General features: G+C 71.7%; 57 protein-coding genes, 2 tRNA genes and 1 pseudogene (1 of these 60 only partly in view). 33 read left to right on the top strand and 27 right to left on the bottom strand.

All coding sequences use genetic code 11. The annotated features are described in order from the left end of the window. From BLW43_RS08495 to BLW43_RS08470, 6 genes are all read right to left on the bottom strand, one after another. Nucleotides 1-882: the 5' portion of an SDR family oxidoreductase gene (locus BLW43_RS08495; protein ID WP_245730974.1), read on the bottom strand. 9 nt of this gene lie to the left of the window's left edge; 882 of the gene's 891 nt are visible here — the first part of the coding sequence; its start codon is at nt 880-882; its stop codon lies off the left edge, out of view. A 63-nt stretch (nt 883-945) separates the two neighbouring features. Next, on the bottom strand, nt 946-1419 hold the full coding sequence (locus BLW43_RS23915) for a BLUF domain-containing protein (protein ID WP_217632127.1): 474 nt from the start codon (nt 1417-1419) through the stop codon (nt 946-948). Between the two features lie 83 nt (nt 1420-1502). Next, nucleotides 1503-2774: a replication-associated recombination protein A gene (locus BLW43_RS08485; RefSeq protein ID WP_245730995.1), complete on the bottom strand. Its 1272-nt coding sequence runs from the start codon at nt 2772-2774 to the stop codon at nt 1503-1505. A gap of 104 nt (nt 2775-2878) precedes the next feature. After that, entirely contained in the window at nt 2879-3961 is a 1083-nt protein-coding gene (locus BLW43_RS08480) for a trypsin-like peptidase domain-containing protein (RefSeq protein ID WP_245730973.1), read from the bottom strand. Continuing rightward, nucleotides 3961-4575, bottom strand: coding sequence for a GNAT family N-acetyltransferase (locus tag BLW43_RS08475; RefSeq protein ID WP_245730972.1), 615 nt, complete (start codon nt 4573-4575; stop codon nt 3961-3963). Before BLW43_RS08475 ends, BLW43_RS08480 begins: the two co-directional genes overlap by 1 nt. Then, on the bottom strand, nt 4572-4985 hold the full coding sequence (locus tag BLW43_RS08470) for a ketosteroid isomerase-related protein (protein ID WP_093251829.1): 414 nt from the start codon (nt 4983-4985) through the stop codon (nt 4572-4574). The genes BLW43_RS08475 and BLW43_RS08470 overlap by 4 nt, the downstream gene beginning before the upstream one ends. A gap of 103 nt (nt 4986-5088) precedes the next feature. On the opposite strand from BLW43_RS08470, the gene BLW43_RS08465 reads away from it, so the two are divergent. Beyond that, nucleotides 5089-5322, top strand: a complete 234-nt coding sequence (locus BLW43_RS08465; protein ID WP_093251826.1) for a DUF2842 domain-containing protein — start codon at nt 5089-5091, stop codon at nt 5320-5322. Then, nucleotides 5319-5993, top strand: a complete 675-nt coding sequence (locus BLW43_RS08460; RefSeq protein ID WP_093251824.1) for a thiamine diphosphokinase — start codon at nt 5319-5321, stop codon at nt 5991-5993. The genes BLW43_RS08465 and BLW43_RS08460 overlap by 4 nt, the downstream gene beginning before the upstream one ends. Nucleotides 5994-6009: 16 nt before the next feature. Here the strand turns inward: BLW43_RS08460 and BLW43_RS08455 are convergent, their stop codons facing one another. Genes BLW43_RS08455 through BLW43_RS08445 form a run of 3 tightly spaced genes read right to left on the bottom strand, consistent with a single transcriptional unit; the run spans nt 6010 to nt 8560 of the window. After that, nucleotides 6010-6114: a DUF2474 family protein gene (locus BLW43_RS08455; protein ID WP_093251823.1), complete on the bottom strand. Its 105-nt coding sequence runs from the start codon at nt 6112-6114 to the stop codon at nt 6010-6012. Next, nucleotides 6114-7133, bottom strand: a complete 1020-nt coding sequence (gene cydB / locus BLW43_RS08450; protein WP_093251822.1) for a cytochrome d ubiquinol oxidase subunit II — start codon at nt 7131-7133, stop codon at nt 6114-6116. Before cydB ends, BLW43_RS08455 begins: the two co-directional genes overlap by 1 nt. Nucleotides 7134-7138: 5 nt before the next feature. Then, complete coding sequence (locus BLW43_RS08445) at nt 7139-8560, bottom strand: cytochrome ubiquinol oxidase subunit I (RefSeq protein ID WP_093251821.1); 1422 nt, start codon at nt 8558-8560, stop codon at nt 7139-7141. Nucleotides 8561-8772: 212 nt separating this feature from the next. Here BLW43_RS08445 and BLW43_RS08440 point away from each other — a divergent pair, with 212 nt between their 5' ends. Further along, nucleotides 8773-9357 carry an exopolysaccharide biosynthesis protein gene (locus tag BLW43_RS08440; RefSeq protein WP_175478814.1) on the top strand — a complete coding sequence of 195 codons (585 nt, stop codon included), beginning with the start codon at nt 8773-8775 and terminating at the stop codon, nt 9355-9357. Nucleotides 9358-9412: 55 nt separating this feature from the next. On the opposite strand, the gene BLW43_RS08435 is transcribed toward BLW43_RS08440, so the two are convergent. After that, a complete protein-coding gene (locus tag BLW43_RS08435) occupies nt 9413-10699 on the bottom strand; it encodes an esterase-like activity of phytase family protein (RefSeq protein WP_093251819.1) in 1287 nt (428 codons plus the stop codon). Between the two features lie 269 nt (nt 10700-10968). Between BLW43_RS08435 and BLW43_RS08430 the strand changes: the two genes are divergently transcribed. Both BLW43_RS08430 and BLW43_RS08425 read left to right on the top strand, forming a co-directional pair. Next, the gene (locus BLW43_RS08430; RefSeq protein WP_093251816.1) at nt 10969-13383 is read left to right on the top strand and encodes a glycogen/starch/alpha-glucan phosphorylase; all 2415 of its coding nucleotides are present in this window, start codon (nt 10969-10971) and stop codon (nt 13381-13383) included. Nucleotides 13384-13393: 10 nt separating this feature from the next. Beyond that, the gene (locus tag BLW43_RS08425; protein WP_093251813.1) at nt 13394-14053 is read left to right on the top strand and encodes a spermidine synthase family protein; all 660 of its coding nucleotides are present in this window, start codon (nt 13394-13396) and stop codon (nt 14051-14053) included. Between the two features lie 13 nt (nt 14054-14066). Here the strand turns inward: BLW43_RS08425 and BLW43_RS08420 are convergent, their stop codons facing one another. Genes BLW43_RS08420 through BLW43_RS08400 form a run of 6 tightly spaced genes read right to left on the bottom strand, consistent with a single transcriptional unit; the run spans nt 14067 to nt 19335 of the window. Beyond that, nucleotides 14067-15002 carry a DMT family transporter gene (locus tag BLW43_RS08420; protein ID WP_139284018.1) on the bottom strand — a complete coding sequence of 312 codons (936 nt, stop codon included), beginning with the start codon at nt 15000-15002 and terminating at the stop codon, nt 14067-14069. Further along, nucleotides 14945-16324: a M20/M25/M40 family metallo-hydrolase gene (locus BLW43_RS08415; protein ID WP_093251808.1), complete on the bottom strand. Its 1380-nt coding sequence runs from the start codon at nt 16322-16324 to the stop codon at nt 14945-14947. The genes BLW43_RS08420 and BLW43_RS08415 overlap by 58 nt, the downstream gene beginning before the upstream one ends. Continuing rightward, nucleotides 16321-17058, bottom strand: a complete 738-nt coding sequence (locus tag BLW43_RS08410; protein WP_093251805.1) for an SDR family NAD(P)-dependent oxidoreductase — start codon at nt 17056-17058, stop codon at nt 16321-16323. Before BLW43_RS08410 ends, BLW43_RS08415 begins: the two co-directional genes overlap by 4 nt. Continuing rightward, nucleotides 17055-18086, bottom strand: a complete 1032-nt coding sequence (locus BLW43_RS08405) for a ketopantoate reductase family protein (RefSeq protein WP_245730971.1) — start codon at nt 18084-18086, stop codon at nt 17055-17057. Before BLW43_RS08405 ends, BLW43_RS08410 begins: the two co-directional genes overlap by 4 nt. Next, nucleotides 18068-18778 (bottom strand): creatininase family protein, encoded by a 711-nt coding sequence (locus BLW43_RS23910; protein WP_217632126.1) that lies wholly within the window; start codon nt 18776-18778, stop codon nt 18068-18070. Before BLW43_RS23910 ends, BLW43_RS08405 begins: the two co-directional genes overlap by 19 nt. Continuing rightward, a complete protein-coding gene (locus BLW43_RS08400) occupies nt 18775-19335 on the bottom strand; it encodes a MarR family winged helix-turn-helix transcriptional regulator (protein WP_245730970.1) in 561 nt (186 codons plus the stop codon). The genes BLW43_RS23910 and BLW43_RS08400 overlap by 4 nt, the downstream gene beginning before the upstream one ends. A 140-nt stretch (nt 19336-19475) precedes the next feature. On the opposite strand from BLW43_RS08400, the gene BLW43_RS08395 reads away from it, so the two are divergent. The 5 genes from BLW43_RS08395 to BLW43_RS08375 are packed head-to-tail and all read left to right on the top strand — an operon-like array spanning nt 19476 to nt 24971. Further along, a complete protein-coding gene (locus BLW43_RS08395; protein WP_093251788.1) occupies nt 19476-21059 on the top strand; it encodes an ABC transporter substrate-binding protein in 1584 nt (527 codons plus the stop codon). A gap of 57 nt (nt 21060-21116) precedes the next feature. Further along, on the top strand, nt 21117-22091 hold the full coding sequence (locus tag BLW43_RS08390) for an ABC transporter permease (RefSeq protein ID WP_093251785.1): 975 nt from the start codon (nt 21117-21119) through the stop codon (nt 22089-22091). After that, on the top strand, nt 22088-22969 hold the full coding sequence (locus BLW43_RS08385) for an ABC transporter permease (RefSeq protein WP_093251783.1): 882 nt from the start codon (nt 22088-22090) through the stop codon (nt 22967-22969). Before BLW43_RS08390 ends, BLW43_RS08385 begins: the two co-directional genes overlap by 4 nt. Then, nucleotides 22966-23943, top strand: a complete 978-nt coding sequence (locus tag BLW43_RS08380) for an ABC transporter ATP-binding protein (RefSeq protein WP_093251780.1) — start codon at nt 22966-22968, stop codon at nt 23941-23943. The genes BLW43_RS08385 and BLW43_RS08380 overlap by 4 nt, the downstream gene beginning before the upstream one ends. Beyond that, nucleotides 23940-24971 carry an ABC transporter ATP-binding protein gene (locus BLW43_RS08375; RefSeq protein WP_093251778.1) on the top strand — a complete coding sequence of 344 codons (1032 nt, stop codon included), beginning with the start codon at nt 23940-23942 and terminating at the stop codon, nt 24969-24971. The genes BLW43_RS08380 and BLW43_RS08375 overlap by 4 nt, the downstream gene beginning before the upstream one ends. Here BLW43_RS08375 and BLW43_RS08370 read toward each other — a convergent pair. Continuing rightward, nucleotides 24944-25705 carry a metallophosphoesterase gene (locus BLW43_RS08370; protein ID WP_093251775.1) on the bottom strand — a complete coding sequence of 254 codons (762 nt, stop codon included), beginning with the start codon at nt 25703-25705 and terminating at the stop codon, nt 24944-24946. The genes BLW43_RS08375 and BLW43_RS08370 overlap by 28 nt on opposite strands. 217 nt (nt 25706-25922) lie before the next feature. After that, on the bottom strand, nt 25923-26129 hold the full coding sequence (rpsU, locus tag BLW43_RS08365) for a 30S ribosomal protein S21 (protein ID WP_093251768.1): 207 nt from the start codon (nt 26127-26129) through the stop codon (nt 25923-25925). Between the two features lie 120 nt (nt 26130-26249). Here rpsU and BLW43_RS08360 point away from each other — a divergent pair, with 120 nt between their 5' ends. Further along, nucleotides 26250-26969, top strand: coding sequence for a COQ9 family protein (locus BLW43_RS08360; RefSeq protein WP_093251765.1), 720 nt, complete (start codon nt 26250-26252; stop codon nt 26967-26969). Nucleotides 26970-27029: 60 nt separating this feature from the next. Here the strand turns inward: BLW43_RS08360 and BLW43_RS08355 are convergent, their stop codons facing one another. Continuing rightward, nucleotides 27030-27236 carry a cold-shock protein gene (locus BLW43_RS08355; protein WP_093251762.1) on the bottom strand — a complete coding sequence of 69 codons (207 nt, stop codon included), beginning with the start codon at nt 27234-27236 and terminating at the stop codon, nt 27030-27032. 272 nt (nt 27237-27508) lie between these two features. On the opposite strand from BLW43_RS08355, the gene gatB reads away from it, so the two are divergent. The 3 genes from gatB to BLW43_RS08340 all read left to right on the top strand — a co-directional run bounded on the left by gatB (nt 27509) and on the right by BLW43_RS08340 (nt 29767). Continuing rightward, a complete protein-coding gene (gene gatB / locus BLW43_RS08350) occupies nt 27509-29026 on the top strand; it encodes an Asp-tRNA(Asn)/Glu-tRNA(Gln) amidotransferase subunit GatB (protein ID WP_093251759.1) in 1518 nt (505 codons plus the stop codon). Beyond that, nucleotides 29023-29376 carry a hypothetical protein gene (locus tag BLW43_RS08345; RefSeq protein ID WP_093251757.1) on the top strand — a complete coding sequence of 118 codons (354 nt, stop codon included), beginning with the start codon at nt 29023-29025 and terminating at the stop codon, nt 29374-29376. The genes gatB and BLW43_RS08345 overlap by 4 nt, the downstream gene beginning before the upstream one ends. A 79-nt stretch (nt 29377-29455) precedes the next feature. Continuing rightward, nucleotides 29456-29767, top strand: a complete 312-nt coding sequence (locus tag BLW43_RS08340; RefSeq protein WP_093251755.1) for a DUF4389 domain-containing protein — start codon at nt 29456-29458, stop codon at nt 29765-29767. 3 nt (nt 29768-29770) lie between these two features. On the opposite strand, the gene BLW43_RS23455 is transcribed toward BLW43_RS08340, so the two are convergent. Next, nucleotides 29771-29935, bottom strand: a complete 165-nt coding sequence (locus BLW43_RS23455) for a hypothetical protein (RefSeq protein WP_175478813.1) — start codon at nt 29933-29935, stop codon at nt 29771-29773. A 96-nt stretch (nt 29936-30031) separates the two neighbouring features. Next, nucleotides 30032-31087 (bottom strand): GlxA family transcriptional regulator, encoded by a 1056-nt coding sequence (locus BLW43_RS08335; RefSeq protein ID WP_245730969.1) that lies wholly within the window; start codon nt 31085-31087, stop codon nt 30032-30034. Nucleotides 31088-31184: 97 nt separating this feature from the next. On the opposite strand from BLW43_RS08335, the gene BLW43_RS08330 reads away from it, so the two are divergent. From BLW43_RS08330 to BLW43_RS08290, 9 genes are all read left to right on the top strand, one after another. Next, nucleotides 31185-32438: a sarcosine oxidase subunit beta family protein gene (locus tag BLW43_RS08330; protein ID WP_093251753.1), complete on the top strand. Its 1254-nt coding sequence runs from the start codon at nt 31185-31187 to the stop codon at nt 32436-32438. A gap of 13 nt (nt 32439-32451) precedes the next feature. Next, nucleotides 32452-32790, top strand: coding sequence for a sarcosine oxidase subunit delta (locus tag BLW43_RS08325; RefSeq protein WP_093251750.1), 339 nt, complete (start codon nt 32452-32454; stop codon nt 32788-32790). A 3-nt stretch (nt 32791-32793) separates the two neighbouring features. After that, entirely contained in the window at nt 32794-35796 is a 3003-nt protein-coding gene (locus BLW43_RS08320) for a sarcosine oxidase subunit alpha family protein (RefSeq protein WP_093251748.1), read from the top strand. Further along, nucleotides 35789-36361, top strand: a complete 573-nt coding sequence (locus BLW43_RS08315; protein WP_175478812.1) for a sarcosine oxidase subunit gamma — start codon at nt 35789-35791, stop codon at nt 36359-36361. Before BLW43_RS08320 ends, BLW43_RS08315 begins: the two co-directional genes overlap by 8 nt. 116 nt (nt 36362-36477) lie before the next feature. Beyond that, a complete protein-coding gene (gene purC, locus BLW43_RS08310; RefSeq protein ID WP_093251742.1) occupies nt 36478-37242 on the top strand; it encodes a phosphoribosylaminoimidazolesuccinocarboxamide synthase in 765 nt (254 codons plus the stop codon). A gap of 95 nt (nt 37243-37337) precedes the next feature. Further along, complete coding sequence (locus BLW43_RS08305) at nt 37338-37844, top strand: CBS domain-containing protein (protein ID WP_093251740.1); 507 nt, start codon at nt 37338-37340, stop codon at nt 37842-37844. Nucleotides 37845-37931: 87 nt separating this feature from the next. Next, the gene (locus tag BLW43_RS08300; protein ID WP_093251738.1) at nt 37932-38525 is read left to right on the top strand and encodes an NAD(P)H-dependent oxidoreductase; all 594 of its coding nucleotides are present in this window, start codon (nt 37932-37934) and stop codon (nt 38523-38525) included. Nucleotides 38526-38602: 77 nt separating this feature from the next. Further along, entirely contained in the window at nt 38603-39406 is an 804-nt protein-coding gene (locus BLW43_RS08295) for an SDR family NAD(P)-dependent oxidoreductase (RefSeq protein ID WP_093251736.1), read from the top strand. Then, nucleotides 39406-40695, top strand: a complete 1290-nt coding sequence (locus BLW43_RS08290) for a hypothetical protein (protein WP_093251734.1) — start codon at nt 39406-39408, stop codon at nt 40693-40695. The genes BLW43_RS08295 and BLW43_RS08290 overlap by 1 nt, the downstream gene beginning before the upstream one ends. A gap of 115 nt (nt 40696-40810) precedes the next feature. On the opposite strand, the gene BLW43_RS08285 is transcribed toward BLW43_RS08290, so the two are convergent. Further along, a complete protein-coding gene (locus BLW43_RS08285) occupies nt 40811-41599 on the bottom strand; it encodes a DUF1013 domain-containing protein (RefSeq protein WP_093251732.1) in 789 nt (262 codons plus the stop codon). A gap of 140 nt (nt 41600-41739) precedes the next feature. Here BLW43_RS08285 and BLW43_RS08280 point away from each other — a divergent pair, with 140 nt between their 5' ends. Further along, on the top strand, nt 41740-42432 hold the full coding sequence (locus tag BLW43_RS08280) for a ribonuclease T2 family protein (RefSeq protein WP_093251731.1): 693 nt from the start codon (nt 41740-41742) through the stop codon (nt 42430-42432). Nucleotides 42433-42498: 66 nt separating this feature from the next. Further along, nucleotides 42499-42687 (top strand): hypothetical protein, encoded by a 189-nt coding sequence (locus tag BLW43_RS08275; RefSeq protein ID WP_093251729.1) that lies wholly within the window; start codon nt 42499-42501, stop codon nt 42685-42687. Between the two features lie 307 nt (nt 42688-42994). On the opposite strand, the gene BLW43_RS08270 is transcribed toward BLW43_RS08275, so the two are convergent. Then, entirely contained in the window at nt 42995-43984 is a 990-nt protein-coding gene (locus BLW43_RS08270; RefSeq protein WP_093252604.1) for an NAD(P)H-quinone oxidoreductase, read from the bottom strand. Between the two features lie 194 nt (nt 43985-44178). Here BLW43_RS08270 and BLW43_RS24270 point away from each other — a divergent pair, with 194 nt between their 5' ends. The 4 genes and pseudogenes from BLW43_RS24270 to BLW43_RS08255 all read left to right on the top strand — a co-directional run. Then, the gene (locus BLW43_RS24270; RefSeq protein ID WP_245730968.1) at nt 44179-44844 is read left to right on the top strand and encodes a hypothetical protein; all 666 of its coding nucleotides are present in this window, start codon (nt 44179-44181) and stop codon (nt 44842-44844) included. Next, entirely contained in the window at nt 44841-45530 is a 690-nt protein-coding gene (locus BLW43_RS08265) for a TIGR04283 family arsenosugar biosynthesis glycosyltransferase (protein WP_245730967.1), read from the top strand. The genes BLW43_RS24270 and BLW43_RS08265 overlap by 4 nt, the downstream gene beginning before the upstream one ends. Further along, on the top strand, nt 45527-46978 hold the full coding sequence (locus BLW43_RS08260) for a TrkH family potassium uptake protein (RefSeq protein ID WP_093251725.1): 1452 nt from the start codon (nt 45527-45529) through the stop codon (nt 46976-46978). The genes BLW43_RS08265 and BLW43_RS08260 overlap by 4 nt, the downstream gene beginning before the upstream one ends. A gap of 77 nt (nt 46979-47055) precedes the next feature. Further along, a pseudogene (locus BLW43_RS08255) lies at nt 47056-47439 on the top strand (TIGR04282 family arsenosugar biosynthesis glycosyltransferase); the annotation flags it as partial. Nucleotides 47440-47559: 120 nt separating this feature from the next. On the opposite strand, the gene BLW43_RS08250 reads toward BLW43_RS08255, so the two are convergent. The 3 genes from BLW43_RS08250 to BLW43_RS08240 all read right to left on the bottom strand — a co-directional run bounded on the left by BLW43_RS08250 (nt 47560) and on the right by BLW43_RS08240 (nt 49481). Next, entirely contained in the window at nt 47560-48204 is a 645-nt protein-coding gene (locus BLW43_RS08250) for a MarC family protein (RefSeq protein ID WP_093251721.1), read from the bottom strand. 16 nt (nt 48205-48220) lie between these two features. Next, the gene (gene ychF, locus BLW43_RS08245; RefSeq protein ID WP_093251719.1) at nt 48221-49318 is read right to left on the bottom strand and encodes a redox-regulated ATPase YchF; all 1098 of its coding nucleotides are present in this window, start codon (nt 49316-49318) and stop codon (nt 48221-48223) included. A 73-nt stretch (nt 49319-49391) separates the two neighbouring features. Beyond that, a tRNA-Ser gene (locus BLW43_RS08240) sits at nt 49392-49481 on the bottom strand. A gap of 172 nt (nt 49482-49653) precedes the next feature. Here BLW43_RS08240 and BLW43_RS08235 point away from each other — a divergent pair. Further along, entirely contained in the window at nt 49654-50952 is a 1299-nt protein-coding gene (locus BLW43_RS08235) for an HlyC/CorC family transporter (RefSeq protein ID WP_093251717.1), read from the top strand. Nucleotides 50953-50988: 36 nt separating this feature from the next. Here BLW43_RS08235 and BLW43_RS08230 read toward each other — a convergent pair whose 3' ends face one another. Continuing rightward, nucleotides 50989-51393 carry a (R)-mandelonitrile lyase gene (locus BLW43_RS08230; protein WP_093251714.1) on the bottom strand — a complete coding sequence of 135 codons (405 nt, stop codon included), beginning with the start codon at nt 51391-51393 and terminating at the stop codon, nt 50989-50991. A 143-nt stretch (nt 51394-51536) separates the two neighbouring features. Between BLW43_RS08230 and BLW43_RS08225 the strand changes: the two genes are divergently transcribed. The 3 genes from BLW43_RS08225 to BLW43_RS08215 all read left to right on the top strand — a co-directional run bounded on the left by BLW43_RS08225 (nt 51537) and on the right by BLW43_RS08215 (nt 53608). After that, nucleotides 51537-51956: an EVE domain-containing protein gene (locus BLW43_RS08225; protein WP_093251711.1), complete on the top strand. Its 420-nt coding sequence runs from the start codon at nt 51537-51539 to the stop codon at nt 51954-51956. A gap of 102 nt (nt 51957-52058) precedes the next feature. Beyond that, nucleotides 52059-52148: transfer RNA gene (locus tag BLW43_RS08220), tRNA-Ser, on the top strand. 74 nt (nt 52149-52222) lie between these two features. After that, a complete protein-coding gene (locus BLW43_RS08215) occupies nt 52223-53608 on the top strand; it encodes a tyrosine-type recombinase/integrase (RefSeq protein ID WP_093251709.1) in 1386 nt (461 codons plus the stop codon). The last annotated feature ends 158 nt before the right edge of the window (nt 53609-53766 follow it).

Genomic DNA, 53766 nt, shown 5'->3' with positions numbered 1-53766 from the left:
GGGCGCGCGCCAGCCCACGACGCCGCCGGCCGCCTCGGGCTGCGGCGCGTCCGCCGGCACGAAGAAGTCGATGAAGAGCTCCGCGCCCGGCGTCACCGCATAGGCTTCGAAGTCGGTCACGCCTTCGGCGGCGAGCATCAGGTCGTCCAGCACGAACCATCCCGAGAAGTCCACAGACCTGCGCAGGATCGCCAGCGCCGCATCCGCCATGACCGCGTCGGTGCGGCAGCGCGCCGCCATCGCGTCTCCGCCGAGCACGTTGCGCACCGCCGCGGTGTCGATCGCGGTGCGAGGCCACAGGCAGTTGGCGGCGACCTTGCCGGCGAACTCCGCCGCCCAGGCGTGGGTGAGCAGGCTCATGCCGTATTTGGCGAGACTGTAGGCGGCGTGGCCGGCGAACCATTTCGGGTCGAGGTCGAGCGGCGGCGACAGCGTCAGGATATGCCCGCGATCCGACTTCAGCAGGTGCGGCAGGCAGGCCTGGGTCAGCACGAACGTCCCGCGGCTGTTCACCCCGGTCATCAGGTCGAAGCGCTTCACGTCGGTCCCGAGCGTCGGCGTCAGGCTGATGGCGGAGGCGTTGTTCACCACCGCGTCGATCCGCCCGAAGACGTCGGCCGCCTGCGCAACGGCCTCAGCCGTCGCCGTCTCGTCGCGGATGTCGCAGAGGATCGGCAGCGCCTTCGCGCCGTGGGCGCGGCCGGCCGCCTCGATCTCGGCGGCCGCGGTGTGGATGGTGCCCGGCAGCTTGGGGTGCGGCTCGACCGTCTTGGCGAGGATCGCCACATGCGCGCCCGCCGCCGCGCAGGCCTTGCCGATCGCCAGGCCAATGCCCCGGCTGCCGCCGGAAATCACCACGCCGCGCCCCGTCATGTCAGCCATGTCGCTCCTCCCGAAAGCATCTCCGCCCGACATTGCGCCGGTCGGCATGGCGCAGGAAGGGCGTCAGACGGCCCTCGCGAAATCCGCGACGCGGCCGAGCGCCTGATTGCGCGCGTAGAACTGCTCGAGGAAAACCGAGAAATCGCCGCTGAAGCGCGGCCGGATGCGCGGCGTCTCGCAGTCCAGCACGAAGAAATGGTCCCCTTCGATCTGCTTGAGCCCCAGCTCGAAGCAGCCCATGGACCAGTCCGCGAAGGCCCGCCGCAGTACGCGCTCGGTCGAGAGGCGCGTCACCCACCTGTTGCGCGGGTCGTTCTCGATCATCTCGAAAAGCTGCTCGACGGCGCCGCCGGCCCCCTCCAGTATCTGGAGGAAATCGCCATCCACATAGAGCAGAAGGCCCGTCAGTCCCATCGCGCGGTTGCGCTTCTGGGCGCTGTCGGCGATGGCGCGAAGATCGTCGCGCGAGAGCCATTCCACGGCGCGGCTAGCGTAGGTGAGGCGCAACAGGCGCGGGTCGAAGTCGGTCAGATCCACAAGGGCCCCCGGGACGATGTCCTGCGAAGGTGAAGGCGCGCCGCCCCGATTGCGAGGCGGCGCCAAGCCGCTGCGGCGACCCGTCACTTCTCGCCTGCGCCATCGGCGTCATCGCCGCCGCGCGCCGCCCTCAATCGCGACAGTCTCGCCATCCGGGCGCCCATTTCCTGCTCGAATCCACGATCCGTCGGCGCGTAATAGCGGCGGCGGCCGAGTCGCTCGGGAAAGTAGTCCTGCCCGGAGAACGCGTCCGGCGCGTCGTGGTCGTAGGCGTAGCCCGCCCCGAAGCCCTGCTCCTTCATCAGCCGAGTCGGCGCGTTGAGGATGTGCGCCGGCGGCGGCAGGCCCGCGGTCTCACGCGCGTCCGCCTGTGCCGCCTTGAAGGCGGCGTAGAGCGCGTTCGACTTCGGCGCCAGCGCCAGGTAGGCGGCCGCCTCGGCCAGCGCCAGGTCGCCCTCCGGCGAGCCCAGCGTCTCGTAGGTGTCGCGGGCGGCGACGGCGAGGCCAAGCGCCTGCGGATCGGCCAGCCCGACGTCCTCCGCCGCCATGCGGATCAGCCTGCGCGCGAGATAGCGCGGATCCTCCCCGCCCTGCAGCATCCGCGCCAGCCAGTAGAGGGCGGCGTCGGGGTCCGACCCGCGCACCGCCTTGTGCAGCGCGGAGATCAGACCGAAATGCTGGTCGCCCGTCCGGTCATAGAGCGCCGCGCGCCGCGCCAGACGCGCCGACAGCTCCGCCGGGCCATGGGGTCCGCCTTCCAGCGCCAGCGCGGCTTCGGCAAGGTTCAGCGCCGCGCGCCCGTCGCCATCGGCCATGCCGGCGAGCGCGGCCCGCCCGGCCGCGTCCACCGGCAGCGCGCGGCCGGCGTCCGCCTCGGCGCGCTGCAGGAGCGCGTGGATCGCCGCCTCGTCGAGCGGCGCGAGCCGCAGCACCTGCGCGCGGCTCAGAAGGGCGGCGTTCAGCGCGAAGGACGGGTTCTCGGTGGTCGCGCCGACGAGGATGACCGCGCCCGTCTCCATGTGCGGCAGGAACCCGTCCTGCTGCGCGCGGTTGAAGCGATGGATCTCGTCGACGAAGAGCAGCGTCGCCCGCCCCGTCCGCCACAGCGCCGCAGCCGCGTCGAAGACCTTCCTCAGCTCGGCCACGCCGGAGAAGATCGCGCTGATCTGCTCGAAGCGCAGGCCGCTCTCGCGCGCCAGCAGCCGGGCGATGGTGGTCTTGCCCACGCCGGTCGGCCCCCAGAGGATCGTGGAGACCGGGCGTCGCGCCAGCGCCGTCAGCGCGCCGCCAGGCCCGAGCAGCGCGTCCTGCCCAAGAACGTCCTCAAGCCGTTCCGGCCGCAGACGGTCGGCCAGAGGACGCGGGCCGGGAGGCTCCGGCGCCGACCGGCTGGCGCGGCCCTCGGCGGCGGCGCCCCCGTCGCCGGCGCCGTCTGGCGCGTCGGAGAAAAGGTCGCGGGTCAGTTGCCCGCGCCCGGCGGCGGCGCGATCAGCGCGACCTCGGCCTCCACCGTCTCGCCCCGGCGCACGGCCTCCAGCGTGACAGTGCCGCCGACGCCCATCGCGGCCAGCCGGAAGGCCAGCTCCTCCGGCGACTCGACCGGAGCCCCGTCAAGGGCGACGATCACATCGCCCTGCCGCAGGCCCGCCCGCCCGAACGGGCTGCGCGGGTGCAGCGCCGCGATCAGCACGCCGGCCGGCCTCGGCAGGCCCAGCGCGTCCGCGAGATCGGCCGTCACCGGCTGCCCGCGCACGCCCGCCCAGGGCCGGACCAGCTCCTTCTCGCCGCGCAGCGCGCTCTCGACCGCATGGCTCACGAGGCTCGCCGGAATGGCGAAGCCGATCCCGACCGAGCCGCCCGAGCGGCTGAGGATCGCCGTGTTCACGCCGATCAGCCGCCCCGCCATGTCGACCAGCGCGCCGCCGGAGTTGCCCGGATTGATCGAGGCGTCGGTCTGGATGAAGTAGCCGCCGCCGCGCCGTCCCGCCGTGCGCCCCAGCCCCGAGATCACGCCCATCGTCACCGTCTGGCCGACGCCGAACGGATTGCCGATGGCGAGCGCGAGGTCGCCGACCTCGAGCGGCGCATTCTCCGGCCGCGCCGCGAGCGTCGGCAGGCCCTCGGCGCCGCGCAGCTTCAGCACCGCGAGATCGGACGGCGGGTCGAACAGCAGGATGTCGGCGTCGTATTCGCTGCGGTCGCTCAGCGCGACGCGGATCTCCACGGCGTCGGCGATGACATGGGCGTTGGTGACGACGACGCCGTCCGCCCGCATCACCACGCCCGAGCCGAGCGAGTTCTCCACGCGCCGCCGCGGCATCCCGCCGAACTCGCGCAGGAACTGGTCAAAGAAGGGATTGCCTCCGAAGGGCGAGCGCTGGGCGACCACCTTGCGGGTGTAGACGTTGACCACCGCCGGCGCCGCCGCCTTCACAACCGGCGCAAAGGAGAGCGCGACTTCCGCCATGCTCGCCGGCGGGCGCGCCTCCTGCGCCGAGAGCGGGGCCGCGGCCAGCATCAGCGCGAGCGCGACGCGGCGCATCACAGATCCCGCATCCAGAACTGCATCTCGTGCTCCGTCTCCTCGCGCGCGCCGTGCTCGCGCCAGGCGTAGCGCGCCGTCAGCCCGTCGAGCTTCTCGTAGCCGCGCTTGCGCCAGAACGGGTCGAGCGGCGCGTAATCCTTCGGGCGGCGCGGGTCCGCCGGATCGCGCACCACGCCGCAGAAGCAGATGCGCCTGCGGCCCAGCGCCCGGCCATGGGCCTCGCGCGCGTCGAAGAAGCCGTGGCCGACGCCGTGGCCGCGATACTCCGGCAGAAGCACCGATTCGCCGCAGTAGAGGATTTCGGAGATGTCGTAGCCGCGCTCCTGAAACGGCGCGGCGAACTCCCTGGCGTGGTCCTCCATCGGCGCCGCGGTCGACGCGCCGACGATCTCGGCGCCGTCGAAGCAGCCCGCCACCAGCGCGCCGGGGCTTTCGCCATAGGCGCGCATGTAGCGCTCCTCATAGGCCCGGTCGCCGGCGTAGAGATAGGGCCACGCGCCGAACACCGCGATGCGCAGCTCCGCCAGCCGCGGCAGGGCCGCGATGAGCGCGTCCCCGGTCAGCGGCTCGACCCTGAGCCCGCCCTTCAGGTCGCGCGCCGGCTCCGTCACGCCGATACCTGCGCGATCCAGTCGTTGAGGTTGTAGCAGGTCGCCACGCGGCTCACCTTTCCGTCGCGGACCTCCAGGAAGGCCCCGGCGTCGAGTACATAGGTCTGCCCCTTCGCCTCCGGAAGCCCTTCGTCCGTCGCCTTGTAGGATCCGTGCACCGTGAAGCGCGCCGCGGCATGAACGCCGCCCGGCGCCGCCATCACCACGAGGTCGGCGAGGCGCTCGCTGTAGCAGCGGTCCATGTGGGCGAGGAACTCGGCGAACTTCCCGCGGCCGATGCGCGCGGCCCCCTGATTGACGTCGTGGCGGACGTCATCGGTCACGAGCGCCAGCATCGCGGCGCTGTCGCCCGCGTTGAAGGCGGCGTAATAGGCGGCGACGACGTCGCGGGCGGCGGCTTCTGAGGTCATGTTCACGGCTCCGGCTGTTTCGGCGGCGGAGCCTACCCATGGCGGCGCCTCCGTCAACGGCGCCCCTGTTGAAGCGGGCGTCGGTTCGGTCTAGCTCCGCGCCATGACATACCGCACGCGCAAGCGCCTCGCCGCCCTCGTCCTCGTCGTCGGGCTGCCGCTCTACATCATGACAGCCGTCTGGCTGGTGGATCAGTTCGAGCGGCCTCATGTGCTGGTCGAGCTCACGGTCTATGTCGGCCTCGGGGTGGTGTGGGCCTTCCCGCTGAAGGGGCTCTTCAAGGGGATCGGCAGGCCCGACCCTGACGCGCCGCCGCCCCCGGACGAGGGCAGGTGAGCGCGCTGCGGTTCGCCGCCGGCGTCACGCTGGTCGGCGGCGGCGCGCTCGACCGCGAGACGTTCGAGCAGGCCCGCGGGCTCGCCCCCCATGTCGTAGCGGCCGACGGGGGCGCCAACGCCCTGTCGCTCTGGGACGAAGGCGCCGAGGCCGTCATCGGCGACATGGACAGCGTCGCGGACCTGCCGCGCTGGCGCGCGGCGTCCCGGGTGGTCCACATCGCCGAGCAGGACACGACCGACCTCGAGAAATGCCTCTACAGCGTCGAGGCGCCGCTGTTCGTCGGCGTCGGCTTCACCGGCCGGCGCTTCGACCACACGCTCGCCGCCCTGCACGCGCTGCTGCGCTGGCGCGACCGGCGGGTGGTCCTGATCGGGGCGGAGGACGTGATCTTCCTCTGCCCGCCGCGCTGGCGCGCGCGCCTGGCGCCCGGCGCCCGCGTCTCCTTCTTCCCGCTTGCGCCGGTCTCCGGGCGTTCATCGGCGGGGCTGCGCTGGCCCGTCGACGGCCTCGACTTCGCCGCCGGCGCGCGCATCGGCACCTCGAACGAGGCCGTGGAGGCGGAGGTCTCGGCCAGCTTCTCCGACTGGGGCATGGCCTGCATGCTGGAGCGCCGCTGGCTGGCCGAAGCGGCCGCCGCGCCCGGCGAGGCGCCTGCATCGGCCGGCTGAGCCGCGCCCTCGCCGCTCAGAATATCACCGCCCTAATGGCGAAGGCGATGACCGCGAGCGTCGCCACGCCTGCGCACCACAGGCCCACGAACCACACCAGCCGCGCGCGCCGCCCCGACATCAGTGATACCCGTCGCCGGGGCGCACCTTGCCGCGGAAAACCCAGTAGGCGTAGGCGGTGTAGCCGAGGATCATCGGGATCAGGACAACGGCGCCCACCAGCAGGAAGCGCAGGCTCTCGTCAGGCGCGGCCGCCTCCGCGATCGAGAGCGCGGGGGGCGCGAGATAGGGGAAGAAGCTCACGCCCAGCCCGATGAAGCTCAGCGCAAACAGCCCCTGCGCGGCGAGGAACGGCGTCACGTCATGCTCGCGGCGCAGGCCGTCCACGAGCTTCCAGACGCATCCCGCCACCATCACGGGCACAACGAGACTGAAAACCATCGTCGGCCAGCCGAACCAACGGTCGAAGTAGAGCGGCTGCAGGAACGGCGTGACCAGGCTGACGAGGCCGATCAGCCCCACGGTGCCGGCCCCGGCGCCCCAGGCGACGCGCCGCGCGAAGGCCTGCAGGTCGCCCTCGGTCTTCATCACCAGCCACGTCGCGCCCAGCAGGGCGTAACCGACGACCAGCGCGGCCCCGGTCAGCAGCGAGAACGGCGTCAGCCAGTCCCACCAGCCGCCGGCGTAGGCCCGCCCTTCGACCTCCACGCCCTGCACCAGCGCGCCCAGCGCGATCCCCTGGGCCAAGGAGGCGATCAGCGACCCGCCGAAGAAGCCCCATTCCCACAGGAAGCGCCCGCGCCGCGTCCGATGGATGAACTCGAAGGACACGCCGCGGAAGATGAGGCCCAGCAGCATCGCGACGATCGGGGCGTAGAGCGCCGGCATGATCACCGAATAGGCCAGCGGAAACACGGCGAAGAGCCCCCCGCCCCCCAGCACGAGCCAGGTCTCGTTGCCGTCCCAAACCGGCGCGACGGAGTTCATCGCAAGGTCGCGCTCCTCGCGGCCGCGAAAGAACGGAAACAGTATCCCGACGCCCAGATCGAACCCGTCGAGCACGATGTAGGCGTAGACGGCGAAGGCGATCAGGCCGGCCCAGATGAAGGGCAGGCCGAACCAGACGAGTTCGGTCTCCATCTCGCTCACTCCGCCGGATGCGCGGCGGGCCGCCGCATGGAAGCCGCCGGCGTCACGCCGGCGGCGCGCGTCGGGCCGAGCGCGTCGATGTCGAGCCCGTCCTCGGGCCCATGCGCCATCAGCCGCAGCACATAGAACGTCCCGGCGCCGAAAACCGCGAAATAGACGATGATGAACGCCAGCAGCGACGCCCCCACGGCGGGCGCGTCGAGCGGCGAGGCGCTGTCGGCCGTGCGCAGCAGGCCGTAGACGGTGTAGGGCTGCCGGCCGACCTCGGTGGTGATCCAGCCGCACAGCACGGCGAGAAAGCCGCTCGGCCCCATCGCCACCGCCGCCCGGTGCAGCCAGGGCAATTCGAAAAGCCGCCCCTTGAGCCGCGCCCAGCCCGACCAGAGGCCGACGGCGAGCATGGCGAAGCCGACCGCCACCATGACGCGGAAGGTCCAGAAGATCAGCGCCGCGGGCGGGCGCTCCTCCTTCGGGAACTCCTTGAGACCCTGCACCGGGCTGGAGAGGTCGTGCTTGAGGATCAGCGAGCCGAGATAGGGTATCTCGACTGCGTGGCGCGTCTCCTCGGCCTCGTCGTCGGGCAGTCCGAACAGGATCAGCGGCGCCGGGGCGCGGGTCTCGTAGTGGCCCTCCATGGCGGCGATCTTGGCGGGCTGATGCTCCAGCGTGTTGATGCCGTGCAGGTCTCCCGCGACGATCTGAAGCGGCGCCACGAGCAGCGCCATCCACATCGCCATCGAGAACATCACCCGCGCCGCCCGGTCGGTCCGCCCCGTGCGCCGCGCCCGCAGCAGATGCCACGCCCCCACGCCGCCGACGATGAACGCCGTCGTCAGATACGCCGCCAGCACCATGTGGACCAGCCGGTAGGGGAAGGACGGGTTGAACACGACCGCCCACCAGTCCACCGGCACGAACTGGCCGACCTCGTTGACGCCATAGCCCGCGGGCGTGTGCATCCAGCTGTTTACGCTGAGAATCCAGAAAGCCGAGAACAGCGTGCCCACGGCCACCATCAGCGTCGCGAAGAAATGCAGGTTCGGGCCCACCCGCTCGCGCCCGAACAGCATGACCCCGAGGAACCCGGCTTCCAGAAAGAAGGCCGAAAGCACTTCGTAGCCCATCAACGGCCCCAGAACGGGCCCGGTCTTGTCGGAGAACACCGACCAGTTGGTGCCGAACTGGTAGCTCATGACGATGCCGGAGACGACGCCCATGCCGAAGACGACGGCGAAGATCGTCTTCCAGTAGTCGAACAGGCGGCGATAGACGGCGTCGCCGGTCGCCAGCCCCAACCCGTTCAGCACGGCGAGATAGCTCGCCAGACCGATGGAGAAGGCGGGAAAGATGATGTGCGCCGACACTGTGAACGCGAACTGGAACCGCGCCAGGTCGAGCGCCTCATATCCGAACCCCATGGCTCGCTCCTCTAAAGTCATATTTCCTGTCGATGTTATAGAGGCCTCCGCCGCGACTTCAACAGCCGCGCCGCGGCGGTCCGATTGCCGAATCTGACGGCTTGATCTGCGCGCGAAACAGGCGGATGTGAGGGGTCATGGATGGCGGCGGGATCGAGGATGGGGCGGAGAGCCCCCGGATGACGGCGCCGGCTCCGGTGCGACGCGCCTCCATGTCCCGTTCGCTCCTGCGCGCCGCAAACCAGCGCGGCGAGGAGGAGAGCGTCAGTGTGGAGGCCGTGCTCGCCAGTCTCGGAGACCGCTCCTTCTCGTGGGCGATTCTGGTCTTCGCGCTGGTGAACCTCATTCCGGCGCCGCTGGGCTCGACGCTCGTGACGGCGGTCCCGCTGCTGATCGTCACCGCCCAGATGGCGCTCGGGGCCCACCACCTGTGGTTGCCGCGCGTCATCGCCCGCAGGCGCGTCTCCCGCAAGGCGCTGAAGCGTGCGGTGATCCGGCTGCGCCCGCTGGTCCGCCCCATCGAGCGCACCCTGAAGCCGCGCCGGCCGTGGCTGTTCACCGCGCGCAACGAGCGGATCGTCGGCGCGATGCTCTTCGCCGTGTCGGTGGCGCTGTTCACGCCGCTGCCGCTGACCGGCGCGTTTCCCGCCTGGTCTCTGGTGGTGAGCGCGCTGGCGCTGCTCGACCGCGACGGCACCGTGCTTCTCGCCGGTCTGACGGCGGGCGCGGCGTCCATCGCCGTCACGGTCGCAGTCGTCGCAGCCGTCCTCGCGGGCGTCGAGAGCTTCTTCGTCTGAGTCTTTCCCGATGGAACGTGCCCGCGACGCGCCGCGGGCACGGCAAATTCCGGCGTCAGCCGCGGCGGCGCATCGCCGCAAGCCCGGCCAGCCCGGCGATCATCAGCCAGCCGGCCGCGGGCAGCGGCACAGGCGCCAGCGAGGCGATCGGCTGATCGAGCGTGATGCGGATGAACTCGTTGTTGTCGGGCACGCCCGCCGTGCGACCGGCGCTGCCGGGGAAGTTGTTGTCGTTGGCGACGAGCAGCGTGTAGGCGTCGAGCGGCAGCACGCTCTCGATCGTCACGAACGGAAAGCTGAAGACGTTCGAGCCGTCGCCGTCGAGATCGAACGGATCGTCAATCGCCAGCAGGTCGACGATCTCGGTCTTCTTCAGAAAGCCGTCGGCGTCGGACTGGTCCAGGTCGATGAGGAACAGCTTCTTGAAGGCCGCGGAGGGGCCCTGCCCGCCGTCGCGCTCAATCACGACGAAGACGTTGTCTTCGACGAGGGTAAGCTCGCCGATGGCCGCGCCGGCGGGGTCGAGCGGATAGAGCCACTGTTCGCCGGTGAAGCTGGCGTCGGCGATGTCGAACTCCGACAGGCGCAGCGTGCGCGCCGGGTCGCCAGCGACGGTTCCCTCAAGCAGCGTGTAAAGCGTGTCGCCGGCCTCGTTGATCGCCATGCCTTCATAGCCGCGGCTGCCGCCGAGGTTGGGCGCGGCGGCGCCGAGGAACGGGTTGTTGGGAGACTGGACCCCAGGCGTGGCGATCTCGGGGGCGATGAGTTCGAAATCCGCGTTGGTGTGCAGCAGGAAGGGGCCGAACTCCTCGCCGATCCAGAAGTTTCCGCTCGCGTCGCGGCGGATCGATTCGATGTCGAAGTCGGCGCCGGTCAGCAGCCGGCCGGAGGCGATGGCCCCGTCGACCGGAATATCCCCGGCGCCGTTGGGGTAGAACGTCTGCTCCGCGACGATCGGAAAGCTCACGAGGTCGTCGGGGTCGGAAAGCGGCGTGCTGGAGTTCACCGTCACCGCGCCTGTGCCGCCCGTCTCGGTGCGGAAGTCGACCGAGATGTCGTGCACCAGCAGCAGCGCGTCGGCCGAGTTCCCCTTGCCCCCGAAGCCGTTGTCGGACATGGCGAGGAAGCCGCCGGCGCCGTTGGAGATGACGGACGAGAAGCCCTGCACAGGCTGCTGGCCGACATAGGGCGGGGTCACGCCGTTGGCGGGGTTCTGGAACTGGCCGGAGGTCGGGCCGGGAACGAAGGTTTCGGCGGGCAGGGACGCGAAGCCGGTAAGCGTGGCGGCCGAGAGCGGCGCGGCGACGAGCGCAAGCGAAACCGCCGTGAAGGTCTTGATCATGTTTTCCACTTCCAGTTGAGGGATGATCGACCCGGGCACGCTAGGCGCGAGCCTTGTCCGCCCGCTCACAGGACAGTGAAACATGCGTCAACTTTCCATGAAACGGCCCCCCTTTCCTTGCCGCCAAAGGGCGCCGGCGAGGCGACGCTGGCCGCGCGGCCTGGTCGGCGACCTGGGGCGGCGACTGGGGACGGCGCCCCATAAGGCGGGGTTGCATGCCGCACTGCGGCGCGCGATAGCCTGCATCTGCACAGGATCGGGGTATCGCCATGCATGACGGCGCGACGGACACTGCGAAGCAGATCGACGGAGAGGCGCTTCGCGTCGCCATGGCGCACAGCCTGCGCTACGCCATCGGCAAGGATCCCGTCACGGCGACGCTGTCGGACTGGCGGCTCGCGCTGACCCGCGCGGTGCGCGATCTCGTCGTCGACCCCTGGTTCGCCGCCACGCGCCGCGCCTACGCTGAGAAGCGCAAGCGGGTCTACTATCTTTCGATGGAGTTCCTGATCGGCCGGTTGCTGGAGGACGCCATCCACAATCTCGGGCTGGAGGCCGCCGCGCGCGAGGCCGTCGCGGCCCACGGCGTCGACTATGCGGCGCTCGTGGACGACGAGCCCGACGCGGCGCTGGGCAACGGCGGCCTGGGGCGCCTCGCCGCCTGCTTCCTCGACAGCATGTCGACGGTCGGCGTCGCGGCCCACGGCTACGGCATCCGCTACGAGCACGGCCTTTTCCGCCAGCGCTTCGACCAGGGATGGCAGGGCGAGGAGCCCGAGGACTGGCTGCGCCAGCGTCACGCCTGGGAGTTCGAGCGCAGCGAGGTCGCCTACCCCATCGGCTTCGGGGGCGAGGTCTCTCCGGGCGAGGGCGACGGCGCGCTCTGGACCCCCTCCGACACCGTGCTCGCCGCCGCCTACGACACGCCGATCCCCGGCTGGCGCGGGCGCTGGACCAACACCCTCCGCCTGTGGGACGCGCAGCCGGTCCGGGAGTTCGACCTCGAACCCTTCAACCGCGGAGACTACATGGCCGCGGCGGCGCCGTCGGTCTTCGCAGAGACGATCTCGCGGGTGCTCTACCCCGACGACACCACGCCGCAGGGCAAGGAGCTGCGGCTGAAGCAGGAATACTTCTTCACCGCCGCCTCGCTGGCCGACATCCTGCGCCGCCACCGCGCCATGGGGCTGGAGCCGCGCAGCCTGGCCGCGCACGCCGCGATCCAGCTCAACGACACGCACCCCGCCATCGCGGGGCCGGAGCTCGTGAGGCTGCTCGTGGACGACCATGGCCTCGACTTCGACGAGGCGTTCGACGTCGCCTCGGCCACGCTCAACTACACCAACCACACCCTGATGCCCGAGGCGCTGGAGCGCTGGTCGACCGACCTGATGGGCCACGCCCTGCCGCGCCACATGCAGATCATCGAGCGCATCGACACCCGCCACGCCCGTGAGACGAAGCGCCCCGACAGCGTCCGCATCGTAGACAACGGCGAGGTGCGGATGGGCGATCTCGCCTTCATCTCCGCGCACCGTGTCAACGGCGTCTCGGCGCTGCACACCGACCTGATGAAGCAGACCGTGTTCGCCGAGCTGCACGCGCTGCACCCCGAGAAGATCGTCAACCAGACCAACGGCGTCACGCCGCGGCGCTGGCTGTATGGCTGCAATGCGGGGATGCGCCGGCTCCTGACCGAGACGCTCGGCTCCGAGGAGTGGGCGGCAGACCTCGACCGCATCGCCGCGCTGGCGCCGCTCGCCGAGGACGCAGCCTTCCGCGAGCGCTTCCAGGCCATCAAGACCGACAACAAGCGCGCCTGCGCGGCGTGGCTGGAGCGCGAGCACGGCGTCTCGGTCGACCCCACGGCGATGTTCGACATCCAGATCAAGCGCATCCACGAATACAAGCGCCAGCTCATGAACGCTCTGGAGACCGCAGCGCTCTACAACGCGATCAAGGCCGACCCCTCGGCGGAGTTCGCGCCGCGCGTGAAGATCTTCGGCGGGAAGGCCGCGCCGGGCTACGCCATGGCGAAGCTCATCATCAAGCTGATCAACGACATCGCGGCGACGATCAACGCCGACCCGGCGATGAAGGGCCGCCTCGCCGTCGCCTATCCGGCCAACTACAACGTCTCGATGGCTGAGATCCTGATCCCCGCCGCCGACCTCTCCGAGCAAATATCGACCGCCGGCAAGGAGGCGTCGGGCACCGGCAACATGAAGTTCGCGATGAACGGCGCGCTGACCGTCGGCACGCTGGACGGCGCCAACGTCGAGATTCGCGACGCGGTGGGCGAGGAAAACATCTTCATCTTCGGCCAGACCGCGGCGGAGGTGCTGGCGACGCGCGCGAACGGCTATGCGCCGCAGTCCTTCATCGACGCCGACCCGCGACTTGCGCAGGTCGTGGAGCAGATCGAGGCCGGCTTCTTCTCGGGCGGCGACGGCGAGCGCTTCAGGGCCGTCACCGAGAACCTGCGCGGCCACGACTGGTTCCAGGTCTGCGCCGACTTCACCAGCTATTACGACCGCCAGCGCGTTGTGGACGACGCATGGGCGAAGCCAGAAGAATGGACGCGCAAGGCGGTGCTGAACGCCGCCGGCATGGGCGTCTTCTCCTCCGACCGCACCATCCGCGGCTATGCGGCCGAGGTGTGGGGCGTGACGCCGGCCTGCTGAGGCTGCGGCCGTGGTCCCCTGGGAGGAGCTTGGCGTCGCCGAAGCGCCGGGCGGCGTCACCCTGCGGCTCAAGCGCCGCGGCGCCGAATACTCCATCCGCGTGGGGACGGCGGAGCTTATGAACAGCCGGCTGAGCGGCTCGGAGGTCGCGCTCGCGCGGCTGCCGCTTGCCGCCGTCGCCGCGCCGCGCCCGCGCGTGCTGATCGGCGGCCTCGGCATGGGCTTCACCCTGCGCGCCGCGCTGGAGGCTTCGCCGCTGGCCCAGATCACCGTCGCCGAGCTGCTGCCGGAGGTCGTCGCCTGGGCGCGCGGGCCGATGGCGCCGCTGTTCCACGGCTGCCTCGACGAAACGCGGGTGCGCGTGGCGGTGGAGGATGTCGCCGGGCCGATCCGCGAAGGCGGGTGGGATGCGATCCTGCTCGACGTCGACAACGGCCCCGAGGCATTCACGACGCCCGCCAACGACGCGCTCTATGGACGCGCCGGCCTCGCAGCCGCGCGCGCCGCGCTGAACTCCGGCGGCGTCCTCGCCGTGTGGTCGGCGGCGCCAGACGCCGCGTTCGGCAGGCGGATGCGCGAGGCGGGGTTCCGGGTGACTGAGGAGCGCGTGAAGGCGGACCGCGGCAAGCGCGGCGCCCGCCACGTCATCTGGCTCGGCCAGGTCGGCTGAAGCGCGGCGCAGCTCAGCGCTGCGGGGCGGCGAGGCCGCGCCGCCGCTCCCGCCGCGTCGCCGCCAGCGCGCAGCCGACGATGACCAGCCCGCCGGCGATGGTCTGCGCGTCCGGCGTCTCCGAGAACAGCAGCCAACCCGCCGCCGCGGCGAACACCAGCCTGACATAGGGAAACGGCGCCAGCGCCGACACCTCGCCGACGCGATAGGCCTCGATGGTCAGGAACATCCCGCAGGTTCCCAGCGCGCCGCACAGCAGCAGCAGCGCGATGGTCTCGATCTCCACCGGCCGCCAGTCTAGCGCCGCGACCGGCGCCGTCCCGAGCGTGGTGATCACGGAGATCCACGCCATGATCGCCAGCGTCTTCTCGGTGCGCGAGAGCATCCGGTTCAAAAACACCAGGACCGCACCTGAGGCCGCAGCGCCAAGCCCCACCAGCACGCCGGGCTCCAGCCGCGCCTCCAGCGCGCCCGCCGCCAGCGCAACGCCGAGAAATCCGACCGCCGTCGTCGCCCAGCGGAAGCCGCCCACCCGCTCGCCCAGCACCGGCGCCGCGAGCGCGACGACAAAGAGCGAGGTCGAGAAGGTCAGGGTGGTGGCGAGCGACAGGTCGAGCACCCGGAAGCTCTGGTAGTAGAGCACCCAGCACAGCAGGCTGACGAGGCCGCGCGCCAGATGCAGCCCCGGCTTGCGGGTCGCCATCAGCCGCCAGCCGCCGAGCAGCACGAGGGGCGCGACGCAGATCAGCTGGCTGGCCGCCCGCGCAAACACGATCTGCCCGTCGCTCAGGCCCTCGCCGAGCGACCGGAAGCCCACCACCTCAGCGGTGAACATGCCCGCCGCGGCCACCAGCAGCACTGCGCCGCGCCAGTTGTCCGGCGCGGCCTCCGCTACGCCCGATAGTCCGCCGGGCTCTGCGCGCCCACGCGCCGGATCAGCGCCATCCACGCCGCAATCCCTTCATCGATGGAGGAAAGCCGGAAGAACTCGTTCGGCGCGTGGTAGTCCTCGTCCGACACAGCGAACGAGAACATCACCGTCTCCACGCCCAGCGCCTCGCGGATCAGCCCCGTCAGGGGCAGGCTGGCGCCGATGCGCACCCGCAGAGGCCGGACGCCGGCGGTCTCAGCCAGCGCGTCCTCGGCCGCGAGCAGCAGCGGATGGTCGGGGCGCAGCGCATAGGCCGGGGACCAGCCCCGCTCATCGGTGATCTCCAGCCGCGCCCAGGGCGGGCAGGCGGCGTGCAGATGCGCGATCAGCGCGGCGCGCACCGCCGCCGGGCGCTGGCCCGCGACGAGCCGGACGGTCAGCTTCGCATGCGCCTCGCAGGGAATGACAGTCTTGCCGCCGGCGCCCTGATAGCCGCCCCAGAGCCCGTTGACCTCCACCGTCGGCCGCAGCCACAGCCGCTCGGGCGCGCTCCACTGGGGCTCACCCCAGGGCGTCGGCGCGCCCACCGCGGCGTAGAAGGCCGGCGCGTCGAAGGGGATCGCCGCGATCTCGGCGCGCTCCGCTTCGGTCGGCGCGGCGACCCCGTCCATGAAGCCCCGCACGGCGACGGCGCCGCGCGCGTCATGCAGGCCGGCCACGATCTGCGAGACCGCGTGCAGCGCGTTGCCGACCGCGCCGCCGTAGCGCCCCGAATGGAGGTCCTTGTCCGCCGTCCGCACCCTGAACTCCAGCCCGCCGGAACCGCGCGCGGCGACGTTGACCGAAGCGACGTCGGCCCGCCACCGCGCGCCGTCGGCCGACAGCGCGGCGTCGCAGGCGAGCAGGCCGGCGTTGTCGCGCAGGATCGCCGGCAGCGAGGGACTGCCCGTCTCCTCCTCGCCCTCCAGCAGCACCTTGACGTTGCACGGAAGCTCTCCGTCCTCGGCGATCAGCCGCGCCAGCGCCTCCAGCGCCACCACCGTAGGCCCCTTGTCGTCCGACGCGCCGCGCCCGTAAAGCCGACCGTCGCGGACCGTCGCCTCGAAGGGCGGCGAGCGCCACAACTCCAGCGGGTCGGGCGGCTGCACGTCGTAGTGGCCGTAGACGAGCAGCGTCGGCCGCCCCGGCGCCGCCAGCCGCTCGGAGTAGAGCGCCGCGTGCCCGCCGCCATCGAGCCGTCGCGCGCCGCCAAAACCCAGCTCCGCCAGACGCGCCTCCAGCAACCGCCGGGCGCCCTCCATCCCCTCGGCGAAGGCCGGGTCGGCGCTCACCGAGGGCTGGGCGACCAGCGCCGCGATGCGCGCGGCCACCGCATCGCGCTCAGGCCCGCTCAGCGTCACGCCACGCCCCCGTCCACGCTCAGCACCTGCCCCGTGACCCAGCCGGCCTCCTCGCCGGTCAGGAACGCCGCCGCGGCGGCAATGTCCTCCGGCTTGCCCAGCCGCCGGGTGAAGATGCGCTCCACCAGCCGCGCCTGCCCCTCCGGCCCGTAGCGCTCCCACTGCGCCCGGGTCGCCGGGTTGGAGAGGATGAAGCCCGGCGCGACCGAGTTGACCGTCACGCCATGCGGCCCGAACTCCTGCGCGAACTGCTTGGTCAGCCCCACCAGCGCGTGCTTGGCGGCGGTGTAGGCCTGGATCCCGGTCAGGCTCGGCCGCAGCCCGGCGCCGGAGCTGATCGTCGCCACCCGCCCCCAGCCGCCAGCCCGCAGATGCGGCGCCAGCGCGCGCATCAGGTGGAACACGCCGTTCACGTTGGCGTCGAAGATCGCGCGCCAGTCCGCGTCCGTCACCTCCTCCACCGGCCCGCCGACCCTGCCGCGCACGCCGCCCGCCGCGCTGACGAGGATCGACGGCGCCCCGCCGCCTTCGACCATCCGCGCGACCAGCGCCGCGACCTCCAGCGGCGAACCGAGATCGGCGGCGACGGCCGGCAGACCCAGCGCCGCGGCGGCCGCCTCCAGGGCGGGGCCCGGCAGATCGCTCACCGTGACATCGCGCCCCTCCGCCGCCAGCCGGCGCGCGATCGCCGCGCCGATGCCGCCGACGACGCCGGTGACGAGCGCGCGCCTCATGACGCCGCCGTCAGCGCGTGGAAGGTCTCGACGCTCATCGGCCGGCGTCCCTCCTCAACGTCATGGATGAGCGAAACCAGCCGGGCGATCAGCGGCGCCGCGATCCCGTGCGCCTGCGCGATCGCGACCATCACGCCGATCTGCGCGTCCACCTCGGTCCTGCGTCGACGCACCGCGAGATCGCGCCAGATGCCGGTATGGGTCTTGGCGGTCCGGCTGTTGAAGTCGGCGAGCCGGGCGAGGCAGGCGCGCGCCTCGGCCTCCGGCGCGCCGGGCGCGAACGCGGCCGGATCGTAGCCGTTGAAGCCGCGCGGGCTGACCCGTTCCGCCGCGGCCAGCGCGCAGACCTCCCGCGCCAGCCCGATCAGCGCCGGAGCGCGGGCTGGGTCGGCGAAGTTCGCCGTCATGCTGTCGTTGGTGAGCGCCGTCGCGAACAGCATCGCGCCGTAGCCCATCTTGCCCCACAGATACGACCAGATGTCGTCGGTCAGCACCGCCTCGGGCTCGAAGACGCGCAGCAGCTCGAACATGGCGCGCGTGCGCTCGCGGAGCGAGCCGTCGATCTCGCCCACCACCACCGCGCCGCGATTGCCGTAGAGGATGCGCCCCGGCCCGAGCCAGTCCGCGCCGAAGTTCACGAAGCAGCCCATCGTCCGCTCCGGCCCGACGATGGCGGCGATGGCGCGTTCGTTCAGCCCGTTCTGCGCCGACAGCACGAAGCCGTCCTCGGCCAGATGCGGCGCCAGCATCCGCGTCGCCGTCTCGGTCGCCTGCGCCTTGACGGCGAGCACGATGCGGCCGAAGCGACCCTCCACGCGGTCGGGCGTGACGGCGGGAACCAGCTGCCGGAAGGTCTCGACAGGTCCCTCGACGGCGAGTCCCTCGGCCGCCGAGACGCGGACATGCTCGGCCTCGACGTCGACCATCAGCACCGGCACCCCGGCGCGCGCCCAGCAGGCGGCCAGCGTGCCGCCGATGGCGCCGCCGCCCCATACGAGGACCGGCTCGCTCACGACAGCGTCGGCCACGGCCCCTCCAGCGCCTCGCGCGTCTCCTCGACGCCGGTGCGCCAGAGCCTCAGCATCGTCTCGTCGGGAAGCTGATACGGCCCGCCGAACGCGCCGTCGCCGAGCAGGGCGCGCGCCTGCCCCGGCGGCGAGGCGCGCATCAGCGCGAAGTCGGGCGCGAGCTTGCGGCCCTCCGGCGCCGGCGTCTGCGGCAGCCGCGTCCAGGGAAAGTTCTCCATCCAGTTGGCGTGGCTGGCGCTGGGGTCGATGGCCTGCGCCGTCTCCCATGTCCGCGGCGCCTTCCACCATTCGTGGAACTTGATCGAGACGTCGCCCCACTCCGCCATCAGCTCCTGCGCCAGCGCGCCGACCGGCGCGTTGCCGCCATGGCCGTTGACGACGAGGATGCGCCGGAACCCCGACCGCCGGATCGAGGCCAGCACGTCGCGCGCCACCGCCAGCAGCGTCTCCACCCGCAGCGAGACCGTGCCGGGAAAAGCCGTGAAATAGGGCGCCAGCCCGTAGGGCATGACCGGAAACACCGGGGCGCCGGAGGGCTCGGCCGCCTCGACCGCGACGCGCTCGGCAAGGATCGCGTCGACGCAGAGCGAGAGCTGCGCGTGCTGCTCGGTGGAGCCGATGGGCAGCAGGGCGCGGTCGTCGCGCGCGGCGCGGGCCTCGACGTCGGCCCAGGTCATGTCTGCGATCTTCATGGCGCGTCCCTTCCCTCCTCGATCCGGTCCGGCCAGGCGTCATGGTCGAGCACGACCTTGGCCATGAGGCGCGCGAGCGTGGCGCGCTCCTCCTCGTTCAGCCCCGACAGCATCCGTCGCTCATGCGCGACGAAGACGGGCATGGTGGCCTCCATCAGCGCCCGCCCTGCCTGCGACAGCGTCAGCACCTGATTGCGGCCGTCGCCCTCGTCGCGCCGACGCTCGACAAGGCCAAGCGCCTCGATCCGGCGCACGGCGCGCGAGAGCGTGTTCTTGGGGAAGCCCGACGTGCGCACGACGTCGGTGGCGCAGCCGGCGCCAGTCAGCGCCAGCGAGTAGAGCACGACGTATTCCGGCCGGCTGAGGCCGTGGACGCGCCGCACCCAGTCGTAGAGCGGCAGGTTGTAGCGCAGCGCCAGATAGTTGAGCCGGAACGAGAACCAGCACGGGTTCCGCCACAGCTTCGCCTCCAGCATCTCGTCCATGCCGCTCACCCCTGCCAGAGGCGTGGCGGCGCCCATCGGCTGGGCGGCTTGGAGCGGGGCCTGCTGCTTCATGGGGCTGATCCGGCGACGGGCGCCAACGGTTCCATTTCAAACTTGACGGGCCAAGTATCGCCACACATCCTGATCCCCGCAAGTTCCATTTGGAACGGTTCCCGGCGTTCAGCGACCGGGCCGGAGCGGGAGGAGGAACCATGACCTTGAGCTTCAGGACAGGCGCGGCGGCGGCCGCGCTGCTGCTGGCGGCGGGCGCCGCGGCGGCGCAGACCCTGACCATCGGCGTGCGCGGCGGCCCCGAGTCGCTCGACCCGCATTTCTCCGCCCTGGGCAGCCACGCGGAGGCCGCCAAGCACATCTACGACACTCTGGTATGGTCCGGCGACGACCTCCAGATCGAGCCGGGCCTCGCGACGTCCTGGGCGCCTGTGGACGAGGACACCTGGCGCTTCACCCTGCGCGAGGGCGTGACGTTCCATGACGGCTCGGCCTTCGACGCGGAGGACGTGAAGTTCTCCATCGAGCGCATCCCCGTCGTCTCCGGCCCGACCACCACGACGATCTATGTGCGGCGCGTGGCCGAGGTCGAGATCGTCGACCCGCTCACCATCGACATCCACACCGACGGGCCGGCGGCGACGCTGCCCTACGACTTCGTGCGCCTGTTCATCGTCAGCAGCGAGGCGGCGGCGGACTACTCCACGCCCGAGACCGCGAACGAGGGCTTCAACGGCGGCCCCGCGGCGGTCGGCACCGGCCCGTTCAGGCTGGTCTCCTGGGAGCCCAAGGGCGATCTCGTGCTGGAGCGGTTCGACGGCTACTGGCGCGGCCCGGCGGCCTGGGAGCGGGTGATCCGCAAGGAGATGCCGAACGACAGCTCCCGCCTCGCGGCGCTGAAGTCGGGGCAGGTGGACGTCATCAACTACGTCTCCTCCATCGACTACCTGGCGCTCCAGCGCGACCCGAGCGTGGATACCGTCGTCGGCGACAGCGTCTATGTGATGAACCTTCAGCTCGACCAGCGCGAGAACCCGCCGGGCGTGCGCGCCGTCGGCGGCGGCGAGCTCGACGCGAACCCGCTGCGCGACCCGCGCGTGCGGGAGGCCATCGACAGCGCGATCGACCGCGAGACGATGGTGGGCATCGTGCTGGAGGGCCTCGGCAAGCCGGCCAACCAGATGATGCCGCCGGGCTTCTTCGGCTCGAACGAGGAGATTCCGACGCCGACCTACGACCCCGCGAAGGCCAAGGCGCTGCTGGCGGAAGCCGGCTACCCGGACGGCTTCGAGATCGACCTCTACTGCACGTCCGACCGGCTGCCCGGCGACGGGGCCATCTGCCAGGGCCTCGGACAGATGTTCACCCAGGCCGGCATCCGCACCAACGTCAACGCCCTCTCGCGGACGGTCTACTTCCCGGCGCAGGCGCGGCGCGAGTACGGCGTGTTCATGAACGGCTGGGGCACGCTGACCGGCGAGGCCAGCTACACCCTCGGCAGCCTCGCGCACTCCGAGGCCCCCGACCTCAAGCTCGGCGCGTTCAACCGCATCGAGTACAGGAACGAGGAGGTCGACGCCCTGCTGCAGGAGGCGGCGACCGAGATGGACGCCCCCCGCCGCCGCGCGCTCTACGAGGAGGCGATGGCCAAGACGATGGCCGACCGCGCCTATATCTCCATCGTCCAGCTTCAGACGGTATGGGCGGCGAGGGCGGGCTCGGTCACATTCGAGCCGCGCTTCGACGAGGACACGCTGGCCTACTTCATCCACCCCAAGGGCTGACGCCCTGCCCGCGGCCGGGCCCGACGTCCGGCCGCATCCCGAACGAACGGCCGCCCGATGCTCGGTTTCGTGATCCAGCGCCTGATCCAGGCGGCCGCGGTGATGGCGGTGATGTCCGTCATCGTGTTTGTCGGCGTCTACGCCGTCGGCAACCCCGTCGACATCGTCATCCCGCCCGACGCGACGCAGGACGTCCGCGAGGAGGCGATCCGGCGGCTCGGGCTCGATCTCCCGCTTTGGCGGCAGTACTTCCTGTTCGTGGGCGGCGTGCTGCAGGGCGATTTCGGGCGCTCGTTCATCTACAATGAGCCGGTGCTGTCGCTCATCGCCGGCCGCGCGCCCGCCACCATCGAACTCGTGCTGATCTCGGTGCTCTGCGCCACCGTGATCGGCGTGTCGCTGGGCGTCTACGCGGGCTACCGGCCCCATGCGCCGCTGGCGCGCGCGATCATGGCGCTCTCGGTGCTGGGCTTCTCGGTGCCGACCTTCTGGGTGGGTCTGATCCTCATCCTCACCTTCGCCGTCTCGCTGGGCTGGCTGCCGGCCGGCGGGCGCGGGGAGACCGTGCTGATCCTCGGCGTGCGGTGGAGCTTTCCGACGCTCGACGGCCTCGCCCACATCGCCCTGCCCGCCCTCAACCTCGCGCTCTTCAAGATGGCGATGATGATCCGCCTCGCCCGCTCGGGCGTCCGCGAGATCATGCTGACCGACACGATCCGCTTCGCCCGCGCCGCCGGCATATCGGAGGCGACGATCCTGCGTCGCCATGTGCTGAAGCTGATCGCCGCGCCCATCATCACCGTCTTCGGGCTGGAGCTCGGCTCGACGCTCGCCTTCGCGGTGGTGACGGAGACGATCTTCTCCTGGCCCGGCATGGGCAAGCTGATCATCGACAGCATCACGCTGCTCGACCGCCCCGTGATGGTCGCCTACCTGATCCTGACCGCGCTGCTGTTCGTGACCATCAACCTGCTGGTGGACCTCGCCTACGCCGCCATCGACCCCCGCGTGCGCTCGGGCGAGGCGCGATGAGCGCGCCGTCGACGCCGCTGGCGCTGTTCTGGGCCGACTTCCGGGAGAACCGCGTCGCGCTGGCCGCGCTGGCCATGGTGGCGCTGATCGCGCTGGCGGCGATCTTCGCGCCGCTGATAGCGCCGCAGAACCCCTACGACCTCGCGACGCTCTCGCTGATGGACGCGCGACGCCCGCCCGGCTTCGTCGGCTCGGGCGGCTACGTCCACCTGCTCGGCACGGACCCCCAGGGGCGCGACCTCGTCTCGGCGATCCTCTACGGGCTGCGCATCTCGATCCAGATCGGCGTCGCCGCCGGGGCCGTGGCGCTGACGCTGGGCGCCACGCTCGGCGTCGCGGCGGCCTATCTCGGCGGGCGGCTGGAGGCGCTGATCATGCGGGCGGTCGACCTCCAGCTGTCGTTCCCGCCGATCCTGCTGGCGCTGGTGCTCTCGGCCCTGCTGGGCCAGGGCCGGCTCCAACTCATCGCGGCGCTGGTGGCGGCGCAATACGCCTATTTCGCGCGCACCGCCTATGGCGCCGCCTCGGCGGAGCGGCGGAAGGACTATGTCGAGGCGGCGCTGGCAACCCCGCTTTCGGGGCGTCGCGTCGTCTTCCGCCACCTGCTGCCGAACTGCGCGCCGCCGCTCATCGTGGTGGCGACGGTGCAGATCGCCAACGCGATCTCGCTGGAGGCGACGCTGTCCTTCCTCGGCCTCGGCCTGCCGGTGAACGAACCGTCGCTGGGGATGCTGATCGCCAACGGCTTCCCCTACATGATGAGCGGGCGCAGCTGGATCTCGGTCTATCCCGGCGTCGCGCTGATCGTGCTGATCGTCGCGATCAACCTCGTCGGCGACCAGGTGCGCGACCAGTTCAACCCCAGGCTCAGGCGATGAGCCCGCCGGTCCTCGACGTCGTGGACCTGACCACCGAGTTCGCCCTGCGCGGCGGCGGCGCGGCGCGGGCGGTGGACGGCGTGTCGTTCTCGCTCGCGCGCGGCGAGATCGTCGGGCTGGTGGGCGAGAGCGGCTCGGGCAAGAGCGTCACCGGCTTCTCGCTCATGGGCCTGATCGACCCGCCCGGCCGCGTCGCCGGCGGCTCGGTCAGGCTCAACGGCGCGGAACTGGCGGGGATGGACGCCGAAGGGCTGCGCGCGCGGCGCGGGCGCGAGATCGCCATGATCTTCCAGGACCCCGTCGCGACGCTGAACCCGCTTCTGACCGTCGGCGCGCAGATGCGCATGGCGCTCGCCGCCCATGCGCGAACGCCGCGCCGGGCCGCCGACGACCGCTGCGCCGCGGCGCTGGCGCGCGTCGGCATCCCCGCCGCGCGCGACCGGCTCGCCGCCTATCCGCACGAGTTCTCCGGCGGCATGCGCCAGCGCGTCGCCATCGCCATCGCCCTGCTGCACGCGCCGTCGGTCGTGATCGCCGACGAGCCGACGACGGCGCTCGACGTATCGGTGCAGGCGCAGATCCTCGTGGAGATGCGCGCGCTCGCCGCCGAGACCGGGCTCTCGCTCATCTGGATCAGCCATGACCTCGCCGTGGTCTCGGGCTTCGCCAGCCGCATCCTCGTGATGTATGCGGGGCGCGTGGTCGAGCAGGGGCCGGCGGAGGCGGTGCTGCGCGCGCCGCGCCACCCCTATACCCGCGGCCTGATCGACTCGCTGCCCGCCGCCGCGAAGCCCGGCGAGCCGCTGCGCCAGATCCCCGGCGGCGCGCCCTCCCTCGGCGCCCTGCCGCCGGGCTGCGCCTTCGCGCCGCGGTGCCCGCGCGCCGCCGGGGCCTGCCGCGCCGCCCCGCCGGTTGAGACGCGCGAGGGCGCGCGGGCCTGGCGCTGCCTCTTTCCGCTGGAGGCGGGCGCATGAGCGAGGCCTTCCTCAGCGTCGAGGCGGTGTCCAAGACCTTCGCGCCGCGGCTGTCGCTCGGCGAACGCATCGCCGCCGCGCTCGGGGCGCCGCCCGCGAAGCGCCCGCTTCAGGCCGTGCGCGAAGTCTCGCTTGAGATCCGGCGGGGCGAGACGCTCGGCCTCGTCGGCGAATCGGGCTGCGGCAAGAGCACGCTCGGCCGCATGATCGCCGGCATCGCCGCGCCGAGCGCAGGCGCCGTCTCCCTCGACGGAGACCCGGTGATGCGCGGCGGGCGCAAGGCGACGACCCGCGTGCAGACCGTGTTCCAGGATCCGTTCGCCTCGCTCGACCCGCGCATGAAGGTCGGCGACGCCATCGCCGAGGGGCCCGTCGCGCACGGCCTCGTCGCCAAACCGCAGGCCCGCGCCTATGTCGCTGGGTGGCTCGACCGCTGCGGGCTCGACCCCGCGATGGCCGACCGCTGGCCGCACCAGTTCTCCGGCGGCCAGCGCCAGCGCGTCGCCATCGCCCGCGCGCTCGCGATGCAGCCCGACCTGCTGGTGTGCGACGAGCCGGTGGCCTCGCTCGACGTCTCGATCCAGGCGCAGATCCTCAACCTTCTGATGGACCTGCGGCGCGACCTCGGCCTCACCTGCCTGTTCGTGAGCCACGACATCTCCATCGTGCGCCATGTCAGCGACCGGGTGGCGGTGATGTATCTGGGACGGATCGTCGAGCTCGGCCCGGCGGCCTCGGTGCTGGCGCGCCCGGCGCACCCCTATTCTCTCGGCCTGCTGGAGAGCGCGCCGCGACTCAGCCTCGACGGCCGCTCGACCTTCAGGCCCATCCCCGGAGACGTGCCGTCGCCGCTCGCGCCGCCGCCCGGCTGCGCCTTCGCGCCGCGGTGTTCGCTGGCGCAGGACGCCTGCCGCGCGGCGCCGCCGCCGCTCTCGGAGGTTGCGCCGGAGCGCTTCTCCGCCTGCCTGCGCGCGGACGTGCTGACGGGGCGGCCGCCGGGTCAGGCCTCGCACATGAGCGGCGCATAGCCTTCGGGCGTCAGCCAGCCCTTCTCGGCCCCCTCCAGCACGAGGCAGGTGAGCACGCCGCTGGCGTAGGCCTTGGTGTCGATGCCGATGCGGTTCGGCTTCACGCAGGGCTCGGGCGTGACGGTGTGGCCATGCACGACGACGGCGCCGAAATCGCCCTGCTCGCTCAGAAAGGGCTCGCGGATCTCGGTGAGATCGCTGAGCGACTGCCGCTCCAGCGCCCTACCGGGCCTGACGCCTGCGTGCGCGAAGAAATAGTCGCCATGGCGCTCGCAGGCCCGCAGCCCGCGCAGGAACGCCTCATGCTCAGGCGGCAGCGCGGCGCGCAGATCCTTGCCGAGCGCCTTGAGCGGCCGCAGCCCCATGCCGCGCGCATAGGGCGAGACGCCGTAGGAGATCAGCGTCTCCACGCCGCCGAAGTCGGTCCAGGCCGAATTGGCGGCGGTCGGCTTGGCGAGAAACCGCAGCATCCAGACGTCGTGGTTGCCGGCGAGGCATACGCCGTCGCCGTCGCGGCAGAACTCGATCAGGGCCGCGATCACGCCGGCGCTGTCCGGCCCGCGGTCGACATAGTCGCCGAGGTGGATCACGCGAAAGGCCCGCACAGGGCGGCGGACAAGATCGGTCGCGATGGCCGCGTGCCGCGCGCGCAGCAGATCCAGTCGCCCGTGGACGTCGCCGATGGCGTAGAGCCTCAGACCTTCCGGCCCGCGTGCGTCCTTGAGTAGCGGCATCCGCGCCCCTCGAATGTCGGGCCGGGCGGCGCGCGGCGGCTGCGGCCGGACGGGCCGCGGCGACGCCCCGGCCTCCCGGCCCTCGTCTGTCGCAGAAAACGGAACGCCGCCGGACCCGCATGGCCCCGCGGCGTTCCTCGATGGGTGACGAGTGCCTGGCGCGTCCTATGCGCCGCCCCCCCAGCGAGGGGGATCGAGAACGATCCAAGCGATCGGATCAGACAGCGCCTTCGCGCTGCGCCTTCTTGCGCGCGAGCTTGCGCGCCCGGCGGATCGCTTCCGCCTTTTCGCGCACGCGCCGCTCAGACGGCTTCTCGTAATGCTGCTTGAGCTTCATTTCGCGGAAAACGCCCTCGCGCTGAAGTTTCTTCTTGAGAGCCTTGAGCGCCTGCTCGACGTTGTTGTCGCGAACCAGAACCTGCACCTGTTGTCACCACCTTTCCGGGTTCGAGTTTCTGGAAGAGCCGGCTATATACGCATCACGCGCGGCGCTGTCCACCGCTTCGGGCGGCGGCGCGGCCAATCTGGACGCACGGGAGACGACATGGCGCAGGAAGCAGGCCTCAACGGGCCGGAACACGACTTGGCCGGCGGCGGCGCGGGGCAAAGCGCCGAGGTGGCCGCGGCGAAGGCCCGCGTGCTGACCGCGGCCCTGCCCAACGCCCCGTTCGACGGCTGGTCCGAGCAGACCCTGCGCGCGGCGATCGAGGCGAGCGGCGTGGAGCCGGGCCTCGCCCGCATGGCGTTTCCGCGCGGCGCCGTCGATCTCGCCCTCGCGTTCCATGACGACGGCGACGCCCGGCTGGCGCAGGCGCTGGCGACGGCGCCGCTCGCCGGCATGAGAATGCGCGAGCGCGTCGCCTTCGCGGTGCGGACGCGGCTGGAGCTTGTGGAGCGCCATCGCGAGGCCGTGCGCCGCGGCGCCACCCTCTTCGCGCTGCCGATCTACGCCGCGGACGGGGCCAAGGCGCTGTGGCGCACCGCCGACGTGATCTGGACGGGCCTCGGCGACACGTCGGACGACGCCAACTGGTATTCCAAGCGCGCGATTCTCTCGGGCGTCTACGGTTCGACCGTACTCTACTGGCTGGGGGACGGATCGGAGGGCTTCGCGGACACCTGGGCATTTCTCGACAGGCGCATCGACGGCGTCATGCAGTTCGAGAAACTCAAGGCGCAGGTGAACGCGAATCCGCTCGGGCGGGTCGCACTGGCCGTGCCGAACGCGTTGTCGAAGCTGGTGCGTCCGCCCCGCCGGGCTTGACGGCGAGGCGGATCCGCCAGGGGCGCGGGCTCGCATGCGCGCCCCACCTCTCGCGGCGAGCTACAGCGCCCTGATGTCGCTCGCCGCGGTGCGTCCGTCGCGCCGCGTCTCGAGTTCGTAGGCCACCTTCTGGCCGTCGCTCAGGCCGTCGAGCCCGGCGCGCTGCACCTGCGTGATGTGCACGAATACGTCAGGACCGCCTGTGTCGGGCTGAATGAACCCGAAGCCCTTGGTGGCGTTAAACCATTTCACGGCGCCGGTGGGCATGCGCCATCTCCTTCCAGTCTCCGGCCGCGCGGCGGGATTGCCGACGCGGCTTCAGGTGGCGACGCAGGCGCGGACGGGTGCGCCGTGGTCGCTGGAAGGCGGGCAGGCACGGTCGTCGAACATGCGTGGCGCAGCAAAAATTACCCACAGCGCTGAGTCGGAGCAAGAACGCCCTCCCCGGCGCGGCGACCGATTGGAACCCGCCCGCGCGGCGTTGCGCCGGGCGCCCCCCGCGACTAGAACGGGGTCGCAACCATCCTGCGGAGCCGCTCATGCTCGACCTCGCCCATGACGAGCCGACCCCGAAAGTCTACGCCGGCCTGACCGGCGACTGGGAGGTGGTCATCGGCATGGAGGTCCATGCGCAGATCGCCAGCAAGGCCAAGCTGTTCTCCGGCGCCTCGACCGAGTTCGGCCGCGGCCCGAACGAGAACGTGAGCCTGGTCGACGCCGCGATGCCGGGGATGCTGCCGGTCATCAACCGCTTCTGCGTGGAGCAGGCGGTGCGCGCGGGGCTGGGCCTGAAGGCGAAGATCAACCTGCGCTCGGTGTTCGACCGCAAGAACTATTTCTACCCCGACCTGCCGCAGGGCTACCAGATCAGCCAGTTCAAGCACCCGATCGTCGGCGAGGGCGAGGTGCTGGTGGACATGGCCCCCGGTGTCGCGCGCCGCGTGCGCGTCGAGCGCATCCACATGGAGCAGGACGCGGGCAAGAGCATCCACGACCTCGACCCCGCCTTGAGTTTCGTCGACCTCAACCGCACGGGCGTCGCGCTGATGGAGATCGTCTCGCGCCCCGACATCCGCGGGCCGGAGGAGGCGGCGGAATACGTCCGCAAGCTGCGCCAGATCCTGCGCTATCTCGGCGCCTGCGACGGCAACATGCAGGAGGGTTCCTTGCGCGCCGACGTCAACGTGTCGGTCTGCAAGCCGGGCGACTACGAACGCTTCCGCGAGACCGGCGATTTCGGGGTGCTGGGCACGCGCTGCGAGATCAAGAACATGAACTCGATGCGGTTCATCCAAGCGGCGGTGGACTTCGAGGCCCGCCGCCAGATCGCCATCCTCGAGGACGGCGGCAAGGTCGATCAGGAGACGCGCCTCTACGACCCCGGCAAGGGCGAGACGCGCTCGATGCGGTCGAAAGAGGAGGCGCATGATTATCGCTACTTCCCCGATCCCGACCTCCTGCCGCTGGTGATCGAGCAGGCCTGGGTCGACGCGATCGAGGCGTCCCTGCCCGAGCTGCCCGACGACAAGAAGGCGCGGCTGATCGCGCAATACGGCGTCACCGAATACGACGCCGGCGTACTCTGCGCCGACCGCGCGGCGGCGGACTTCTACGAGACGGTCGCGCATGGCCGTGACGGCAAGCAGGCCGCCAACTGGGTCATCAACGAACTGTTCGGCCGGCTCAACAAGCAGGGTCTCGACATCGGCGACAGCCCGATGAGCGCGGCGCAGCTCGGCGGGATGCTCGACCTGCTGGCCAACGGCGACATCTCCGGAAAGATCGCCAAGGAGCTGTTCGAGATCCTGTGGAGCGAGGGCGGCGACCCTGCGGAGATCGTCGCGGCGCGCGGCATGCGGCAGGTCACCGATGCGGGCGCCATCGAGGCCGCCGTGGCGCAGGTGATCGCCGAGAACCCCGAGAAGGCCGAGCAGGCCAAGGCCAAGCCGAGCCTGTCGGGCTGGTTCGTCGGGCAGGTGATGAAGGCGACCGGCGGCAAGGCGAACCCGCAGGCGGTGCAGGCGCTGGTCAAGGCGGGTCTGGGGATCGACGAATGAGCGAATGGATCTATGCCTGTGCGCCGGCGCCGCGGCGCCCCAAGCGCCAGCGCGGCCACAAGACCCCCTGCGACGCTCTGGCCGCGGCGATGGAGGCCGCCATCACCGAACGCGCCGCGCTGGGCTGGGAATACGTCCGCACCGATCTGGTCCCGATGGAGAGCCGCGCGAGCCTCTTCGGCGGGCTCGTCGAGACCCATCAGGGCGTCATGGTGTTCCGCAAGCGCGCCGCCGCCGCGCCGGCCGCCCGCCTGCCCGCGGCCCCGGCCGCGCCTGGCCCCCGCGAATCCGGCCCGCTCGACCCAGTGGCCCCCGAAATCCCCCGCCTCGGCGCGGCGCGCGCGGAGTAGCTCGCCGGAGGCGTCTTGCGCCGGAGCGCGTCGTTTCTCATCTCTCGCTCATCCTTCACCATGACCGGAGAACGAGCCGATGGCCTCCGACGCCACAACTGTCCCCGAGAGCGGCGCGGGCCGCGCCCCCGAGAGCGAAGCCGGCAAGACGCCGTTCTGGCCCCGCGCGGCCTTCATGGTCGCCTTCGCGGTCCTGTTCGCCATAGCCGAGACCGTGATGCTGCTGGTCGCCGTGCTGCAGGCGCTGTGGCTGGCCTTCGCCAAGGCCCCCAACCCGCGCATAAAAGCGTTCGGCGCCTCGCTCGCCGCATGGCTGGCTCAGGCGGGGCGCTTCCAGGCCTGCGCCACCGAGGAGAAGCCGTTTCCGTGGGCCGACTGGCCGAAGGGCTGACCCTCAGTCCTCGTCGCCGCCGACCACGAGATCGACCCCCGCCCCCACAACGTCCGCCGTCGCCTCGACGGCGGTCGCGGTGACGGAGACCGCGGTCGACGCCACGGTGTAGGCGACGCAGCCTGACAGCAGCATCGACGCAGCCAGCGCCAGCGCAGCGTAGGGCATCGGCGAACCTCCGTTTGCAAATCGCGCGACGTCTCGAAGACGTACGCCTTCATTGCGGCGCCGAGCGTCAAAACGAAAGCGTCAATCGCACGCCTGTCACGCCCCGGCGAGGTCGGAGGCCGCCGGCCGCCGCGCCGCGCGCCATGCGCCCGGCCGCAGCCCGTGCGCGGCGAGAAAGGCGCGCGACAGGTGCGCGGCGTCGCTGAACCCCGCCTCCGCAGCGACCCGGGCCAACGGGTCAGCCGTTTCGGCCAGAAGCCGCTCGGCATGGGCGAGCCGCAGCCGGACCAGCGCCGCCGCCGGCGAAAGGCCAAGGCCCGACCGGAAGCGCCGCTCAAGCGTCCGCCGGCCCACCGCCAGCCGCGCCGCCAGCGCGGCGCAGTCGAGATCGGCGTCGAGGCTCTGGCTCATCACCGTCAGCGCCCGGCGCACCAGCGGATCGGCGCTGTCGAGCGCGCCCACCGGCCCCGGCTGCGGCGCGTCGCCCGGCGCGCCGCGCGCCGGTTCGAGCCCCCGGTCGTCGAGCATCATGATGTGCAGCGCCTTGCGGGCGGCGTCCCGGCCCAACCGGCGGTCCACGATATGCGCCGCCAGATGCGCGGCGCCGACGCCGCCCGAGCAGGTGAGCCGGTCGCCGTCCACCACGAACAGCCGGTCCGCCACCGGCGCGACCTCCGGCGCGCTTTCGAGAAAATCGCGGTGGTGAAACCAGCTGACGCAGCAGCGCCGCCCCTCCATCAGCCCCGCCCGCTGCAGGATCAGCGCGCCGGTGCACAGGCCCACCAGCGGCACGCCCGCGGCCGCGGCGGCCCGCAGGAAGCGCAGATGCGCCGGCGCGCCGAGGTCGAACACGTCGATCAGTCCGCCGACGACCACGACATAGTCGAAGCGCGCCGGGTCGCCGAACCGCGCGTCGGGATGCACCGCGACGCCCGCGCTGGACCGGATCGGCCGGATCTCGTCCGACAGCACCGACCAGGCGCAGCGGATCGGGCGCGAGCGGTCGGCCTCGTCGGCGGCCAGCCGCAGCACGTCCACGAAATTGGCGAAGGCGCCGAGCGTGAAGCGGTCGGCCAGCACGAACCCCACCCGCAGCGCCGGGCGCGGAGGCGCGGCGCGCGGGGCGGGCGGCATGTCGTCTTTCTGTCGCATGTCGGAAAGATACAAGCCAAGTGTCGCATCCGTCCATCCGGACCGGTTCCGAACGGCGCATGAGGGAGCGAGCAACCGACGCAGGGAGTCGCCGCAGATGGCCCGTTTCTCCGCCCGCGCCCTCATCGCCAACGCCCTGACCGGCAACAGGGGCTGGACGCCGCACTGGCCCGACGCCGAGCCGAAGGCGGCGTACGACGTCGTCGTGGTCGGCGCCGGCGCGCACGGGCTCGGGGCCGCCTACTACTTGGCGAAGGAGCACGGCCTGACCAACGTCGCGGTCATCGACAAGGGCTGGCTCGGCGGCGGCAACACCGGGCGCAACACCACCATCATCCGCTCCAACTATCTCTATGACGAGAGCGCGCGGCTCTACGACCACTCGGTGAAGCTGTGGGAGAACCTCAGCCAGGAACTGAACTACAACGTCATGTTCTCCCAGCGCGGGGTGATGATGCTCGCCCACAGCGTCCACGACGTGCAGAGCTTCAGGCGCCATATCAGCGCCAACCGCGCCAACGGCGTCGACAACGAGTGGCTGACGCCCGCGCAGGCGCAGGCATACTGTCCGCCGCTCTCGATCGCTCCCGACGCGCGCTATCCGGTGATGGGGGCTGCGCTGCAGCGGCGCGGCGGCGTGGCGCGACATGACGCGGTGGCGTGGGGCTACGCGCGCGGCGCCGCCGAGCGCGGCGTGGACATCATCCAGAACTGCCCGGTCCTAGCGATCCGCCGCGACGCGCAAGGCCGCGTCGAGGGCGTCGACACCGCGAAGGGCTTCATCCGCGCGAAGAAGGTCGCCGTCTCGGCCGCCGGCCACAGCTCGGTGCTGATGGAGAGCGCCGGCGTGCGGATGCCGCTGGAGAGCTACCCGCTGCAGGCGCTGGTCTCCGAGCCCATAAAGCCGGTCTTTCCCTGCGTCACGATGTCGAACTCGGTGCACGCCTACATAAGCCAGTCCGACAAGGGCGAACTGGTGATCGGCGCCGGGACCGACGCCTATACGAGCTACACCCAGCGCGGCGGGCTCCACATCCTGGAGCACACGCTCGCGGCGATCTGCGAGATATTCCCCGTGTTCAGCCGCCTGCGGATGCTGCGCAGCTGGGGCGGCATCGTGGACGTGACGCCGGACCGCTCGCCCATTCTCGGGCTGACGCCGGTTGCGGGACTTTTCGTCAACTGCGGCTGGGGAACGGGGGGCTTCAAGGCGACGCCGGGCGCGGCGCATGTGCTGGCGCACACGGTCGCCACCGGCGCGCCGCACCCGATCAACGCGCCCTTCACGCTGGAGCGGTTCACCACCGGCCGGCTGATCGACGAGGCGGCCGCGGCCGCCGTGGCCCACTGAGGAGGCGAGGCCGATGCTCCTGATCCATTGCCCGCACTGCGACGAGGCGCGGCCCGAGATCGAGTTCGCCCATGGCGGCGAGGCCCATGTCGCGCGCCCGCTGCGGCCCGCCGAGATGGACGACGCCGCCTGGGGCCGGTTCCTGTTCTTCCGCGCCAACCCCAAGGGAATGCACGCCGAGCGCTGGCGCCACGCCCATGGCTGCCAGCGCTTCTTCAACGTGCTGCGCGACACCCGCACCGACGAGATCGCAGCCAGCTATCTCACCGGCGCTCCGCGCCCAGACCTGCCCAGCGCGCCGCGCCCGGACCCTGAAGCCGCCGCGGCGGCCCCCTCTCGCCCGGAGGCCTGAGCCATGACCGCCGCCCGCGTCGCCGGCTACGGCCGCATCGACCGCTCCCGCAAGCTCGGCTTCACCTTCGACGGCCGCACGCATCTGGGCCATCCCGGCGACACGCTGGCCTCGGCGCTGCTGGCTGACGACGTCATGCTGATGGGACGCTCCTACAAGTATCATCGCCCGCGCGGCCCCGTGACGGCGGGTTCCGAGGAGCCGAACGCGCTGGTCGGCGTCGACCGGGGCCCGGGCCGCTACACGCCCAACCTGCGCGCGACGACGATCGAGATCCATGACGGGCTCAAGGCCGAGAGCCAGAACCACTTTCCGTCGCTGAAATGGGATTTCGGCGCGGTCAACGACATGATGTCGCCGCTTTTCGCCGCGGGCTTCTACTACAAGACCTTCATGTGGCCGAAGTCGTTCTGGCGGCGCGTCTACGAGCCGGTGATCCGGCAGGCCGCAGGCCTCGGCCGCCCGCCGAAGGCGGCCGACCCCGATCTCTACGCCGACCGCTACGCCCATTGCGACGTGCTGGTGGTCGGCGCCGGCGCGGCTGGGCTGGCCGCAGCGGAGGCAGCCGCGATCTCCGGCGCGAAGGTCATGCTCGTGGACGAGCAGGCCGAGCCGGGCGGCGCGCTGCTGGCCGAGATCCGGGTCGAGATCGACGACGCGCCGGCGCAGGGCTGGCTCGCCGCGCGGCTTGCTGCGCTCAACGCCCGCGCCAACGTCACGGTGCTGGCGCGCACCACCGCCATCGGCCTCTACCATCAGAACCTCGTCGGCCTCGTCCAGCGGCTGACCGACCATCTCGCCGAGCCGCCCGAGGGCGCGCCGCGCGAGCGGCTGTGGCGGGTGCGCGCCAAACAGGTGGTGCTCGCGCAGGGCGCCATCGAGCGTCCGCTGGTGTTCGACGGCAACGACCGCCCCGGCGTGATGCTGGCCGACGCCGCGCGCACCTACCTCACCCGCTACGGCGTGCGGGTCGGCGCGAAGCCGGTCGTCGTCACCGCCCATGACTGGGCATGGGGCGCGGCGGTCGAGATGGCGCGCGCCGGCGCCAGCCCGGTCGTCGTCGATGCGCGGGACACGGTGTCGTCGGCGCTGCTGGCGGAGGCGCAGGCGCTCGGGGTCGAGGCGCTGACGGGCTGGACCGTGACCGCCACCCATGGCCGGCTGCGCGTGAAAGGCGTCACCGCCAACCCCGTCAGGGGCGCCCATGTCGGCGCCGGCCGACGCCTCCCGGCCGACGCGGTGCTGATGTCGGGGGGCTGGACGCCGACGCTGCACCTGCACTCCCATGTCGGCTCCCCCATCGCCTGGGCCGCCGAGCGCGAGGCGTTCCTGCCCGCGCAAACCGCCAAGGGCGTGCGCGTCGCCGGCGCCGGCGCGGGGGCCGAGACCTGGGCCGACGCGCTCGGCGAAGGCGCGCAGGCCGGCGCGGCCGCCGCCGCCGACGCGGGCTTCGACGCCGCCGCGCGGGTCTACGCCGTCAGCGAGGGCCTGAAGCCCACGGGCCGGCGCATGAAGGAGATGGCGAGCCACCTGCCCTCCTCGCGCCAGCGCGCCTTCGTCGACTTCCAGAACGACGTGACCGCCAAGGACATCCGCCTCGCGGTGCAGGAGGGCTTCCGCTCCATCGAGCACGTCAAGCGCTACACGACCTCGGGCATGGCGACCGACCAGGGCAAGCTGAGCAACATCAACGCCCTGACCATCGCGGCGGACGCGCTGGACAAGGAGCCGCCGCAGGTCGGGCTGACGACCTTCCGCCCGCCCTACACGCCGACAACCTTCGGCGCGCTGGCCGGCCACGCCAAGGGCAAGCTGTTCCAGCCCACCCGCCGCACGCCCATCGACCCCTGGGCCGAGGCCAACGGCGCGGTGTTCGAGCCCGTCTCCCAGTGGCGGCGCGCATGGTGGTTCCCGCGCAAGGGCGAGAGCATGCATGAGGCGGTGCTGCGCGAATGCGCCGCCACGCGCGAGCGCGTCGGTCTGTTCGACGCCTCCACCCTCGGCAAGATCGAGGTCGTCGGCCCGGACGCGGCGGAGTTCCTGGAACGCATCTACACCAACCCGTGGAGGAAGCTCGGCGTCGGGCGCTGCCGCTACGGGCTGATGCTGGGCGAGGACGGCTTCATCCGCGACGACGGCGTGATCGGGCGCGTCGCGGAGGACCGCTTCCACGTCACCACCACCACCGGCGGCGCGCCGCGGGTGCTGGCGCACATGGAGGACTACCTCCAGACCGAGTTCACCGATCTCAGGGTCTGGCTGACCTCCGTCACCGAGCAGTGGGCGGTGATCGCGCTGAACGGCCCGAGGGCCCGCGACGTGATCGCGCCCTTCGTCGAGGGGCAGGATCTCGCGCCGGAAGCCTTCCCGCACATGAGCCTCGCCGAGTGCCGCGTCTGCGGCGTCCCTGCGCGGCTGATGCGGGTGAGCTTCACCGGCGAACTGGGCTTCGAGGTCAACGTCCCCGCCCGCCACGGCCGCGCGGTGTGGGAGGCGCTGTGGGCCGAGGCGCAGAAGCACGACGGCCTCGCCTACGGCACCGAGACCATGCACGTCCTGCGCGCCGAGAAGGGCTACATCATCGTCGGGCAGGACACCGACGGCACGGTGACGCCCGACGACGCCGGCATCGGCTGGGCCGTCGGCAAGGCGAAGGCGGATTTCGTCGGCAAGCGCTCGCTGGCGCGGCCCGATCTCATCGCGCGCGGCCGCAAGCAGCTCGTCGGCCTCGCCGTCGAGGGCGCGACGCCGCTGGAGGAGGGGATGCAGCTCGTCGACGATCCGGCGCAGCCGGTCCCGATGACCTGCGTCGGCCACGTCACCTCCAGCTACCGCAGCGCCGCGCTCGGCAGGCCCATCGCGCTGGCGCTGGTGGAGAACGGCCGCGCCCGCATGGGCGAGACCCTCCACGCCCCAGACCCCGCCCTCGGCCCCGGCGGCGCCCGTTCCGCCGTCATCTGTTCACCCGTGTTCTATGACCCGGAAGGAGCGCGCCTCGATGCTTGACGCCCTCACCCCCGCCCTGCCCGCCGACGACCCGTTCGAGGGCCTAGCGCTGTCGGCCAGGGCCGGCGCGCTGAGCATCGCGCCCCTGCCCGCCCGCGCGCGGTTCGTCTTGCGCGGCGGCGCCGACGCGGCGCAGGCGGCCGCGCTGGGCGAGGCCCCGCCCGCGCGCGTCGGCGCCGCGGTCGAGGCGCGCCATGCGCGGATACTGAAGCTCGGGCCGGACGAGTGGCGTCTCTGCGCGCCGATGGCGGACGGCCCGGCGCTGGCCGCGTCTCTCGCCGGCGCGCTCGGCGGCGTCCCCCACAGCCTCGTCGAGACGACGGACCGCGACTGCGGCGCCGTCGTCGAGGGGCCGCTTGCGCTTGAGGCGCTTTCCTGCGGCTGCCCGCTCAACCTCGCCGCCTTGCCCGTCCCTGCGGCGACGCGCACGCTCTTCGGCCAGCTCGACGCGCTGATCCTGCGCACGGGCCCGGAGCGCTTCGAGGTCGAGGTCTGGCGCTCCTTCGGCGCGCATCTGCGGCTGCACCTCTGCACGATCGCCCGCGAGCTCGACATCGGCCTCTGACCCTCCCGCCGCGGCCCCGGCTTGCCGGGCGCCGCGGCACGGCATATAGGCGGAGGTCGGTGAGGGGCGGCGCGGACACCCGCGCACGGCCTCCCAAGTCGTTTCTGGAGAAGCCCATGGCCCGCCGCAGGCTCGTCTATGAAGGCAAGGCCAAGATCCTCTACGAGGGTCCGGAGCCAGGCACGCTGGTGCAGTATTTCAAGGACGACGCCACCGCCGGCAACGGCGAGAAGCATGCGGTCATCGAGGGCAAGGGCGTCCTCAACAACCGCATCTCGGAACACATCATGTCGGCGCTGAACGGCATCGGCGTGCAGACGCACTTCATCCGCCGCATCAACATGCGCGAGCAGCTGATCCGCGCGGTCGAGATGATTCCCATCGAGATCGTCGTGCGCAACGTCGCCGCCGGTTCGCTCAGCAAGCGCCTGGGCATCGAGGAGGGCGAGCCCCTGCCCCGGCCGATCATCGAGTTCTACCTCAAGGACGACAAGCTCGGCGACCCGATGGTGACAGAGGAGCACATCCTCGCGTTCAACTGGGCGACGCAGCAGGACGTGGACGACATGATCTCGCTCGCGCTGCGCGTGAACGACTTCCTGTCGGGCCTGTTCATGGGCGTCGGCATCAAGCTGGTCGACTTCAAGATCGAGTGCGGGCGCATCTGGGAGGGCGACTACCAGCGCGTGATCGTCGCCGACGAGATCAGCCCCGATTCCTGCCGCCTGTGGGACGCGCGATCGGGCCAGAAGCTCGACAAGGACGTGTTCCGCCGCGATCTCGGCAACGTCACTGACGCCTACGCCGAAGTCGCGCGGCGCCTCGGCATCATGCCGGAGGCCGGCGCGAAGCCCGCCACGGGGCCGAAGCTCGTCCATTGAGCCGACGCGCCGCCCCGCCGTCGCAATCCCGGCGGGGTTGCGCCGACCCGCGGCGCAGCTAGGTGGAGGGCCTTCCAGACCGGAAGGCCCGATCCATGAAGATCACCGAACTGCCAGAGTTCCGCACCCGCGACGCGCTGCTGACCGCGCGCGCCGACGAGACGGTGGCCCACGCCGCCCGGCGCATGAGTGAAAAGAACTACGGCTCGATCGTGGTGGTGGATGAGGCGGGGCGCCTGGGCGGCATCTTCACCGAGCGCGACCTGCTCCGCCGGGTGGTGGCCGAAGGCCGCGACCCCGCCTCCCTGACGCTCGGCGAGGCGATGACCGGCGACGTCAAGACCGCGCGGGTCGACGAGGAGGTGCTGACGGCGCTCGGCCGCATGTCGAACGGTCGCTTCCGCCACATGCCGCTGGTGGACGCCGACGGCGCGCTGCAGGGCATGGTCAGCCAGGGCGATTTCGTCGCCTACACCTGGCCGGAACTCCTGCAGCGCGCCAAGGAGAACGCCAAGGCGGTGGTCGGCAGCCAGTACTGGCAGGTCCTGCTCATCATCGTGGCGGTGCTCGTCTGGACGCTGCTCGTCCAGATCGTCGCCTGAAGGAAGGGACCGGGCTTGACCGGGCGCAATGCGCCCGGCGGATCGCGATGGGACGATCCCGGGCGAGAACCGCCGGAGACCGCCCGCATGTCCGCATCCGTCCTCGTCCTGAACGCGCACCCCGACCCTGCGCCGGAACGCCTCTGCGCCGCGCTCGCCGACGCCTATGCCGGGGGCGCAGAGGCGGCCGGCCATGGCGTCGCGCGACTCGGCCTTGCGGGCCTCGACTTCCCCATGCTCGACGGCGCCGAGAGCTTCCGCCGCCGGGCCCCGCCGCCCGCCATCGCGGCGGCGCAGGAGGCCATCGAGGCGGCGACGCATCTCTGCATCGTGTTTCCCATCTGGCTCGGCGGCCCGCCGGCGCTGCTGCACGGCTTCCTCGAGCAGACGCTGAGGCCCGATTTCGTGCTCGGCCCGGGCGCCGAAGCCCCGACGCCTTTCGGCAAGCGTCGCCTCGCCGGGCGGTCGGTGCGCCTGGTGGCGACGATGGCGATGCCGCAGCTCGCCTATCGGCTCTGGTATCTCGGCCGCGGCGTCGGCGCGATGCGACAGGGGGCGCTCGGCTTCTCGGGCTTCGGCCCCGTGCGCGTCTCGATGATCGGCTCGGCGGAGGCGCTCTCCCGGCGGCGGGCGGCGCGTCTGCTGGCGCGGATGCGCGCCCTCGGCGCCCGGCCGGGCTGAAGGCGGGAACGCGCCGCCCTTGCAGGCGCCGGGAAAAACCTTAAGCCTCCGCCGACGCGCAAGGGGTGAGAGGCGTCATGCAGAAACTGCTGGAAGGCCGCTCGGCCATCATCACCGGCGCAGGCGCCGGGGTCGGGCTCGCCATCGCCCGCCGCTTCGCCGAGGAGGGCGCGGCGGTGCTGATGACCGATCGCGACGAGGCCGCCCTCGCGACCGAGGCCGCGGCGCTCGCCGAGGGCGGCGCGGAGGTCGTCCACTGGGCCTGCGACCTGCGCGAGCGGCTCGGCGTGTCGAACCTGCTCGCCTCCGCGACGGACCGCCTCGGCCGCATCGACATCCTCGTGAACGCCAGCCTGACCCCGGTCGTCGGAAAACCCATGGAGGTGAAGGTCGACGCGCTCGACACCGCCTACGCCGCCAACATCCGTTCGGTGTTCCTGCTCAGCCAGGCGGTGGCCCAGCGGATGATCGAGGCCCGGGCGGAGGCGCCCGACCTTCCGGCGGGCGCCATCGTCAACCTCACCTCCATCGCGGCGCAGCGCACCACGCCGGAGCTGTTTCCCTATTCGGTGAGCTGCGCGGCGCTGGACCAGATGACCCGCGCGATGGCCGTCTCGCTCGCCCATGAAGGGGTGCGCGTCAACGGCGTCGCGCTTGGCGCGGTGATGACGCGCAGCCTAGCGGCCGCGCTGCGCGACACCGACGGCCTGCGCGCCGCGCTGGTGCGCGCCACGCCCATGGCGCGCATAGGCGAGGCGACGGAGGCGGCGGAGGCCGCGCTCTACCTCGCCTCCTCCCGGGCGAGCTTCATCACCGGGCAGATCCTCGGCGTGGACGGCGGCCGCGCCGCGCTCGACCCCTTCGCCACGCCGATGGACTGATGCCGCCTTCGACAGGCGGGCGCTCTACGGCGCAGCGGCTCGCGGGCGCGGCGACCGGGGCCGACATCGCTCCCGAAAGCGCGCGCTCCGCGCTGCTGCATGTCGCCTGCCTCTCGGCGAGCAAGCTCGCCGACGCGCTGGTGGAGCCCAAGCTGGTGCTGGCGTGGCTCCTGACGGCGCTTGGCGCTTCCGCCGGCGCGGTCGGCCTGCTGACGCCGATCCGCGAGGCCGGCGCGCTGGCCCCGCAGCTCCTGCTTGCGCCGCGGGTCGCGGCCGCGCCGCGCTCCACGCGGGTCTGGGCGCTTGCGGCGGCCGGCCAGGGCCTCTGCGCGCTGGCGATCGCGGCCGCCGCCCTGGCGGGCGCTTCCGGCTGGTCCGGCGCCGTCTGGGCGATCCTCGCCGCGCTCGCGGCCCTGTCGGTCTTTCGCGCCCTCGCTTCGCTGAGCTTCAAGGACGCCCTCGCCCGCACGGTCGAGAAGGGCGCGCGCGGCGCCGTCGGCGGCGCGGCGGCCAGCGTCGGCGCGGCGCTGTCGATCGGCTTCGCGCTGGCGCTTGCGGTCGGCTGGCTGCCGCTGGAGGCGCGCGTCGTCGCGGGGGCCGTCGCCGCTGCGGGCGGGCTGTGGCTGCTGGCGGGGCTCGGGGCGCTGGCGCATGTCGAGCGTCCGCGCCCCACGAACAGCGACGCGCCGGGCCTGCCTGCGCTCGCCCGCGCGCTTGTCGAGGGGGCCGAGCTGCGCCGGTTCATCCTCGTGCGCGCGCTTCTCACGGCGACGGCGCTGGCGCCGCCCTATCTCGTGCTGCTCTCCGGCGGCGGCGCGGCAAGCGGTCTCGGCGATCTCGGCGCGCTGATGCTGGCCTCGGCGGCGGCGGCGATCGTCTCGGGCTATGTCTGGGGGAGGCTCTCGGACCGGTCGAGCCGGCTGACGCTGGCCGCCGCCGCGGCGCTGGCCGCGCTGGCGCTCGGCGGCGCGGCCTGGACCGGCTGGACGACCGGCGGGCTGGGCGGCCCGATCGGCGCGGCGGGCTTCCTGTTCGCTGCGCAGATCGCCTATGAGGGCGTCCGCGGCGCCCGCAAGACGCACCTCACCGACATGTCGGACGACGACGATCGCGCGCTCAACACCGCACTCTCCAACACCGCCATCGGCCTCGTCCTGCTGGCGGCGGGCGGGCTTGCGGCGCTCGCCGAGATCGCCGGGGCCGGCGCGACGCTCGCCGCCTTCGCCGCCGCCTGCGCCCTCGCGGCGCCGCTGGCCCTCACGCTAGACGAGGCGCAGCGGACTGGCTGATCCTGCCGCCCTGCGCGGCGCCCATCCGGCGCGCGACGCGAATCAGGCCTGCAGGACGACTGCGCCGCGCCTCCTCGCGGCGTCGGGCGATGGAAAGGCCGCGACGCCCGACGGTTCAGCGCCGGGGGTCGTCGTCGTCCTCATCCTCGTCGTCATGCCCGCCGCCAGCCGGCAGGTTGAAGAGCGCGTCGGGGTCGAGCGCGTTCTCGCGCGAGGTCTCCCCGTCCCGATCACGCGGGTCGGACAGCGTGAAGTTCTCCAGCCCGCTCATGGAGCTGGGCAGCCGCGGCTCGCGGCTGGCGCCGAGCGACTGGTCGGTGGACATGAGGCGCATCTTCTCCTCGTCGGTCATCGGCGCGTCGCCCTCGGCCTTCGCCTTGCGCGCCGCCGCCATCTTCACCGCGGCGTCGAGCTCGGTCTGCTTGCAAAGCCCCAGCGCCACGGGGTCGACCGGGCGGATGTTGGCGATGTTCCAGTGCGAGCGGTCGCGCACCGACTGGATGGTGTTCTTGGTGGTGCCGAGCAGCTTGGAGATCGCCCCGTCGGTGAGCTCGGGGTGGTAGCGCACGAGCCATGCGATCGCCGAGGGCCTGTCCTGCCGCTTGGAGAGCGGCGTGTAGCGCGGGCCCTTGCGCTTCGGCTCCGGCGCGAGTTGCGTCACCTTGCGGATGAGCCGCAAGCGGGCGCGCGGGTCGGCTTCGCAGCGTTTGAGCTCCTCGCGGGTCAGCTGGCTCGTCAGAACCGGATCGATGCCCTTGATGCCCTGCGCCACGTCGCCGTCCGCGATGCCCTCGATCTCGAGAATATGCATGCCGCAGAATGACGCGATCTGGTCGAAGGTCAGCGTCGTGTTCTCCACCAGCCAGACGGCTGTGGCCTTGGGCATCAACGGCAGATCGGCCATGGCGCGGGCTCCCCAACTCTCGATGCTCCCGTCGCCCGCGGACCTGTGCGGAACCGGGGCGCAGGCAGCGCATCGTCGGCGGTCGCGGGGGGAGTGCGGAGCGTATATAACCATCGCGTCCTGAAAGAAAGGGGGGCGCCATGCCCGACCGTCCGCCAAGCGGCCCGAAATCGCGCCGCGCGCCCCGCGCCGCCGCCGCCGCGCTCGCCTGCGCTCTCGCCGCCCTCGGCGCGCAGGCGCAGCCGCGAGACGGCCGCCACGTCGCCGGCGACTTCGACTACTACGTTCTCGCGCTGTCATGGAACGCAAGCTGGTGCCTGGCGGAGGGCGACGCGCGGGACGCCCCGCAATGCGACGCGCGGGAGGACTACGGCTTCACCGTGCACGGGCTCTGGCCGCAGTACGAGCGCGGCTGGCCTGAGTACTGCGCGACGACCGCGCGCGACCCCTCCCGCCGCGAAACGGCCGCGATGGCCGACGTCATGGCGTCGCCGGGGCTGGCCTGGGGGCAGTGGAAGAAGCACGGCCGTTGCTCCGGCGAGGATCCGGCGGACTATTTCGCGGCGATCCGGCGCGCCTGGGCGTCGATCTCCCGCCCCGAGGCGCTGCGCAGGCTGGGCCGCGACGTGCGCGTGGCGCCCGGCGTGGTTGAAGCGGCCTTCATCGAGGCCAACCCGTCGCTCCAACCCGACGGCGTCACGGTGACGTGCCGCGACGGCCTGCTCCGCGAGGTCAGGATCTGCCTGGACCGGACGCTTTCGCCCAGAGCGTGTGCTCCGGATGCCCAAATCGACTGCAAGATGAAAACGGTCCAACTGCCATCTGTACGCTGAACGAGAGAAGAAGCCTTTCGCTAAAATTGCCTTGAATTCGCCCGCATAGCGGTAATAGTAAATGTCATGAGCGATAAGCGCAGAATCAGCCGTGACGACGATGAGGAGGCCGAGCGAGAGGCAAGGCTTGCCGCGCTCGGACGTTTCATCGTCTGGGCGGAACGGGAAGCGATGGCGGTCGGCGCGGCCGATTGCGGGATCTGCCTGCAACTCGCGCGTGTAGCCCTCCAGAGCAAGGTCCAGTCGGTCGAATAGTCAGATCCGTCGCTCGGGACCGAAGTCCAAGCACGGAATCAGGACGGTCCCGGCCTGATCGATGGCGTTGACGATCACACGGGAGTCCGCGCCTCAAGTAATGGCGCCACGGAGCTTCGCGGCGCAGGGTCGGGAGCGCCTCTGCCCGCAAAGGCCGGGCTGCGCGCCCCGCCAGGCGCCATCCGAACCTTCGTCATCGCGCCGCCGGAGCTTTTTCCGGGCTGGCTGGCTCAGCCAGCGACAGAAAAACCGCGACAAGGCGATGGCATGTCGCGGCGGACCTGACGCATTCAGGTCGAACACGCCTCTAGGGCGTCAGCGTGATCTTGCCGATATGCGCAGAACTCTCCATCCGGGCGTGGGCGGCTGCGGCGTTCTCAAGCGCGAAGGTCTGGTCCATGACCGGCGCGATGCGCCCGGCCTCCAGCAGCGGCCAGACATGGGCGCGCAGGGCGTCGGCGATCGCGGCCTTCTCCATGATGGTGCGCGGGCGCAGGGTCGAGCCGGTGAGCGTCAGCCGCTTCGTCATGACCTGCGCGAAGTTCAGCTCGGCCTTCGGCCCGCCGAGGAAGGCGATCATCACGATGCGGGCGCTGTCGGCGGCGGCGCGAACGTTGCGGGCGATGTAGTCGCCGCCCACCATGTCGAGCACCACGTCGACGCCGCGGCCGCCGGTCATCTCGCGCGCGACCGCCACGAAATCCTCCTCGCGATAGAGGATGGCGCGCTCCGCCCCCAGCGCCTCGCAGGCGCGCGCCTTGTCGGCGGAGCCGACCGTGGTGAGCACCCGCGCGCCGAACACGCGCCCGAGCTGGATCGCGGTCGTGCCGATGCCCGACGAGCCGCCATGCACCAGCAGCGTCTCGCCCGCCTTCAGGGCGCCGCGCATGAAGACGTTGGTCCAGACGGTGAAGAAGGTCTCGGGCAGCGCCGCCGCCTGCGCGGGGGCGAACCCCGTGGGCCAGGGCAGGCAGTGGGGCGCAGGCGCGACGACGTATTCGGCATAGGCGCCGCCCGGCGTAAGCGCGCTGACGCGGTCGCCGACCTTCCACGGCTCCGCTCCGGGGCCGACGGCGACGATCTCGCCGGCGGCCTCCAGCCCCGGCAGGTCGCTTGCGCCCGGCGGCGGATCGTAGAGGCCGGCGCGCTGCAGGGCGTCGGGGCGGTTCACGCCGATGGCGTGCGCGCGGATCAGGACTTCACCGGGGCCGGGATGCGGCGTCGGGCGGGTCGTCGGCTTCAGCGCCTCGGGCCCGCCAGGCGCGGCGATCTCGACGGCGCGCATCGTCGGCGGCAGGGCGCTGGTCATCGTCGGTCTCCCCCTCGGTCGCGCCCGCGGCGCGGCCCCCTTTCTAGCGCGCGGGGCGGGGCGCCTGTCCAGCGCCCCGGGCGGCGCGGCGAAGCTTTACAGCGCCGCCCGGCGGCGATAGCGAAGCCGCTGGCCCGCCTCGCATGGGCGCAGACGGAGGGCGCGATGACGCCGCGACCGCGATGACCCCCTCGCAGCACGCCTTCGCCGGGCGCGTCGCCGTCATCGGCTGGGGGTCGCTCATCTGGGATCTCGACGATCTCGCGCCGCATGTGGCCGGGGAATGGGCGCTCGGCGGCGGCCCGGCGCTGCCGCTGGAGTTCTCCCGCATCTCGCCCAAGCGCGCCATGAGCCTCGTCGTCGTCATCGACCCGGACTGCGGCGCCCCCTGCCCCACCAGCGCCATCGCCAGCGTCCGGCGTGATGTCGCCCAGGCCGCGGCCGATCTCGGCCGCCGCGAGCGCGCGCGCGACCCGGCGCACATCGGCGCATGGTGCGCGCGGCGGGGCCTGCTTTCAGGCGCTCAGGCCGCCGGAGGAGCCGTCGCCAGCTGGTGCGGCCTGACCGGGGCGGCGGGCGCGGTGTGGACAGACCTGCCGCGCAACTTCGAGGCCGAGACCGGGACGCCGTTCACCGTCGAGGCCGGGCTCGCCTATCTGCGCAGGCTCGGCCCCGAGAGCCTCGCCGTCGCGCGGCTCTACATCGGCTCGGCCCCGCACGGGACCGACACGCCGCTGCGCCGCGCGCTGGCCGGCTGCGACTGGTGGCCGGACCCCGCCGCGGCGGACGCCGACCGGTCCCAGGGCCCCGCCGACGGCGGAGCCGCGCGCCTGTCGGCAAGCCCTTGATCTCCATCGTCATCCCCACGCTGAACGCCGCGCCGACGCTCGGCCCGACCCTCGGCGCGCTCGGCCCCGGCGTCGCCGACGGCGTGATCCGCGAGGTGATCTTCGCCGACGGCGGCTCGACCGACGACACGGCCGACATCGCCGAGGGCGTCGGCGCGCGGCTCGTCGCCGCCCCGCGCGGGCGCGGAACGCAGCTCGCCGCCGGCGCCGAGGCCGCGCGCGGCGACTGGCTGCTGTTCCTGCACGCCGACACGCGGCTCTCGCCCGACTGGCCGGCGGCGATGCGCAGCCATGTCGCGACGCGCCCTGACGCGGCCGGATGGGCGCGGCTGCGCTTCGACGCCGCCGGCGCCGCGCCGTCGTTCGTGGCCGGATGGGCGAACCTGCGCGCGCGCCGTCTCGCCCTGCCCTACGGCGACCAGGCGCTGCTGATCTCCGCAGCGCTCTACCGCGCCGTCGGCGGCCACCCGCCCGCGCCGCTGATGGAGGACGTCGCGCTCGCCCGCGCGCTGGGCCGCCGCAGGCTCGCCCCGCTCGCCTGCACGGCCGAAACCTCCGCGACACGCTACGAGACGGAGGGCTGGGCGGCCCGCGGCGCGCGCAACCTGCTGTGTCTGAGCTTGTATTCGCTGGGCGTTCCGCCCCAGCGTATCCAGCGCCTCTATGAGCGGAGCGACAGGCGATGAGACCCCCCTCCCTGAACAGGGAAGTGCGCGCGGCGATCTTCGCCGGCGCGATGATCTGGCTGGCGCTGGCCGCGGCCATGCTGGTCGCCGGCGCCGTCGACGCCTTCGGCGGCGGGAGCGGCTGGCGCGACATGGTCCTGTCGGCGGGCCTCGTCACCACCGCGGCGGGGCTCGTCGCCTTCTCCACGCGCGGCGCGACGCCGCCGCCCACCCAGCGCTTCGGCTTCCTTGTTGTCGTGACGCTGTGGACGATGGCGCCGCTCGCCGCGACCGCGCCCTTCATCCTCCATGGCATGACCCCGGTCGACGCGCTGTTCGAGGCGACCTCGGGCCTCACGACCACGGGCGCCACGGTGATGACCGGGCTCGACACCGAGAGCCGCGCGATCCTGATGTGGCGCGCGATCATGCAGTGGCTCGGCGGCGTCGGCATCCTGGCGCTCGGGCTGGTGCTGCTGCCGTTCCTGCAGATCGGCGGCATGCAGCTGTTCAGCAAGGAGAGTTCGGACCGCTCCAGCGACAAGCCGCTGCCGCGCTTCGCGTCCTTCGGGCGCACGCTGCTCGGCGTCTACGCCTTCGCCACCATCGCCTGCGCCATGGCCTACAGCGCCGTCGGGCTCTCCGGCTTCGACGCCGTGGCGCACGCGCTGACCACCGTCTCGACCGCCGGCTTCTCGACCTACGACGCCTCGATGGGGCACTTCGACAGCGTCGGGCCGCTCTGGGTCGGCTCCTTCTTCATGCTTGTCGGCTCGCTGCCCTTCGCGATGTACATCGCCTTTCTTGCGGGGCGCCGGCCCTTCGGGATCGACCCCCAGGTGCCGCTGTTCCTCACCATCGTCGCGATCGCCTCCGTGCTCGTCATCGTGCTGCGCAACGACGTGATCACCTCGCGCGCCGTGGCGGAGGACGTCTTCAACGTCATCTCCGTCATCACGACGACGGGCTACGCGGCGTCGGACTACACCGCCTGGGGGTCGACGCCGGTGGCGATCTTCTTCCTGCTGATGTTCCTTGGAGGCTGCGCGGGGTCGACGACCGGGGGCGTCAAGACCTATCGCCTGCTGGTGACGGGCGCGATGCTGCGCACCCACCTGCGCCGGCTGGTGATGCCCAACGCGGTCTCGCTGACGCGCTACGGCGCGCGCGAGGTCGACCCGGCGGTGTTCCGCTCGGCGCTCGTCTTCCTCATCGCCTTCGCCGTGTCGCTGATGGCGCTGACGGTGGCGCTTGCCGGCACGGGGCTCGATTTCCTCACAGCCCACACCGCTGCGCTGACGGCGCTGACCAACGTCGGCCCGGGCCTCGGGCCGGTGATCGGTCCCGCGGGGAATTTCGCGACCATCCCTGACGCCGCCAAGCTGCTCGTGACGCTCGGCATGATCCTCGGCCGGCTGGAGATCCTGCCCGTTCTGGTGCTGCTGCTGCCGGAGTTCTGGCGGCGGTGAGGCGGCCGGTCGTCGTCATCTTCGTCAAGCTTCCCGTCGCCGGGCGCGTCAAGACCCGGCTGGGGCGGGACGTGGGGATGCCGGCGGCCGCCTGGTGGTTCCGTCACGAGGTCGCGCGGCTCACGCGCAGGCTGCGCGACCCGCGCTGGCGCCTCGTTCTCGCCGTCAGCCCCGACGCCGCCGTGAACGCGGCGCCGCGATGCTGGCCCGCGGCCCTGCCGCGGACGTCGCAGGGCCGCGGCGATCTCGGGGCGCGCATGGCGCGCGCGCTGCGGGCGGCGGGGCCGGGACCGGCGGCGGTGATCGGCGCCGACATCCCCGACCTCGACGGCCGCGCCGTCGCCCATGCGCTGGCGCTGCTGCGCCGGGCCGCGTGCGTATTCGGACCGTCCGAGGACGGGGGCTATCATCTCGTCGGGCTGCGCCGCCCGCACGCCGCGCCGCGGGGCTTCCTGCGCGGCGTCAGGTGGTCGGGCCCCCATGCGCTCGCCGACAGCCTTCGCGCCGCGCCGCGGCCGGTGGCGTTCGGCGCGACGCTGGCGGACGTGGACGACGCGGCGGACCTCGCCCGCCACAGCCGCTCAGCCGCCCGCGATGCTCAGCGCGCCCACCGCCGCCAGCCCGCCCAGCACCGCATCCACGGCGACGGTGGCGAGGATGATCCCCATCACGCGGCTGATCACGCTGGCGCCGGTGGTCCCGATGAATCGCTTCAGCCATGACGCGACCAGCAGCAGCGCCAGCGTGATCGCGAGCACCGCGACCAGCATGAGCGCCGTCACCGCCTGATCGGGGATCGAGTGGCGGTGGTTGTCGGTCAGGATCACCACCGCCAGCATCGCGCCGGGAGAGGCGATCGAGGGCATCGCCAGCGGAAAGACCGCGCCGGCCATGTGGTCGCGCCCGGCCTCCTCGATCTCGCGCTCCGGCTTGGCGTCGCCGAAGATCATCGTCAGCGCGAACAGGAACAGCACGATGCCGCCGGCGATCTGGAACGAGCCGAGCCGCAGCCCGATCGCCTCCAGCACAAGCTGCCCCGCCACGAGAAACAGCATCAGCACGGCGCCGGCCACCAGCACGGCGCGCACCGCCACGCGCCAGTGCAGCGCGCGCGGCGCCCCGGCGGTCGCGAAGTAGAACACCGGCAGCGTTCCGATCGGGTCGATCACCACGAGCAGCGTGACGAACTCGCGCGCGAGGGCCTGCCAGTCCACCGCGTCCGTCATCGCCCCGGCCCCGGCGTCAGCGGTTGAACAGGAAGTGCAGCACGTCGCCGTCGGCGACCTCGTAGGTCTTGCCCTCCGCGCGCATCCTGCCGGCCTCCTTGGCCGGTTGCTCGCCGCCGAGGCTGGTGAAGTCGTCATAGGCGATGGTTTCGGCGCGGATGAAGCCCTTCTCGAAATCGCCGTGGATCACGCCGGCGGCCTGCGGCGCCTTCGTGCCCTGGGCGATGGTCCAGGCGCGGGCCTCCTTCGGCCCCACGGTGAAATAGGTTATGAGCCCGAGCAGGCCGTAGCCGGCGCGGATGAGACGGTCGAGCCCGGGCTCCTCCAGCCCCATCTCGGCCAGGAAGGCGTCGCGCTCCTCGTCGGGCAGCTGCGAGAGCTCCGCCTCGATGGCGGCGGAGATGACCACCGCAGCCGCGCCCTCGCGCGCCGCCATCTCCATGACGCGGGCAGACTGCGCGTTGCCCTCGGCCGCGTTCTCCTCCTCGACGTTGCAGACATAGAGCACCGGCTTGGACGTCAGCAGCTGGAGCAACCGCCACTCGCGCAGGTCCTCGGCGTCCACCGCGACGGTCCGCGCGGGTCGGCCGGCCTCCAGCGCCTCCTTTGCGGCGCGCAGCAGGCGGTCCTGGGTCAGCGCCTCCTTCTCACCGCCGCGCAGCTTGCGCGAGAGGTTGGCGAGACGGCGGTCGACGCTTTCGAGATCGGCGAGCATCAGCTCGGTCTCGATCGTCTCGGCGTCGGCGACCGGGTCCACCCGCCCGTCGACATGCGTCACGTCATCGTCCTCGAAGCAGCGCAGCACATGGGCGATGGCGTCGACCTCGCGGATGTTGGCGAGGAACTGGTTGCCGAGCCCCTCGCCCTTGCTGGCGCCCTTCACGAGGCCCGCGATGTCCACGAAGGTCAGCCGCGTCGGGATGATCTGCTTGCTGCCGGCGATGGCCGCCAGCCGGTCGAGCCGGTCGTCGGGCACCGCCACCTCGCCGACGTTCGGCTCGATGGTGCAGAACGGAAAGTTCGCGGCCTGCGCCGCCGCCGTGCGCGTGAGCGCGTTGAAGAGCGTGGACTTGCCGACATTCGGCATTCCGACGATCCCGCACCTGAAGCCCATGACGCTCTCTCCCTGCCCCCGCCGCCCGCCTTCTGCTGCGCGCCGCCGGCAGGGTCAAGCGGCGCGGAGGTCTTGGCGGATGGGGTGGGATTCGAACCCACGGTGGAGTTGCCCCCACGCCAGTTTTCAAGACTGGAGCCTTAAACCGCTCGGCCACCCATCCGGCGCCCGCGTGACTAGCGCGGCGCGGCGGCGGCCCGCAAGCGGTCGCGGCGCTTCGACAGGTCGTCGGCGGAGCGACCCCGCAGGCGTCTCGTCGCCGCACCGGCGCATGCCGATGACGCGGCGGCTGCTTTACGCTAGATCGACCGGACGCGCATCTGGGATCGGACATCATGGACATCTGGCTCACCGCCGCGGCGATTCTCCTGCTGCTGGGGCTCTCGGCGTTCTTCTCGGGCTCGGAGACGGCGCTCACCGCCATGTCGCGCGCGGCGATGCACCGCCTCGCCGAGCAGGGCTCGCCCGGCGCAAGGGCGGCGCTGAAGTTGAGCGAGGACAGCGAGCGCCTGATCGGCGCCATCCTGCTCGGCAACAACCTCGTCAACATCCTCTCCGCCTCGCTCGCGACGGCGATGCTCACCGTCCTGCTCGGCGAGAACGGCGTCGCCTGGGCGACGCTGGTGATGACCGTGCTGGTGCTGGTGTTCGCCGAGGTGATGCCGAAGACCTACGCCATCTCCAACCCCGAACGCGCCGCGACGCGCGTCGCCCCCGTCATCTCCGTGGTGGTCAGGGTCTTCGCGCCGGTGGTCACGGTCGTGCGTTTCATCGTGCGGCAGTCCTTGCGCGCCTTCGGCGTGCGGACCGACCCCGACGCGCACGCCTTCGCCGCCTTCGAGGAGATCCGCGGCGCCATCGACCTCCACCACGCCGAGGGCGCGGTGCAGAAGGACGACCGCGACCGCCTGCTCGCCGCGCTCGACCTGCGCAACCGCGAGGTCGCGGAGGTCATGCGCCACCGCCGCGGCATCGCCACCATCAACGCCGACGCCCCGCCGCAGGAGATCCTGAACTTCTGCCTCCAGTCGCCCTACACGCGCATCCCGATCTGGCGCGGCGAGGCGGAGAACATCGTCGGCGTCATCCACGCCAAGGACCTGCTGCGCGCCGTCAACGCGCTGATCCTGAAGGGCGGCGTGGAGGCGATGGCGAGCTTCGACGTGAGCAAGGTCGCCATGGAGCCGTGGTTCGTGCCGGACACGACCTCGCTCGACGAGCAGATGCGCGAATTCCTTCGGCGCCGCACGCATTTCGCGCTGGTGGTCGACGAATACGGCGCGCTTCAGGGGCTGATCACGCTGGAGGACATCCTGGAGGAGATCGTCGGCGACATCGCCGACGAGCACGACCTAGAGGCCGAGGGCGTGCGGCCCGAGCCCGACGGCGGTTTCGTCGTGGAGGGCTCGGCAACGATCCGCGACCTCAACCGTCTCTGCGAATGGAAACTGCCGGACGAGGTGGCGACCACCATCGCCGGGCTCGTCATCCACGAGGCGCAGACCATCCCCACCGTCGGCCAGGTGTTCCGCTTCCACAATTTCCGCTTCGAGGTGCTGGAGCGGCAGCGCAACCAGATCACCCGGCTGCGCGTGCGGCCGCTGGGCGGCGCGCCGACCCAGGGCGCGGCCTGAGGCGAGGTCCGAAGCGCGCGGAGGGAGGGGCCCGCATTAGCCCTCGGCGGAGGCGTAGTCGGCGTCCGATACCTGCTCCAGCCACTCCGCCGTCACGCCGTCGAGCGCCTCCTGCATGGCGAGATGGACCATCGCCGTCTCCGGGCCCGCACCGTGCCAGTGCTTGTCGCCGGGCGGGATCCACACGGTGTCTCCCGGCCGGATCGGCCGTGCCGGCTCGCCGGCCTTCTGCACGAAACCCGAGCCCGAGAGAACATGCAGCGTCTGCCCCAGCGGGTGCGTGTGCCAGGCGGTGCGCGCGCCGGGCTCGAAGCTCACCCTGATCGCGCGCAGGCGCGCCGGCGCCGGCGCGTCGATGATCGGATCCTGCCAGACGACGCCGGTGAAATAGTCCTCCCGCGCCCGCATCGAGGGCCGCGAGCCCGCCGCGAAAATCTTCATGCCCTGCGCTCCCTGCCGCATCGCCTGACCCCGAGACTGCCCCGTCGCGCGGTCGCCCGCAATCGCCGGGCCGCATCGCCCTTGTCATCGGCCTCGCCGATGGCGCACAGACGTCGCGACATGCGGCGCGCGATGGGGGCGACATGGCCTACTGGCTGTTCAAATCCGAACCCGAGACCTGGGGCTGGGAGAAGCAGAAGGCGCGGGGAGACGCCGGGGAGCCCTGGGACGGCGTGCGCAACTACCTCGCCCGCAACAACATGCGCGAGATGAGGCTCGGCGATCTCGGCTTCTTCTACCACTCCGTCAAGGAGAAGAGCATCGTCGGCGTCGTCGAGGTCTGCGGCGAGATCGCGCCCGACCCGAAGACGGACGACCCGCGCTGGGAATGCGTGACCATCCGCGCCGTCGCCGACATGCCCCGCCCGGTCACGCTCGCCGACGTGAAGGCGGAGCCGGCGCTCGCGGAGATGGCGCTGGTGAAGACCTCGCGCCTTTCGGTCCAGCCGGTGACGCCCGAGGAATGGGCGATCGTCTGCCGGATGGGCGGCTACCGGACCTGAGACCGCTTGCGCCGCGGCGCGCGGGTGAAGGACATGCGCCGCCTGCGCCCAGTCGAGACGGTGTTGCGCCCGCCCGCCGCCTGTGCTTCTGTCCGCGCCGCCGGAGGGGTGGCCGAGTGGTCGAAGGCGCACGCCTGGAAAGTGTGTATACGGGAGACCGTATCGAGGGTTCGAATCCCTCTCCCTCCGCCAGCAGCCTGAAATCTCAATGCCTTGCTAACCAAGAAATCCTTTTTCATCAAGGATTTGGTTAGGAGGCAGTCCCCATGATGCAGCCCATGGTTCTCGCCAAGCGCGAAGGAATGTGGGGCAAAATGTGGGATGGACATGGCGCAGGGCCGGACGGCGGTGAGCCGTCTCGCACTGGAAAGGCGAAGGGGCCGCACCGCGACCGCAGGCTGACCGCCCTCTTCGTAAAGAAGGCGCCGCCGGGACGGCACACCGACGGCGGCGGGCTATTCCTCGTGGTAGATCCGTCCGGCGCGCGTCGGTGGCTTCTGCGCGTCGTCGTTCAAGGGAGCCGCCGCGACTTCGGTCTCGGCTCGGCGACGCTCGTTTCGCTGCTGCAGGCGCGCGAGAAGGCGCAGACCTTCCGTGCCATCGCTCGGGCGGGAGGCGATCCGAAAGCAGAACAGGACGCCGCAGCGCGCGCGCGAACGCCGTTCAGCGAGGTTGCAGAAAAGGTTTTCGCGACGAAGATCAGGGGCAACAATCGCAACGCGAAACACGTCGATCAGTGGATCACGACGCTCCGCACCTACGCATTCCCGAAGATCGGCAAGCGCCCGGTCGATGCGATCACGCGCCCAGATATCGTTGCCCTGCTCGAACCGATCTGGCTGGAGAAACAGGAGACGGCGCGGCGGGTGCTCCAGCGCCTCAAGACGGTCTTCGACTACGCGCTCGCCATGGAATACCGGACCGGCGCCAACCCTGTCGAAGGCGTGCGCAAAGCGCTGGCGACCCAGAAGGCCAAGGTCCGCCACTTCGAGGCCATGCCTTGGGAGATGGCCCCCGACTTCGTCGCCACCCTCGAAGCTGTCGAGGGCGTCGCCGCGTTGGCGCTGCGCTTCACGATCTTCACCGCGCTGCGGTCGGGAACCGTCCGACAAGCGACATGGAACGAAATCAGCGAGGAAACGGGCCTCTGGCTGGTGCCCGGCGAAAAGATGAAGGGCGGCGAGGATTTCGCGGTGCCGCTATCGGAGGGCGCGCTACGCGTGCTGGGGTCTGCCAAGGCGTTTCGCACCGGGGCGCGCTCGCCAGTGTTCCCGCCTCCGGCGCAGGCGCGCCGCAAGAGCGACGGCACGAGAAGCCCATACCTATCGGAAAACGCGATGCTGGGGGTGATGAAGCGATGGGGCGGCGGCTACACCGTGCACGGGTTCCGCAGCACGTTCCGTGACTGGTCGGAAGCGCAGACGGGAACCCGCTACTCGCACGAGGTGAAGGAGGCTGCGCTGGCGCACTCCATCAAGAATAAGACGGAAGCCGCCTACCGGCGCCTCGACTACTTCGAGCAGCGCATGCCGCTGATGAACGAATGGAGCCGCTTCCTGTGTGGCGACGATGTCAGCGCGGAGGAACAGGCCATCGCCGACACCGCCTTCACGCAAGCCCTTGAAAGGATTTCAGCGCCGACGCCCCGATGATGGCCGTCTTGCCCGCCGACGCCGCGACGCCGCTCCGCGTGATCATCACGGAACCGTCAACTAATCGCCATTTGAGCGACCCGCGCCCGGGCTCGGTCGAGCGCGTTGGCTTGTTGCGTCATGGCGGCGAGTTCGGTCTCGAGGCGCAGGAATATCGG

Source organism: Rubrimonas cliftonensis (assembly GCF_900107585.1).
Taxonomy (GTDB): domain Bacteria; phylum Pseudomonadota; class Alphaproteobacteria; order Rhodobacterales; family Rhodobacteraceae; genus Rubrimonas; species Rubrimonas cliftonensis.
The sequence above is the reverse complement of the archived record's forward strand: the minus strand, read 5'-3'. Positions and strand labels throughout refer to the sequence as shown.

Bases quoted from the DNA above. Each gene is read 5' to 3' on its own strand.
- BLW43_RS08360 (WP_093251765.1), top strand. From the start codon at position 26,250: ATGGCGCAGGAAGCAGGCCTCAACGGGCCGGAACACGACTTGGCCGGC.
- BLW43_RS08295 (WP_093251736.1), top strand. From the start codon at position 38,603: ATGCAGAAACTGCTGGAAGGCCGCTCGGCCATCATCACCGGCGCAGGC.
- BLW43_RS08250 (WP_093251721.1), bottom strand. From the start codon at position 48,204: ATGACGGACGCGGTGGACTGGCAGGCCCTCGCGCGCGAGTTCGTCACG.
- BLW43_RS08465 (WP_093251826.1), top strand. From the start codon at position 5,089: ATGACATACCGCACGCGCAAGCGCCTCGCCGCCCTCGTCCTCGTCGTC.
- BLW43_RS08385 (WP_093251783.1), top strand. From the start codon at position 22,088: ATGAGCGCGCCGTCGACGCCGCTGGCGCTGTTCTGGGCCGACTTCCGG.
- BLW43_RS08390 (WP_093251785.1), top strand. From the start codon at position 21,117: ATGCTCGGTTTCGTGATCCAGCGCCTGATCCAGGCGGCCGCGGTGATG.
- BLW43_RS08375 (WP_093251778.1), top strand. From the start codon at position 23,940: ATGAGCGAGGCCTTCCTCAGCGTCGAGGCGGTGTCCAAGACCTTCGCG.
- BLW43_RS24270 (WP_245730968.1), top strand. From the start codon at position 44,179: ATGACCCCCTCGCAGCACGCCTTCGCCGGGCGCGTCGCCGTCATCGGC.
- BLW43_RS08395 (WP_093251788.1), top strand. From the start codon at position 19,476: ATGACCTTGAGCTTCAGGACAGGCGCGGCGGCGGCCGCGCTGCTGCTG.
- BLW43_RS08280 (WP_093251731.1), top strand. From the start codon at position 41,740: ATGCCCGACCGTCCGCCAAGCGGCCCGAAATCGCGCCGCGCGCCCCGC.
- BLW43_RS08440 (WP_175478814.1), top strand. From the start codon at position 8,773: ATGTCCCGTTCGCTCCTGCGCGCCGCAAACCAGCGCGGCGAGGAGGAG.
- BLW43_RS23455 (WP_175478813.1), bottom strand. From the start codon at position 29,935: ATGCCCTACGCTGCGCTGGCGCTGGCTGCGTCGATGCTGCTGTCAGGC.
- BLW43_RS08290 (WP_093251734.1), top strand. From the start codon at position 39,406: ATGCCGCCTTCGACAGGCGGGCGCTCTACGGCGCAGCGGCTCGCGGGC.
- BLW43_RS08335 (WP_245730969.1), bottom strand. From the start codon at position 31,087: ATGCGACAGAAAGACGACATGCCGCCCGCCCCGCGCGCCGCGCCTCCG.
- BLW43_RS08275 (WP_093251729.1), top strand. From the start codon at position 42,499: ATGAGCGATAAGCGCAGAATCAGCCGTGACGACGATGAGGAGGCCGAG.
- BLW43_RS08400 (WP_245730970.1), bottom strand. From the start codon at position 19,335: ATGAAGCAGCAGGCCCCGCTCCAAGCCGCCCAGCCGATGGGCGCCGCC.
- gatB (WP_093251759.1), top strand. From the start codon at position 27,509: ATGCTCGACCTCGCCCATGACGAGCCGACCCCGAAAGTCTACGCCGGC.
- cydB (WP_093251822.1), bottom strand. From the start codon at position 7,133: ATGGAGACCGAACTCGTCTGGTTCGGCCTGCCCTTCATCTGGGCCGGC.
- BLW43_RS08305 (WP_093251740.1), top strand. From the start codon at position 37,338: ATGAAGATCACCGAACTGCCAGAGTTCCGCACCCGCGACGCGCTGCTG.
- BLW43_RS08330 (WP_093251753.1), top strand. From the start codon at position 31,185: ATGGCCCGTTTCTCCGCCCGCGCCCTCATCGCCAACGCCCTGACCGGC.
- purC (WP_093251742.1), top strand. From the start codon at position 36,478: ATGGCCCGCCGCAGGCTCGTCTATGAAGGCAAGGCCAAGATCCTCTAC.
- BLW43_RS08320 (WP_093251748.1), top strand. From the start codon at position 32,794: ATGACCGCCGCCCGCGTCGCCGGCTACGGCCGCATCGACCGCTCCCGC.
- BLW43_RS08470 (WP_093251829.1), bottom strand. From the start codon at position 4,985: ATGACCTCAGAAGCCGCCGCCCGCGACGTCGTCGCCGCCTATTACGCC.
- BLW43_RS08235 (WP_093251717.1), top strand. From the start codon at position 49,654: ATGGACATCTGGCTCACCGCCGCGGCGATTCTCCTGCTGCTGGGGCTC.
- BLW43_RS08215 (WP_093251709.1), top strand. From the start codon at position 52,223: ATGATGCAGCCCATGGTTCTCGCCAAGCGCGAAGGAATGTGGGGCAAA.
- BLW43_RS08435 (WP_093251819.1), bottom strand. From the start codon at position 10,699: ATGATCAAGACCTTCACGGCGGTTTCGCTTGCGCTCGTCGCCGCGCCG.
- BLW43_RS08315 (WP_175478812.1), top strand. From the start codon at position 35,789: ATGCTTGACGCCCTCACCCCCGCCCTGCCCGCCGACGACCCGTTCGAG.
- BLW43_RS08455 (WP_093251823.1), bottom strand. From the start codon at position 6,114: ATGTCGGGGCGGCGCGCGCGGCTGGTGTGGTTCGTGGGCCTGTGGTGC.
- BLW43_RS08325 (WP_093251750.1), top strand. From the start codon at position 32,452: ATGCTCCTGATCCATTGCCCGCACTGCGACGAGGCGCGGCCCGAGATC.
- BLW43_RS08285 (WP_093251732.1), bottom strand. From the start codon at position 41,599: ATGGCCGATCTGCCGTTGATGCCCAAGGCCACAGCCGTCTGGCTGGTG.
- BLW43_RS08380 (WP_093251780.1), top strand. From the start codon at position 22,966: ATGAGCCCGCCGGTCCTCGACGTCGTGGACCTGACCACCGAGTTCGCC.
- BLW43_RS08300 (WP_093251738.1), top strand. From the start codon at position 37,932: ATGTCCGCATCCGTCCTCGTCCTGAACGCGCACCCCGACCCTGCGCCG.
- BLW43_RS08345 (WP_093251757.1), top strand. From the start codon at position 29,023: ATGAGCGAATGGATCTATGCCTGTGCGCCGGCGCCGCGGCGCCCCAAG.
- BLW43_RS08355 (WP_093251762.1), bottom strand. From the start codon at position 27,236: ATGCCCACCGGCGCCGTGAAATGGTTTAACGCCACCAAGGGCTTCGGG.
- BLW43_RS08340 (WP_093251755.1), top strand. From the start codon at position 29,456: ATGGCCTCCGACGCCACAACTGTCCCCGAGAGCGGCGCGGGCCGCGCC.
- BLW43_RS08225 (WP_093251711.1), top strand. From the start codon at position 51,537: ATGGCCTACTGGCTGTTCAAATCCGAACCCGAGACCTGGGGCTGGGAG.
- BLW43_RS23910 (WP_217632126.1), bottom strand. From the start codon at position 18,778: ATGAAGATCGCAGACATGACCTGGGCCGACGTCGAGGCCCGCGCCGCG.
- ychF (WP_093251719.1), bottom strand. From the start codon at position 49,318: ATGGGCTTCAGGTGCGGGATCGTCGGAATGCCGAATGTCGGCAAGTCC.
- BLW43_RS08480 (WP_245730973.1), bottom strand. From the start codon at position 3,961: ATGCGCCGCGTCGCGCTCGCGCTGATGCTGGCCGCGGCCCCGCTCTCG.
- BLW43_RS08445 (WP_093251821.1), bottom strand. From the start codon at position 8,560: ATGGGGTTCGGATATGAGGCGCTCGACCTGGCGCGGTTCCAGTTCGCG.
- BLW43_RS08410 (WP_093251805.1), bottom strand. From the start codon at position 17,058: ATGAGGCGCGCGCTCGTCACCGGCGTCGTCGGCGGCATCGGCGCGGCG.
- BLW43_RS08370 (WP_093251775.1), bottom strand. From the start codon at position 25,705: ATGCCGCTACTCAAGGACGCACGCGGGCCGGAAGGTCTGAGGCTCTAC.
- BLW43_RS08260 (WP_093251725.1), top strand. From the start codon at position 45,527: ATGAGACCCCCCTCCCTGAACAGGGAAGTGCGCGCGGCGATCTTCGCC.
- BLW43_RS08230 (WP_093251714.1), bottom strand. From the start codon at position 51,393: ATGAAGATTTTCGCGGCGGGCTCGCGGCCCTCGATGCGGGCGCGGGAG.
- BLW43_RS08430 (WP_093251816.1), top strand. From the start codon at position 10,969: ATGCATGACGGCGCGACGGACACTGCGAAGCAGATCGACGGAGAGGCG.